The organism is Exilibacterium tricleocarpae (assembly GCF_007004655.1).
Classification (GTDB): domain Bacteria; phylum Pseudomonadota; class Gammaproteobacteria; order Pseudomonadales; family Cellvibrionaceae; genus Exilibacterium; species Exilibacterium tricleocarpae.
In genome coordinates this window covers 1-57,671 of record NZ_ML660114.1, presented here as the reverse complement: position 1 = coordinate 57,671, position 57,671 = coordinate 1, and the positions used below count along the sequence as shown (strand labels likewise).

The following is a 57,671-nucleotide window of genomic DNA, read 5'->3' as shown; positions in this document are numbered from 1 at the left end:
GGCCCCGGCGGCAACGGATTTGAGCTGGGACTGCAACTGATACTACAATAGCCTGTTTTTGCTACTGCAGTCGCAACCGGTGCCGTCGAAGGCCCGGTTGCGACGCCAGGCATTTTTAGGACTGCGACACTTTGAGCTATCAAGTATTAGCCCGCAAATGGCGCCCCAAAGTCTTTCGCGAGATGGTTGGGCAGGAGCACGTACTGCAGGCGCTGATCAACGCGCTGGATCACGACCGGCTACACCATGCCTACCTGTTTACCGGCACACGCGGGGTGGGTAAAACCACCATAGCCCGGATTTTGGCCAAGTGTCTGAACTGTGAAGCCGGAGTGAGTTCCGAGCCCTGCGGCCAGTGTGGCGCCTGTGTCGAAATCGGCGAGGGCCGTTTTGTCGATTTGATCGAGGTCGACGCCGCCTCGCGCACCAAAGTCGAGGATACCCGGGAGCTGCTCGAAAACGTGCAGTATGCGCCCACCCGGGGCCGCTACAAAGTCTATCTGATCGATGAAGTGCATATGCTTTCCAGCCACAGCTTCAACGCCCTGTTGAAAACGCTGGAGGAGCCGCCGCCGCATATTAAATTCCTACTGGCGACCACCGACCCGCAGAAATTGCCGGTTACTATCCTGTCCCGCTGCCTGCAGTTCAACCTGAAAAACATGCACCCCGAGCGTATCGTGCAACACCTGCAACAGGTGCTGGCGCAGGAGATGGTGCCCTTTGAAGAGGCGGCGTTGTGGCAATTGGGCAGGGCGGCCGATGGCAGTATGCGCGATGCGTTGAGTCTGACCGACCAGGCCATTGCGTTTGGCAGCGGCAAGGTGGTGGAGAGCGATGTGAGAACCATGCTCGGCACGCTCGACCAGGCGCTGGTTTACGATATTCTCAGGGCTTTGGCTGCTGTCGATGGTCCGCAAATGCTGGCGGCGGTGGCCAGGTTGTCAGAACACGCCCCGGACTATCACGGGGCACTGGCGGAGCTGCTGGCGGTGTTGCACCGTATTGCCATCGCCCAGGCACTGCCGGAGGCGGTGGACAACAGTGTCGGCGATCGCCAACAGGTACTTGAGCTGGCGCAGGCGCTGGCCGCTGAGGATGTGCAGCTATTTTACCAGATTGCCCTGCTCGGGCGGCGCGATCTGGCGCTGGCGCCCGATCCCCGCGGCGGTTTTGAAATGGTGCTGTTGAGAATGCTGGCGTTCAAGCCCCAGGGTGTGGCCGAGATACCGACCCGCGGCTTGCCCCAGGGACAGGCTGCGGACGGGACCCCGCCGGCGGATGACCCGGAGGTGGCCGCAAAAAAGCCCCAACCGGCACCGGCGCCGATTGAATCGGCGTCCACTGGCGCCGCGACTGTTGAGACCGGAGCATCCGCATCTGAGGTGGCGGCAGCCGCTGCACAGGCACCGGTGCTCGCGGCGGACACAACTGGCGCTACCCCGGCATCTGCTGCAGACGTTGTGCCCGCGATGGACATGGTCTCCGCGGTGCAAGCGACAGCACCTGTGACGGATTCTGTGGCACCTGCCGCAGATGCGGTGCCCGCGATGGGCACTGGGGTACCAGCGGCGCCGGCAGGGCCTGCGATGGATACTATGGCACCTGCTGCGGATGCCGTGCCCGCGATGGACACGCCGTTATCTGCGGCGCAGGCGACAGTGCCTGTGATGGATACCGTGGCATCCGCCCTGAATAGAGAGCCTGCGACAAATACCCCGGCGCAGGCAACAGCACCTGCGATGGATACAGGGGCGCCTGCGGTCGATTTGGAAACACCTGCGCCGGCGCCCGCTGCGACTTTGCCTGCGACAGATGCCATAACGCCGGCGACACAGGTGGCAGCAGCGGCGATGGCGGCGGCAGAGCCCGCGGCAAAAATGGCCGCACCGGCGACCGGCGCCGGGGCGGCGCCGGCAGCCGCCGGCGCAACCGAGGCAACTGCTGCCGCGGCGGTATCCATGCAGCGGGGCTCAGGAGTAAACACGCCGCCCGCCTCCGGTGTGCTGGCCGAAGTAATGGCCACCCTGGACCAGCCCGGCTTGATCAAAGCGGCAGCCGATATCAAACCGCCGCAGGCTGCCGCCGCGGCGGCTCCCGAGCGGCCGCCGCCGGTGCAGTCCGTCGCTGCCGCGGCGGCAAAAATCCCGCTGCAACAGGCCGGACCGGACAACTGGCTGCAAATTTATCGCGGGCTTGGGGTCGGCGGTATATTGCAAAGTACCGTATCCAACTGCGTACTTGCCGGGCGTGATGCCGGTGGCTTCCACTTTGTACTCGACGAAGCCAACAGCACGCTGTACGACGAGGCACACAGCGTGCGCCTGGCCGATTTACTGAGTGACTACTTCGGTGAACCGGTGCAGGTGCATATACAATTGGGACAGGTCGCGGGGGAGACCCCGGCGGCAAATGTGGTACGGCTGCGCCGCGAGCGGCAGGCGCAGGCGCTGGCGGCGCTGAAGGCGGATCCTTTGGTGGCGCAACTGGAGGCGCAGTTTCAGGCGACGCTGCGCGAGGAGTCGGTCGAGCCGATAGATGAGGTCAGCGAGGTATAACCATGAAAGGTCTTGGCGATTTGATGAAGCAGGCCAAACAGATGCAGGACAATATGCAGAAGATGCAGGAGGAGCTTGCCAACGCCGAAGTGCAGGGCGAATCCGGGGCGGGACTGGTGAAGGTGACTATGAACGGCCGCCACGATGTCAAAGCGGTGCAGATAGACGCGAGCCTGATGGGCGAGGACAAGGAAATCCTTGAAGACTTGCTGGCGGCTGCGGTCAATGACGCTGTGCGTCGTATCGAAGACGCCAACAAAGACAAGCTCGGCGGTCTGACTGCCGGCCTGAATCTGCCCGACGGCTTCAAAATGCCGTTTTAACCCGTTCACCGCCGCCCTGTGTTCAATCTTTTAATTTATGTTCAGTCCTTTAATAGATGAGTTAATCCAATCCCTGCGTTGCCTGCCGGGTGTCGGTCCCAAGTCGGCGCAGCGCATCGCCCTGCATCTGTTGGAGCATGATCGCGAAGGTGCCGCGACCCTGGCGCAGAGCCTGGAGCGGGCCGCGGCGGGCGTCAGTCGCTGCGATCGCTGTCGCACGCTCACTGAACAGGCGCTGTGCGGTATCTGCGCCAATCACCGGCGCGACGGGCGGCTGTTGTGTGTGGTGGAAACGCCGGCGGACGTACTGGCAATAGAGCAGGCCGGTAGTTACCAGGGTAAATACTTCGTGTTGCTCGGACGCCTGTCGCCGATAGACGGGGTGGGTCCGGCGGACATCGGCGTCGACCAACTGGTGCAACTACTGGCGGATGAATCGATAGAGGAACTGATCCTGGCCACCAACCCCACGGTGGAGGGCGAAGCGACCGCACACTATATTGCCGAGTTGGCCAAGGCGGCGGCCGTGACGGTGACGCGTATCGCCCACGGCGTGCCCCTGGGCGGCGAGTTGGAGTATATCGACGGGGGCACCCTGGCCCATGCCTTTTCCAGCCGCCAGGCCCTGTAACCCATGACCACCGATACCCTGGCAACGGCGCCGATCTGGGTTGACAGTGATGCCGACCTGGCCCGGCTCTGCGAGCGCTGGGCCGGGTGTACGGCGCTGGCAGTGGACACGGAATTCATGCGCAGCCAAACGTTTTACCCGCTGGCGGGCCTGATCCAGATTGGTGACGGCGACGGTTGTTACCTGATCGATCCCCTGGCGATTGACAACTTCCAACCACTGGTGACTTTGCTGACTGACCCGGGTGTGACCAAGGTGCTGCACTCCTGCTCGGAAGACCTGGAAGTGTTTGCGCGGCTGCTGGGGGTGGTGCCCGAGCCCCTTTTCGATACCCAACTGGCGGCGGCGTTTGCGGGATTCGGCTTTTCGGTGGGTTATGCCAATCTGCTGAAAGCGGTTTTGGGGGTTGACATTCCCAAGAGCGAAACCCGTTCCGATTGGCTGCGCCGGCCGCTGAGCCCGTCGCAGTTGAAATATGCCGCCCTGGACGTGGCCTATCTGCCGGTCCTGTACGCCAAGTTGGTGGCAATATTGGAAGACAACGGGCGTCTCGATTGGGTCCGGCGGGACAGTCGCGAACTGGTGGCCGGCGGCAACGGGCAGGATGACCTCGACAGTTACTACATCCGCATCAAGTCGGCATGGAAACTGAACCGTCGCGAACTCGCAGTATTAAAGTCCCTGAGTCGCTGGCGCGAGCAGCAGGCGCGCAGTGAAGATTTACCCCGCAACCATTTAATAAAGGACCGGGTGCTTTGGGATATGGCGCGCCGCCAGCCCAAGACCCAGGCACAACTGGCGCGGCTTGACGAAATGCCGCCGCGGCTGGCGCGCCGGCACGGCGACACGCTGTTGTCACTGATTGCGGCGGCGACAACCGGCGACCCCGACAACTACCCGCAGCACTTGAACGGACCGCTGCCGCCGCAGCAGGGGGATTTACTCAAAGCGCTCAAAGCCTCGGCGCTCGAGCGGGCCGAGGCCATGGGCCTGCCGGTGGAGGTGATGGTGCGAAAAAAAGAGTTCGAATTCATTGTCCGCTCCGGCATGGAGGACGGCAGCGAATACACCCTGCCGGACAGGTTGCAAGGGTGGCGTAAGACAGTGATCGGTGATGAGCTGGTGCGGGTGGCGAATGAATTCAAACGCACAGGGACCTCGCAATGAAAATGTTGTGCGATATTTACAAGAGCAGTGTCGAGCCCGATATGTATCTGTATGTCAGGCAAGAGGATGGCCTGACCCGCGTCCCCGACACCTTGCTGGCGCGGTTTGGAAAACCGGCGCATGCCATGACAATAGTGTTACAGCCGCAGAGAAAACTCGCCCGCGCCGACATCGCGGTGGTGCTTGACAGTCTCGCGACACAGGGTTTTTATCTGCAATTGTCTTCCTCGCGAGAGGACTATATGCAAACGATCAACACCCATAACACCAAGCTGAATGGTCGCCGGTGATGGCGCCGCCGTTTTGGCAGGTCAAACCCCTGGCTGAAATGACTGCCATTGAGTGGGAGTCATTGTGCGATGGCTGCGGCAAGTGTTGCCTGCACAAACTCGAGGACGAAGACACCGGCGCGGTGGTCTACACGCGGGTGGCGTGTCGTTACCTCGGCGAAGCGGATTGCCGCTGCCGGCGCTACCCCGAGCGCGCCCGTCTGGTGCCCGATTGTGTACAATTGCGGCCGCAGGATGTCGAGCAGTTTCACTGGTTGCCGGCCACCTGTGCCTATCGGCTGATTGCAGAGGGAAAGCCGCTGCGATGGTGGCACCATCTGGTGTCGGGATCGCGGCAAAGCGTGCACGAGGCGGGTATCTCGGTACGCGGGCGGGTGGTGTCGGAGACCCACGTGCACCCCGACGGGATGCAGGAGCATGTGGTGAGCTGGGTTGAGTAGGTATGCGAAGCAGATTACCGGCAACTTATCCCTAAATCGCTGAACTGCGCTGCCGACGCGGAGCTGTCGGTGTGGTTGTCCGATCGCAACGCAGTCGGTTGGCCGCAGACGCAGAGAAGAGTCAAAAAGAGAACAGTAGCTATGGTGACTTCACAAGGTTATTTATTGGGCTGGGCGGTGTACCTCGTTGGCGCTGTGGGTTTGATGGTCTGCTGGTGGCGCATCAGTCTCGGTATCCCCCAGTTTCAATGGCGTTTTTTCTCCAGGGTGGTGGTGGGCGTGTTACTGTTGACGCCCTATTACGGCGGTCCCGAGCAAGCCGAGTGGGCGCCGGCCCTGGTGATTACCCTGCTCGAAGGCGTTTTCTACGGACCGGAGGCCATGCTGCGCGCCGGCGTGCCGATTCTGGTTACCCTTTTATGTGCCGTGCTGGTGTCGGTGCTGGCGCAGTTGGGCTGGCACCGCTACCAGGAGCGCCTGCAACAGCGCGAGCGCGAGGTGGTGCAGGAGGACGAAAGGCAGGCGTTGTTGCGCGAAAGTGCCGAGCAAAGTGCGGGGACTCCGTAGGCTAGGAACCCTAAAGGAACCGCACCACCGCCAACTGGCACCTTTTCCGGTGGCGCCTTTTCCGGTGGCACGGTGCGGGGACGTAACTTTAGTTGCGTCCCCCTAGAATGGTGCCACTCCCCTTTCTTAACGCACCTATGCGGTGTACTGCGGTTTTCTCTACGTCTGCTTAGCGAAATTTTGAGTGATTGATAAGACCCTTTGCAAGTATGTGCGGTCGGGGAGATGTGTTGTTTGAGCGTGGCATGGTCCCCTTCGAAGGGGACGCAACTAAAGTTACGTCCCCGCACCCTGCCACGGGGAGAGGTGCTATTTGCAAGATTTGGCGCGGTTTTGGTCTGACCTTGGACCCTGGCGCGTCTGTGGAGCGGTTGTCCGGCATCCTCCAAAAACTCGCCGATTGAGAAATCCCTGTCAATTCTGACCCCGAACCAACCCGGTTCTTATAATTTTTATAGCTATCCACCGTGATTTGTCCCCTTTTCGGTGCTATACCCTCTAGTGTGACTGGTCTTTGCCGAACAGGGATAACTATGCGCAGACTGCTACGTTTACTCGCTGCAACGACTGTTGTTTTCTCCTCGCTCTACAGCGTATCCGCTGCGACCCAGCCGGAGGCGGCCAAGCCCGATCAGCCGCTGCCGGCCGATGTGCGTGTCCTGGTCGATATTTCCGGCAGCATGAAGCAAAACGACCCCAGGAACTTACGCCGTCCGGCGTTGGAATTGGTGCTGCAGTTGCTGCCCGAAGGCAGCAAGGCGGGGGTTTGGACCTTTGGCCGCTATGTCAATATGCTGGTGCCCCACCGGCCGGTATCGCCGGCGTGGCGCACCGATGCCGCCGACAAAGCTGAGTCCATCAGTTCGCTGGGCCTGTTTACCAACATTGGCGAGGCGTTGGAAAAGGCCGCCTACGACGCCGATAAACCCAATCCCCAATACCGCACCAGCCTGATTTTGCTCACCGACGGCATGGTGGATATCTCCCGCGATCCGCAGCAAAACCAGGCTGAGTGGCGGCGCATCGCCGACGATGTGCTGCCGCTTCTACAACGGGCCGGTTACACCGTGCACACCGTTGCGCTGTCCGATAATGCCGATAAGGATTTGTTGAATAAACTGGCGCTCGGCACCGACGGTATTGCCGCGGTTGCGCAGACCGCCGATGACCTGATGAAGATTTTCCTCCAGGCATTCGACCAGGCGGCACCGGCGGAACAGGTGCCGCTCGAGGAAAACCGGTTTGTTATCGACTCCAGTGTGGAGGAATTTACCGCGCTGATTTTCCGTAAGCCGAACGCCAGCGCCGACACCCGACTGCTGGGACCGGATCGCACCCAATACCGATCCGACAAAGACTTGCCTGATATGAACTGGTACCGCGCCTATGGCTACGACCTGATTACCATCACGCGCCCGCTCGAGGGGGAATGGCAGGTGCAGGCCGACATGGACCCGGACAGCCGGGTAACCGTAGTCAGCGACTTAAATTTACTGGTCAGGCCGTTGCGCAACAATATCTTTCGCGGCGAAAGTCTGCCGCTATCGCTATTGTTGCAGGAGGATGGTGACACTATTACCCGGGCCCAGTTTTTACGCCTGCTGGATATCGATGCCAGCGTCAGTCAGCGGCCGCACGGCAATGACTGGCAGCAATCACTGGCGGTCGATCCCCCGCCCGCCGACGGTATTTACAGCGCTGATTTGGCTTATTTTGATACCGTCGGCGATTACGATCTGCAAGTTCTGGTGGACGGTAAGAGCTTCAAGCGGGAGTTCTCCCACCGCGTTGCGGTGCGCGAGCCGTTTAGCGTAACGGTGCAGCAACAGGTGGCCGACAACACCGCCGTCTATGTGGTGACGGTCAGCGCCAGCGGTCAGACTCTGGACCGGGCGCAAACAAAGGTGGCGGCGCGGATCAGGAACCCGCAGGGTCGCAGTTCCATTAAACCCCTGCTACTGACGCCGGCCGACACCTGGCAGTTGCAACTGACCCCGGCGCTGGAGGGGGAATATCAGGTGGCGCTGCGGGTTTTAGGTGTCGACGGGGCCGGGCAGGCATTTGAGTTCGAGCCGGACATCTTGAGTATTCAAGTTGGCGGCGGTGATGATCCTTTCTCCCCGGCGCCGGAAACAGCAACCGAGTCCGGGCCGGAAGCGGTACCTGAGTCAGAGCCCGAATCGCAGCTCGAACCCAAACCCGAGCCCGAGCCTGAACCGGAACCGGAACCCGTTCCCGAACCCGAACCCGAACCCGAACCGCAGGCTGAAGAAGCGGCTAAGTGGCCGCTTTACGTCGGTCTTGGCGTGGGCAATCTTTTAATTGTCGCACTGGCATTTTTTGCCTACCGGATGATCATGGGGGGGCGGCGAGGGGATGAGAGCCTGGAGCAACTCGATCGGGCAGCCGTTGCCCCAGCGGAGCCTGACACCACGGAGCCCGCAGCGGCTGAAGCCGCGCCTGCGGATGCCGAGGCACCGGCAGCCGAGGCGGAACTGCAAATGGAGGAAGTGGCTGCCGCTGAGCCGGCGCCGGCGGAGGCAGACACCAGTGTGGCAGATGGCTTGCTGGCAGGGGAGCTGGACCTGGCCTCCGATGCGGCCGTCGAAGCGGATATTGATGTGGGCGACGGGATGTCTATACTGGACGGCCTGGGCGACGAAGGTGAGGATGCGGCGGCCGCAGAGACGGGCCTCGATGACGAAGACTTCGACGATAGCGGCTTCTCACTGGATGACTTTGGAGACGACGGTGCTGGCGATGGCGCCGGTGGTGACGACAACGATGGCGACGGCGACGAGTATAAAGACAACAAAAATTGAACCGGCGGCCGGTCCGCGGTTAGCCTCTTAGCGTGTATCCGCAAGGTGCCCGCCGCGCGCATGCGGAACTCTGCCGGGGCTGTCATTTGCATCCCGATGCCTGCCTGTGCGACCAACAGCCGAGCCTGGCGACCCGGGCCCGTTTCCAACTGCTGGTGCATCCGCGGGAACTCGACCGACCCACTAACACCGGCCATCTTGTCGTCAATGCTCTGGAGTCGTCCCGCTATCATATCTGGTCGCGACGCCAGCCGCCCCGCGCTTTGCTCGAGGCACTGGCCGAGCCGCAATGGGACAGCTATCTGGTGTTTCCGGCCGGCCTCCCACCGACCTCGCCAGCTCCGCCGGCGGCGCTACCCGAGCGCCGGCAATTTGTGATACTGGATGCGACCTGGCAGGAGGCGCGCAAGATGCTGCGCCAGTCGCCCTACCTGGCCTGCCTGCCGCGCCTGTCGTTACCGCCGGACCTCCGCAGTCGCTATTCACTGCGCCGCCACCAGCCGGCCGGCCACCTCGCCACCGCTGAAGTCGCGGTGGCCCTGTTGCGACTCGGTTCAGAGGCTTCGCAAGCCCTTGCTCTCGATCGCTACTACCAGGCTTTTCTGCACCATTTCTGTGCCAGTCGCAGCGGCCACGGGTTGCGCCAGTGAGTGACGAACCGACTTTGGTTATCGAGCCGTTGCCGCCGTTGCAACTGCCGTTGGTGAATCGCTTTTACCGGGACTGCCGCTACTCGGCCAAGGCCGGCCGCGGGGAGCTGGTGTATGTGGCCCGCGGGCAGGGTCGCATGCTCGCCGCCGTGCGCCTGGTGCCGCAGGTGGACAATCACCTGTTTCTGCGCAGTTTCTGCGTCGCGCCTGAACAGCGGCGCCGAACCATCGGCCGGCAGTTGCTCGAGGCGCTGGTGCCGGTACTGCACGGATATCGCTGTTACTGCTTTCCGTTTCGGTATTTGCAGGATTTCTACGGACGCATCGGGTTTGTCGCGGCGCAGCCGCACACCCAACCTGACTTTATTGCCGGGCCCTACCGGCGCTACTGCCGGCAGGGGCGGGATATCGTCATCATGGTGCGATCCTGATACCGATCAGTCAGGGACGCAGTGGTTGTGCCTCTGAAATTGAATCTTCAGTATGTTATTATTCTCCAGCTTATAAAAAGGGGGTATTGAATGAAATTTGAAGGTACTGACAGCTACGTTGCCACGGATGACCTGCGCATGGCCGTGGATGCCGCTGTAACGCTGGAGCGCCCTTTGTTGGTAAAAGGCGAGCCGGGAACCGGCAAGACCATGCTGGCTGAGGAAGTGGCTAAATCGCTGGGCAAGCGCCTGATTCAATGGCACATCAAATCCACTACCAAAGCCCAGCAGGGGCTCTATGAGTACGATGCGGTATCGCGGTTGCGCGATTCGCAGTTGGGCGATGACAAGGTTCACGATATTGCCAACTACATTAAAAAAGGTAAATTGTGGGAGGCCTTTGAGTCCGATGAGCAGGTGGTGCTGTTGATCGATGAAATCGATAAGGCCGACATCGAATTCCCCAACGACCTCCTGGTGGAGATCGATAAGATGGAATTTTTTGTCTACGAAACCAGCACCACCATCAAAGCTAAGCAGCGTCCGATTGTCGTCATTACCTCCAATAATGAGAAAGAGTTGCCGGATGCGTTTCTGCGCCGCTGCTTCTTTCACTACATCAGTTTCCCCGATCGCGAGACCATGATCGATATTATCGATGTTCACTTTCCGAATATAAAACGCGATCTTATCAACGATGCGCTGGATATATTTTTTGACGTGCGCAAAGTGCCGGGCCTGAAGAAAAAACCCTCTACCTCAGAGTTGATCGACTGGCTGAAACTACTGTTGGCGGACGATATTCCCGACGCGGTACTGAAAAACCGTGACGCCAGTAAGGCCATTCCGCCGCTGTACGGTGCGCTGCTGAAAAACGAACAGGATGTGCATATGTTGGAGCGCCTGGCATTTATGGTGCGGCGCGAAGGCGCGGGCAAGCGCTAACCGCTCAGTCGAGAGGACTGTTCGATAAAGTTAGCTGGTCGGTAAATCTGGATGTTCGGTAAATACAGGCACTCGCTGAATATGGCTGCTGGTAAAGATAACTGTTCGGTAACTATGCCCCATGCTGGTTAATTTTTTCTATGGTTTGCGCAACGCGCAGGTGCCGGTCTCCTTAAAGGAGCTGTTGGTCTTGATCGAGGCGATGCAGAAACGCCTGGCGTTTGGCAGTCTCGACGACTTCTACCTGTTATCGCGCACCTGCCTTATCAAGGACGAAAAACATTTCGACAAATTCGATCGCGCCTTTGGCGCCTATTTTAAAGACCTGGAAAGCCTCGATGACATCATCGAGGCGATGATCCCCGACGATTGGATTCGCGCCGAATTTCTCAAGAGCCTGACTGAGGAGGAAAAGGCCAAGATCGAGTCCATGGGCGGTCTGGAAAAGCTGATTGAAGAATTCAAAAAGCGCCTGCAGGAGCAGAAGAAACGCCACGCCGGTGGCAGTAAATGGATCGGCACCGGCGGCACCTCGCCGTTTGGCAATAGCGGTTATCACCCCGAGGGTATCCGGGTCGGCGGCGAGAGCCGCAATAAAAGCGCGGCGAAAGTCTGGGAGAAACGCCAGTTCAGAAATCTCGACGATTCCGTGGAGCTGGGCACCCGCAATATCAAAGTCGCCCTGCGCAAGTTACGCAAATTTGCCCGCACCGGCGCGGTTGAGGAACTGGACCTGGACGACACCATCAGCTCGACGGCGCGCAACGCCGGGCTGCTGGACATCAAAATGGTGCCGGAGCGTCACAATGCCGTCAAAGTGCTTTTGTTTCTCGATGTAGGCGGCTCAATGGACCCCTATGTGCGTGTCTGCGAGGAGTTGTTTTCCGCCTGTCGCACCGAGTTCAAGCATCTGGAGTATTTTTATTTTCACAATTTTATTTACGAAAAAGTGTGGAAAGACAACCGCCGCCGGGGTGCGGAGACCACGAATCTGTTTGATGTAATGCACACTTATAGCCGCGATTACAAAGTGATTTTTGTCGGCGATGCCTCGATGGCGCCCTACGAAATAACCAGCCAGAACGGCAGCGTCGAGCATATGAATGACGAGCCCGGCTATGTGTGGATGCAGCGCTTGACCGACACCTACGAAAAGGTGATATGGCTCAACCCCACCGCGGAAAAGTACTGGCAGTTTACCCAGACTATCGATATGACCCGCCAACTGCTGGACGACCGTATGTACCCCCTGAGCCTGGAGGGGCTGGAGCGCGGTATCCGCTACCTGTCGAAGTAGCGTGCTACAACTGACCGGCCTGGCTGAACGCCGGGTACTCGCGCAAGTGTTTCAACTGCTGCTGATAAAACTCCCGCTGTTCCTGGGTCTGCGCATTTTCCAATCGCTTGTTGACGTCGTTGTTGATCTTCTCGATCGCCTTGCGAATGTCATCGTTGGTGGCGTGAATGGCGTAGGCCTGGTCGAAAAAGACCACCGCATCCTGCAAAATATTGAGTTGTAGCGCGGCGCGGCCCTGCTCCATCAGGGCTTTGAACTCCGCCTGTTGCTCAATCGGCAGGGACTCAAACGGCACGCCCGTATCCTCGATGGTCTGAATATAGGCGTAGTTGCCGATCAGTGCGGCTGCACAAATACCGGCCACCGCGGCGATACGCTGCAGTCCGGTTTGTGCAAATGACAGTTTGCGCAGGAAAATCTCGGCCGAGGCGATGCGCTTGTCCCGCTCGAGCGCGACGGCCTGGCGTAGCAAGCCCCGCAGCAGCGGGTTGCGGGTTTTCGGCAGTGTCGGGCTCAGCTTGCCCTGCAGCGCGGCGGCGGCATCCTTGTCCCGGTAGGGGTGTTGGCCGCCCAGTATTTCGCACAGGATGATGCCGAGGGCATAGATATCGTCGCTGGGGTGGGGAGGCTCGTTGTTGATCATCTCGAGGCTGGCATAGCGGGGGGTGAGCGCCCCCAACTCGCCGGCATCAAAGGAGTCGGCCGCTTTCTCATGGGCGGCGCGGGCAATACCGAAATCGAGGATTTTAACGACGCCCTCGTCGGTCACCATCACATTGCCCGGCTTTAAATCCGAGTGGACAAAGCCCTTGCTGTGGGCGTAGGCGAGGCCGTCCGCTATCTGCTTGACCAGGTGGAGCCGTTGTTTGTCCTCGGGATAACGCGCCTCCTCCTCGCCGCTGATCACCTCGGTCAACTGGCAGCCCTTCAGTTCTTCCATGGTCAGATAAACCAGGTCACCCTCGCGGTCGAAGTCGTAGACAGTGACGATATTGGGGTGGGCCAGGGCCTGGGTCTTTTTGGCCTCGCGCTGCAGGGTGACAAATGCCTGGGGGTGTTGGCGGAACTCGTCGCTCAAAATTTTCAGTGCGATGCGACTACTGTCGTCGCCGGCCTCCTCCTTGCGCAGGTCTTTGGCGCGGTAGACCGCTCCCATACCGCCCACGCCCAGCAGGCGCTCCAGGACGAAGCGCTGTTTGATAACGGTGCCGATCCCGACTTTGACGCCCTCGGCGCCGGGTCTGTAGGTGTCGGTGCCGGTGGTATCGCCGATCGAATAGGGCGCCGTGGCCGTCGCTCCGGTTGGGACCCTGTCGTTGAGTTCCGTCTTGTCGGTATCGATACCGCTATTGATCACGGTCTCGCCTGCGTCGGTACCTGGATTGCCTGCTGTTTTATCCCCGCCGGCGCCGCTGTTGATCACGGTTTTTGCGGCACTTGAGGTGCTGGTCCGCTCCGCTTTGGCGGTGTTGTGACGAGGGTTGATCAGGGTCGCGTCGCCGTCGGACCGGCCGGGGTCCTCGCCGGTTTCCACCCGGTCGGCGCTATTGACTGGGGAGGCTGCTGGGGTCGCATTACTGCTGGCGGGCTTTATTGCTGCTTTGTGGTCTGACTTATCGTCACTCGCTGTCATAACTTACCGGCTCCGGGGGGGGCGAACGGCGCCTATTTTACCCTGAAAACCACACTGTGCGCTGCGCGACCGTCGGTGCTGTTATGTCGAAAGTCGGTATCCGGCGGGTTTGCAGTGTATTTACCTGTGATTGGTATCACATTTTTTTAAAAATTTTCCGGTAAATCGTGTCAGAGTGCGGCTCTCCGGCCGCGAGCCGTATCGGTGGCGCTGCGGTTCGGCCACTAAATCGTGCCAGAGTCGAATTTGCCGGTGTTTGCTACTGGCGGGGGGTTTGACGCAGGCGGATTAAATCGTGTCAGAGTGAACGGGCAGCGAAAAACTCGTGTCAGAGTGAAAAAAACGGCCCCAAGAAAAATAGTGTCAGAGTCAAAATTAAAGTGAGTTTTACCCCCTTTTTTTCCAAAATTTTATTTGTTTAAATTCGTATCACCTGATCAAAACGGTCAACGTTTTAAGGGCAGATGCAAGCGCAAACGCGGCGGTTAATCAGCGGTTTGGGTGAGCCGATCGAATACATGAAGTAACGAACACATCACACATTAAGTAAACAGTAACGGAGAAAAATATCATGGCTATCTACGTCAAGTACGATGGTGGTAAGTTAAAAGGCAATGTCACCGCGGAAGGTTATGCTGATTGTTTCGAAGTCGATTCTTTTCAATTCGGCTGCGGGCGCGGCATCACCATGGAGGTGGGTAACACGACCAATCGCGAAGCCACTCGTCCCAGTATCAGCGAGATCACCTTGTCCAAGCAGATGGATGCCAGTTCCGGCTCGCTGCTGAAAGAAGCCCTTGGCGGTGTCGTCGGTCTGCCGGTGGAAGTTCATCTGGTAAAAACCGGGGGCAAGAAAATTGAAAAGTACGCGCAGTTCAATTTGACAAATTGCCTGATCAGTTCATACAGTGTCCAAGCCTCTGCGGGTGGCGCTCCCTATGAATCCCTGTCGTTGAGTTTTACCGACATTGTGGCGGATCTGAGTAATGCCGATCCTACCAACAAAAACAAAGGTTCCATGAAGGTCGGTTACAACCTGGATAAAGGGACACCGCACTGATATCTGGGGGCGGTTATGTCAAGTAGCAGTTGTATGCCGGTAGTGCATATGACTGCTACTGACTTAGTAGCATAATTATCTGGCGGCGAAACAAGGCTTCACTGGCTGTCTTTGCCGTGAACGTTTACCACGCCAGAACAAGCAGCTCGTGATGCATTTGACAGACTCACCCCGCGTTTACGTTTAAGATATCGCCGTCAGAACGGCTTCATGGTGACGGTACCGGTATTTTAACCCGTCCGGGACCTGTCGCCGGCATTGCGCAGCCAAGTGTTTAGGACAATCCGCTATGTCAACCCTATCCCAGGAAAAACGGCTGATACAAATCGACACCCCAGCGGGTAAGGATGTCTTTGTTGCCTTAGCGCTAGATGGTGAAGAGAGTGTATCGGAACTCTATCAGTTTAATGTCGAATTGCAGTCCGACAAGAAAGATATTGACCCGACCGACATCGTCGGTCAGGAAGTGACCGTATCCATTCACTATCGCAAGGATGCCCCGCGTTATATCCATGGGGTGGTCAATAACCTGAATTGCTCCGGTATGAATGCGGATGGCTTGCGCCGCTATCACATGTCGATTGTGCCGAGGCTTTGGTTTTTGGAATTGACCGGTGAGAACCGCATTTTTCAGAATATGACCACCGGCGATGTCGTCGGTAAGGTGCTCAAGGAGCACGGTGTCGATTTTCAGTACAAGGCCGGCAAATACGACAAACGCGCCTACTGTATCCAATACCACGAGTCCGACTATGACTTTGTCACGCGGCTGTTGGCGGAAGAGGGCATCAGTTTCTATTTTACCCACGCCAAGGGCAAGCACACCCTGGTGATCGCCGATAAGAATGCACAGTTTTTCGACTGCGAAGAGAGTAAAGTACTTTGCGATGACAGCGAGGGTATCGCGCCCCACGCGAGTCGGATTCGCGCCTGGCAACGCCAATACAGTTTCCATACCGGTAAATTCTCGTTTGCAGATCACATTGAATCCAAACCCGGCAAAGATAATCCCTCGGTGGTGACCACCAAAACCAAACTGAAGGACATCGCTAAACTCAACCGCGAATACTACGGCAGCTATGTTCCCTACAAACGGGATGAGGACCTGGTCGGTCACGGTACTTCTTATGGCATAAAGGACCACGCCAAGGTCTTTGTCGAGCGGGCCGAAAGCCAGTACGACACCGCCACGGCCGACAGTAACTGCTGCTCATTTGGTGCCGGTGGCCGCTTCACCCTGGATCATGAACTGCTGGCGACCGAGAGAGACAAGTACCTCATCACCTCTGTCTATCACAGTGCTGAGCAGGAAAGCGAGCGCCGCAGTTATTCAAACCGGTTTTCCTGCCAGCCGGCCAGTGTGCCGCTGAGGCCGCCGTTGCGGCCGTCGCGGGCGCGCATGGACGGCCCGCATATCGCCGTGGTGGAAGAGGTCAAGGCCACCGACAGCGCCGGTGCCGATCCCCAGACCATGGTAAAAGTAAAGTTCATGTGGGATACGCAGCAAAGCTCCTGTATGGTGCGTGTGGCACAGGCTTACGCCGGTAAAAACTGGGGCTCGGTGTTTGTACCGCGCGTCGGCCAGGATGTTATCGTGGAATTTCTCGGCGGTGACGCTGACCGCCCGTTGATCACCGGGGCGGTATACAACGGTACCAATAAAGCGCCGCCTTACACCAAAACGCAAAGCGGTCTCAAAACCGAGAGTTCGGCTTTCAATGAGTTGCGATTCGACGATAAAGGCGGTGCTGAAGAAATTTATATGGAAGCCGGAAAAGACCACAACTTCCTGGTTCACAACGACCAGAAAGGCATGATCGAGAACAATCAGGAATTGCAGATAAAGGCCAATCGCGATATCACCGTCGACGGCAACCAGAGTCACACCATAAAAGGCAACGATGAGATTAAGGTAACCGGCAATCAAACCGATGAGGTGACCGGCGATATCACGATGAAGTCGTCGAAAAATATCAATATCCAGGCCTCAATGGCGATCAACCTCAAAGTCGGCGGCAATAAGATCACCATAGACAACACCGGTGTTTCCATTAACGGTACCATGGTGAAAATCAACGGCAGCGCTATGGCGGAACTGAAAGCCGGCGGCATCCTGACCTTGCAGGGTTCGCTGGCCAAGATCAACTAAACCGAGAGTGAAATCTTGAACCTAATGGTAGGCTGTCTATGTCTGAGTTGGCGAAGATAAAAGCGAAAGTTGCCGGCGAGCTGTTGCAACACTTTGAAGTGGCAGAGGAGAGCCAACCTTTCGTTCAGGCAGATGTGCCGCCGCTAGCCTGTATTCAAGCGCTGGCGGAGCACAAATGTTTCAACGACGCCGTGAAATTGATTGCCCATGCGCTGCCCAAGCGCGAAGCCGTATGGTGGGCATGCCTGGCGGCGCGGCACGGCGGTGGAGAGGCGGCGGCATCGGGCGATACGGCCGCAGCGCTGGCGGCGGCGGAAAACTGGGTCAAGGAACCCAGCGAGGCAAATCGCCAGATTGCAAAGAAGACAGGCGATAAGACCGGACATAAGAGTGCGGCGAGCTGGGCGGCGACTGCCGCCTATTGGTCGACCGGCAGCATGGCGCCGGACGGTGAACCGGCGGTGCCGCCCCCGCCGTACCTCTATGCCCACGCGGTGGCGGGCAGCGTGTCGCTGGCAGCGGTGTTGCCAGACCCCGATCAGGCAGAGGAAAAGTTCAAGCGCTATATTACCCAGGGGCTGGATTTGGCTAACGGCGGCAGGGGCGAGGTGAGCGGGTAAGCGGCGTATTTGCGCAACCCCTGGCAGATTATGGTGCGGAACCAGGCTGGCACAAACAGCTATTTGACCATCCTGCTGGCAGCTGCTCTGTTGGCGTTCAGCGTTGAGGGCGCGACGATGTCGATTTTTGATGTGGGAAAGGCCTGTGTGTTCTCGGAGGTCTCCGGTGTGGTGACCTACCGAGGAGAACCGGTGCCCGGTGCCACCGTGCGCCGTATTGCAAAGTGGCAAAAAGAAAAGCAGGACAGCACAACGACTGACGCCGATGGACGTTTCCATTTTGAGCCCATGTACCAACGCTCGGCGGTCAAGTTGATACCGGCCGAGTTCGTGGCCCACCAGCGACTGCTGATCGAACACCAGGGCGAGGAAGTATTGCTGTGGTTCACCACCAAGCGCAGTACCGAAGAGAACTCGGAGTTAAACGGCAAACCATTAAAGTTTACCTGTGAGTTAACCAACGAGCCCAGATTTGACCGGAATTACCGGGCGTCGATCAAAACCCTGTGCACGTGGGATTAAAGCATCTTGGTTGAAAGTGCCTGGGTTGAAAGTACCTGGGTTGAAAGTACCCGGACAAACAGCCCGGCCACCGTAACGAGGATACTGAAATGAACGCACTGAGTCCGATGTTGGCTGCGACCCTTGCCGATGAAGTGTACGGTATCGAAGACGAGCTGGTGAGAGAGGACCTGGCCGATAAATATAAAGACGATTTCACCATCAGCTCGGACAGTGCCGCGTTTACCGGAGAATCCGGTGCTTTCGTGTTTATCAAGAAAGAAAGCGCTTTCGGCTTTGGCGCGCTCGGTGCAAAAAACTATCCGGGGCAGGCGTTGATCGTTATTCGCGGCACCGCCAGCTTATACGACGGCCTTACTGATCTCAACGCCGGCGTCAAACGATTTCATACCGGTGGCTTGGTTCATCAGGGGTTCTATTATACGTTTGAGTCCCTTTTTGATGAGTTGCAGTCTTTTCTGACCAGCTGCCAGCAGGTGCATACGTTCCATTGTATTGGCCACAGCCTGGGCGGAGCACTGGCTACATTGACGGCGGAGTGGTTGCGCACCCAGGTGAGCGGCACGGTCAACCTGTATACGTTCGGCAGCCCCCGAGTGGGGCTGGAATTGTTTGCCAGCCAGGCGACTGCCGGTATTGGCGCTGACAATATATACCGCCTCAACCACCAGACCGACCCGGTGGCGATTGTGCCGACCTGGCCTTTTTACCATATACCCGATAGCAACCAGGACTATCTGCTGGCCTCGGCGGTATCCGTCTTACCGCCGTGGAAGTTTCACATGATGGAAACGTATTTGAGTTCGGTTAAAAATAAAGACTGGGGGGTGCTGCGGGCCCAGCGCCCGCCCGGGCATATGGAGTGGGCCATTGAACAATGGCTGCAATCGGACGAGCCGGTCGGCCTGACGACTTCCTCTATCGAGCTGATCAATGCCTCGCTGTTGTTCGTGGTGAGGAAAGTCATCAAAGCTGCCGGCATCGTTCTGGTGGGGGGCTTCTCCACCGTGTTTACCTTACTAGACCGGCTGGCGTATCTATTGCACAACGCCATCGACTTTGCCGGAGAACTGTCGTTCTGGGTGGTGCGATTGATCACCCGTATTATGCAGGCGCTGGGCATGGCGGTCACTACCGCCGCGGAGATGACCGCGATATTGATCCGCACCGTATTTTTACGCCTGCACCATGAAATCAGTGAGACCGTGCGTAAAGCATCCAGAGCGCTGTTTCACTAACCCGAATCGCGCAGGCGATTAACAGGTATTGACAGGAGATTAAAGATTATGGGACAACCTTCGGCGCGTATTACCGATATGCACACCTGTCCGATGGTGACCGGCACCGTCCCCCATGTGGGCGGACCGATTGTCTCTCCCGGCGGGCCGACGGTATTGATCGCCAATTTGCCCTCGGCCACAGTGACCAGCTCCTGTGTTTGCGTCGGCCCCCCCGACACCATTGTCAAGGGCAGCGCCACGGTATTGATCTCCAACAAGCCCGCGGCGCGAATGGGTGATAATACCGCTCACGGCGGTGTTATCGTGATGGGGTGTCCGACAGTCTTAATCGGCGGCTGAGGGTTGATGCCGTTATGATATCCAGCCACCAAAACACGCCGCTTGCCCTATGTTGCCGATAGTTCTGAAAAACCGAGACGGCAGGGCGTATCAAATTGTGGCGCGCGGTACCCCGCACCTCCCCGCCGGCAGCAAGCTGGTCTTTCTGGAAAACGAGCAGGCCAAGGCGCGCCAATTCCTCCGCTCGCTGCCGGAACAGGCGTTGACCCGATTGTTGGGCCGGGCGATGCCGGATCGGGGTGTCGGCCATTTCCCCCTTATCAACACGCTGATTGTACGGCTCTGTACCCGGCAACTGATTGTTTACGACGTGGGCGGCGGCACCGGTGTCGACAACGCTGCGGTTCAACAATTGCGTCGCGATATAAAACTTCAGTTGGCCCAGATTTTACAACAGGAGCGGCAGGAGGCGGCCGCTATTGAGGCCGAATATCAACAGCGCAACACGCTGGGCAAAGTCGCCGCCTATGGTGAAAAATTCGGCGTCGGCCTGGGCGAGAGCGCCTGGTCGATGTTGACCTGGGCCAAAGATGTCTACGATGTCGTATCGATTCAGGAGCGGCTCACTCGCATGGCCCGCTCCGCCTGGGCCGCTTACGATGACGACCCCGGCCAGTGGGTGCGGCAGTTCGGTGAGGAGATGATTGCCCGCGAGCACCGGGAAGCGGTGGAGTTGCTCGGCTTTGATCCCTTGAAGATCAGTCCGGAGATGCTGGCCGAGGCCTATGAAGTGGCCAATCTTATCTGGGAGGACGAGCCGACCCAGCAGCTGCTGGTGGATTTTGTCCGCGACTATGCCGCCGCTCAACACAGCCTGGAGTGGACCCAGATTGCCGGCGGCGCGGCGTTTGAGATTATCCTGACGGCGGTGCTGGCGGCCTTTACCGGCGGTATTGGTGCGGTGGCGAGTCTGGGCAGCAAGGCGCGGCTATTGAGACCGCTGAGTAAATTAGGTAACCTGTTTCGGGATTTGGCCAAGCTGTTGAAAAAAGCCCGGCGTCCTAAACGCAGGAAGAAACCGCGCCAAAGCAGCTCGAAGATTGAGGAGTTCCAGTCCGAGGGCAAGGTGCCCGAGGCGTCGGAGCCGCCGAAGGGCCCGGAACAAAACACAGCTACGAAAGGAAAAGTTAACAGTGCCGGTCAACCTATTAATGAAAAGGGACAATTCGTAAGCGAGGCTGGAGGGGAGTCAGCGGCAACTGCAAGAGGTCGCGCTGCTCACGAGGCTTTCGATGCAAAAGTCCAAGCAAAGAGTGATCAAGGTTGGGTAAGCAAGCCTCGCATAGTAGATTCTGATGGTAGGGTGCATATTCCAGACGCTTTAACTCCAAGTGGACGTCCAATTGAATATAAACCTAATACACCTTCGGGTATTAAGGAAGGGCGACGGCAGCTAAAGCGCTATGAGCGGGTAACGGGCAAGAAAGGTCGTCTGTTAACTTACGATGTGAATTAAGGGTATATCAGTGCTAGAAGAACTTATACGACTATTTATTGCTCCTTTTCTTAAACGAATAGGTTTTAAGAAAAAAGGAATGACTTGGAACAGAGAAGCAAATGGTGTTGTTCATGTAATAGATATTCAGCCAACAAGACCGCGAGAGAATGGTTCGGAGCCTTTTACCATTAATATTGGTATATTTATGAATGAGCTTTGGCAACTGTTTTGGGGTAAAGATGCTCCTCAGTTTATAAAAGAAGAGGATTGTTATCCTAGATTCCGGCTGGGATATTTACTTTCAGAGTTTGACCCAAAGTGCCGAGATAAATGGTGGGATATTCAGTCTCAAAAAGAGATCGAAACTGTATGGAAAGAGCTAGAAACGCTACTCATTGGGGATTGCTTGCCGTTTTTCAATCGAATCGAGTCTGCATCTGATGTTCTAGATGTATCTATTAATGCTAAACCGAGTATGCCAGCAGAAAAGCTCTCACATGCTATTTTGCTTAATATGGCAGGGCGTAAGGCAGAAAGCGATCAATTAATAAGTGATTTCTGTTCAGACCCCCACTGGGGCGCCAGGGCTAAAGAAATAGCGAAGCGGTTGACTCAAAGTTCCTGATTTGTATATTCAGGGGCAGTGTTAATCGGTGGCTGAAGTTTACTGCTGTTGTGAAACCCCTCCACCCGGACACGGCGCTTGTTCCATACAACAAGGAAGTGTGAATAACAGGTGAGACAGTATCCAGCTCAATTAGAGGGGATAGAGGGACACTGATATGTTACCGATAGTCCGTAAGCGCCTTTAAATCGGCCTATTTTCTATCGCCTTCGCCCCAGGCAACCTATCGCCCTGAAAACTCATCCACTCAGGGAGACAGCTATGCATACCCACCACCAACCCGAATCACGCACTGTGTTGAACCGCAGCGTTGTCGACACCGGTGCCGCCGCCCGCTGCGTAAACAATCAGGATTCAGGAGCGGCTCACTCGCATGGCCCGCTCCGCCTGGGCCGCTTACGATGACGACCCCGGCCAGTGGGTGCGGCAGTTCGGTGAGGAGATGATTGCCCGCGAGTACCGGGAAGCGGTGGAGTTGCTCGGCTTTGATCCCTTGAAGATCAGTCCGGAGATGCTGGCCGAGGCCTATGAAGTGGCCAATCTTATCTGGGAGGACGAGCCGACCCAGCAGCTGCTGGTGGATTTTGTCCGCGACTATGCCGCCGCTCAACACAGCCTGGAGTGGACCCAGATTGCCGGCGGCGCGGCGTTTGAGATTATCCTGACGGCGGTGCTGGCGGCCTTTACCGGCGGTATTGGTGCGGTGGCGAGTCTGGGCAGCAAGGCGCGGCTATTGAGACCGCTGAGTAAATTAGGTAACCTGTTTCGGGATTTGGCCAAGCTGTTGAAAAAAGCCCGGCGTCCTAAACGCAGGAAGAAACCGCGCCAAAGCAGCTCGAAGATTGAGGAGTTCCAGTCCGAGGGCAAGGTGCCCGAGGCGTCGGAGCCGCCGAAAGGGCCGGCGCCTGAGGTCCCGGAACAAAACGAAGCTACAAAGGGGGCAGGGAAATTTGATGTTGGCCCATACAACGAAATAAAAGGAACTGTTTCTGATTTAGATGCGCACCATGTAGGCCAAAAAGCAGCAATGAAAAAATTGGTCGATGGTTATGATCCCAGTACAGGTCCGTCAATATTAGTTCCGAAAGTTGGCCATACGATCAAAGGGCCTAATGGGATTGTTTCACGAAGTACGAAAGGAATTGATAGTGCCCGTGATCTGTTGGCGCGTGACATTAAAGAGTTAAGGCGAGTTTATCCTGACGCGCCCAATAGCCAGTTGCAGAAGCTGATAAAGTTGAATAAAAAAATGTACCCAACCTCATTTAAGAAGTGACAACTATGAAGCCAGAAAATTTTGTTAAGAAAATTCGAGAGTCGATTCTTGATGAAAATGTAAAAATTTATAAGGATCTATTCAATAGTACAGGTGTTGACCAAGCTTCGGATGAGTATTGGAAAGAAGCTTTGCAGTTTTATGGAAAGTTGAATTCTGAAGAGAGAGAGACTCTTTTTAAAATAGTTAGACAAGTTTCTGTTGATACAATATCGAATTTATTTGGTGTGTTAGATGGAGTTACTTGTTTGGATGATCAGGACGAGGACTTTACATTAACTATTGGTGATGATGGAAAGGAAAAAATAAACGGCGACTTACAAGATATTTTTCTTGAGATTGAAGAAGATCAATAAAACAGATTTTTGATAGGGATCGTAGTGCTTGCTTTTTAATTGTAAGCAGTAGTCCGGCCCGGCAAGCTAGCCGTTGGTGGTTTTTTCACCTGTTCGGTAAACAACTATTATCTTGCCCAAACCCCAATGCTTGACCTCAGTCAATAAACCCTGCGGTAAAACTGCCAAAGTACGGGCAGCGGCTTTCCGTCAGCCTGTCCATCAGTGATATACAGCAACCGCAACCGGAGGTTTTCATGCGCTTTGTCGTTTTTTTGATCTTGGCGATGGCCAACGCCCAAGCCGATATCAATGTCGATCTTCTCTCGAAAGAGGCCCGCCAGCAGGTAAGCCATTTCGCCGCCGAGTTAAAAACCACTTTGCAGACGGGCATGGCGTCCGGCGGTCCTGTGCCGGCGGTGAAACTGTGCCAGCTTGAGGCACCGAAAATCGCTGCGCGCCGCGGCGATGGGGGTTGGCAGGTGGGACGCACATCCCTGAAGACCCGCAATCCGGACAACGCCCCCGACGCCTGGGAGCTGGCAACACTAAAACTATTCGAACAGCGCAAGGCCGCCGGTGAAAATATCGCCACGCTGGAGGCGACCCGGATGACCGACACGGAATTCCGCTATATGAAGGCCATCCCGACCGGTGGCTTGTGTGTGGCGTGCCATGGTGAAACCCTCAGCACGCCGGTGGTGGAGGTGCTGAACCGCCTGTATCCGCAAGATCGGGCCCGCGGGTTCAAAAAAGGTGATATACGGGGAGCCTTTACCTTATCAAAGCCCGTTGCTGTTGCGAAGTAACCGCCCTGCGGCGTAAAGCGTCAGTCTTCCCAGGTATCAAAAACGGCTTCAATATTGTGGCCGTCGGGATCGAGGATAAAACAGGCATAGTAGTTTTCCGTGTAGTCTGGCCGCGGGCCGGGCGCGCCGTTGTCCCGGGCTCCGGCGGCCAAGGCCGCCTGGTAGAACGCGCGCACTTTTGTCTGATTGTCGACCCGAAAAGCGATATGAAAACCGGTTAGTGGTGCCTGCGTATCGGCTTGGCAAATTTCAAAGAGCCCCTTGCCGATATCGAACGCCCAGAATACGCCGGTCTCCCCGAATGACACTTTATATCCCAGCGGTTGAAACGCCTTTTCGTAAAAACGTTTACTGTTTTCGAGATTGCTTACTGAAACTGTAACGTGATCAATCATAACGTTAACTCTAAACCCGCAGCCAGGCGACACAGGCCGGACCGTCTGAAATGCCATACCGGCGGCGAAAGCGTTTGGTATATTGCATTGTGCAGTCCTTTTTTGCAATACACCGGCGCCTGTCCGATCTGTCCTCAGGCGCAGACCGCTTAACAACTGTGACCTGCCTGCGCAGGCGTTCGCGGGTAGCTGCCCGCAACCCCGATCGATTAGAATAGGCCCGACTATCAGGATATTGACGACTAACTAATAGTCGAGACAGACAACACAGATAAAGCAGATAAGCGAAAAAGGCCGGATCACCGGAGGTGTTCACCCATGATCGATATCAGAAGCGATACAGTAACCCGACCAACCCCGGCGCTGCTCGAGGCGATGATGCAGGCGCAGGTCGGCGACGATGTGTTTGGCGAAGACCCGACGGTTAACGCGTTGCAGGACAAAGCCGCCGCTTTGTTTGGTATGGAGGCGGCGCTGTTTTGCCCGTCGGGCACTATGACGAATCAGATCGGCATCAAGGTGCATACCCGGCCCGGCGACGAGGTTATCTGCAGTGAGCAGGCGCATATATACCTGTTCGAAGGTGGCGGCATAGCCGCCAACGCGGGCGCCTCGGTGCGCCTGCTGGCGGGCCAAAACGGTTTTTTTGACGCAGCGCAGGTGCGTCAGAATATCAACGCGCGCGATGATTCCCACCATGCTTGGAGCCGGCTGGTGGCGGTTGAAAACACCGTCAACCGGGGCGGTGGCGGCTGTTGGGCGCTGGCAGAGCTAAGCCGTATCAGGGCTCTTTGTAAGGATACCGGCCTGGCGCTGCACCTCGACGGCGCCCGTCTCTTCAATGCCCTGGTGGCCCGCGGCGAGTCGCCGCCCCAACACGGCTGCCTGTTTGACACCATTTCCATCTGCCTGTCCAAGGGGCTGGGGGCGCCGGCGGGGTCGTTGCTGCTGGGTTCCAAGGCGCAGATAGCGCGCGCTCACCGCTATCGCAAGGCAATGGGGGGCGGCATGCGTCAGGCCGGTTACCTGGCGGCAGCCGGGCTCTATGCCCTCGATCACCATGTCGAGCGCCTGGCCGAAGACCACGCCAACGCACGGGCGGTCGGCGAGGCCCTGGCCGCGCAACCCTATGTCGAACAACTGTACCCGGTCGAGACCAATATCGTCGTCTTCACATTGCGCCCGCCGCTGAGCGCGCAAGCTTACCTTGCTTATCTGCAAAACCACGATGTGCAGGCCCTCAGTTTCGACAGTCAGACAGTCAGATTTGTGTTTCACCTGGATGTCTCCAACACGGCGGTGGATAGACTACTGACAGTTATCGGCGGTTTTCGACAGCGTTAGTTGTCGACTACTTAACTGCGGCTGCCAGCCGGCGCCGGCGTGCCGGCGGTGGTTTATAGCTCCGTCACATCCAGCCGCGTCCGCTCGCCGTCCGCCGACACGCGGTTGGCGTTGATGGGTTCGATGTTGTCGGTGGCAATCATGACACTGTAGTCCGGGGCCTGACGGCAGTCGAAATTCCGGCAGTGGGCCATGGTGGCCGGTGCTTGAGGCGGCAGTTCACAGTCGCAGTGGTTGCACTGGCGGCGGTGGGGACAGCGCGTCTGGCAAAGGTCGGGGCATATCTGTCCATGGCGTCAGTCTAGTCGGACCAGCGGCCGCGAACCGGCGCGCGGTCGCTGGCCACGGCACACCACTGCGGAACCACCACCGCATCCGCGTCTTTGACGGATCTGATCGGCAGCAGGCCCGCCTGTTGCAGTTGTTGCGCGGCGCGGTCGGTCAGCAGCACTTCGGCGCAGGGTTTCACCCGGGTGTCGCCATCGTGCTGGTGCACGTGCAGGGGCAGGTTATCGATTGTCTGCAGTTGACCCGGGCGCAGCGCCCAGCCGTGTTGCCGATAGCTCTGCGCCAACAACAGGGCGATAAGAAAAGCACTGTTACCCCAGAGGTAGTAGCCGTGCTCATCCTGTTCCGATAGCTCCTCGTAGTCGAAGTGCTCGAGGGTACTGGTGCGCCGGCCGTAGGGCAGACGCACCATAAAGCGGGGCGCGGCGAGCGCCAGGTGCCGGGCTTCGGGCAACTTGCAAAACTGCTGCCAGGCGTCGCGGACAGCGGCGTCCGGTGTATAGTTCCAGGCGTCCGGGTCGGCCTCGGTGCCGATAGCATCGCACCCGGCCAGGCGCTCGTGGCCGCCGCTGAGCCAGGCGGCGTTGGCGGCGCCGGCGATGCCGGCCATGGCCCGGGCCAGGCTGATATCGGCTTCGGTATCGGCGATGCGGTAGTCGCCGACCAGCACGCTATAGGGAATGCTCCCCGGTGTCAGCTGTTGTGTCACCAGCAGTTTATATAAGCGGGTCTCGCTCAGCGTCTCGGCCGCCTCCAGGTCCGCCTGGATTTCCATGCGGCTGATATCGATCAAAAACAGTTTTAGCCGGCTGTCCAGTTCCAGGCGTCGTACCAGCAGATACAGGCAACGCCAACTGGCTTCCAGTTGTTGGAATTCACTGTGGTGCATGATTTTGCGCATCAGGTCGCTGGTGGCGGCATCGACGGCGGCCAGCATCTGCGGCTGTCGCGGATCGGTCTTGGTCTCGACAAACGGCCTGACGATATCTTTGATCAACCGGTCGATATCGCCGCCGGGCGCGGCGGCTAACTGGGTGTCGAGGTCGCGCTGCTGCAGCACTGCATCAAGCAGGTTTTGCGGCAGTGCCAGGTCCGGCTCGGCGGTGTCCGCGGACTCGTCGCGGTAGTTGGCCCAGGCGGTGATTTCCGCCGCCGCTTCGGCGAACTTGTCGGTTTTCGACAGCTTGCGTTTGAGAATACGCATCTTGTCAAACAAACCGACCCGCTGGTAGATAAAATCGGGGTGCAGGTCGTCGAGCGCCGCAAACTGCAGTGGCTGTTCCGCCACCGGCAGGTGTAGCTGTACGTCGAGTCCGGCAAAGACGGCGTCGAAATTGTCCTTATCGACGGCGATAGGTTTGGGAGTTGCCGGACTCTGTCCCTGCGCCAGACGGCTGCGACGGCCGCTGAAATCTCCCAGCACCACAAGGTGCATGGGAGTGGTGGGATCGGTGGGCTGTGGCTGGGTCGGCTCGTTTTCCGTCAGGGGAAAGTCGATGCCGCCGGTACTGATAGAGGCCCTGGACATGGATTGACTCCTACATGATCTCTACGGGTTGCAGCCGCGTTTGGCCGGCGGCTGCAGGCTCAGCTTAACTGGTAACTGAATACACCCTCTTCGGAAACCCCGACATGAATTTTCTTGATCGCTTCTTCCTTTGCCATTTTATTCAGGCACTCGCCGGCCAGTTCGGGGAGCAGGGTGCGGGTGAGGATGTTTTCAATATTGCGCGCGCCGGTGTCGGATTCCTGACAGCGGGCAACGATATGCAACAGCACGTCCTCGTCGTAGCTGAACTCGGCGCCGTAGTGGTTCTCAACGCGTTTTTCGATACGGCGCATATTAATGGCACTGATCTTCATCATGTCCTCATCGTCGAGCGGGTAGTACGAAATGAGGTTGGTGCGGCCGAGGAATGCGGGCTTGAAATGTTTCAGCAGTTGCGGGCGAATACTGTCGAGCAACACGTCCGGTTCCGGTTTCTCCTCCACCTGTTGAAACACCGCGCGAATGGCATCTTCGCCGGCGTTGGAGGTCATGATGATGACGGTGTTTTTAAAGTCGATGTCGCGCCCCTCGCCGTCTTTGATGGTGCCCTTGTCGAACAGGCTGTAAAAAATATCCTGCACGCCGGGGTGTGCTTTTTCTATTTCGTCGAGCAGGATCACGGAGTAGGGCTTGCGCCGCGCCGCCTCGGTCAAGACGCCGCCCTCGCCGTAGCCGACATAACCGGGCGGGGAGCCGAGCAGCATGGACACCTTGTGCTCTTCTTTGAATTCCGACATGTTGATGGTGGTAATATTCTGTTCGCCACCGTAGAGAATATCCGCCAGCGTCAGGGCCGTTTCCGTTTTGCCCACGCCGCTGGTACCCACGAACAGGAACACGCCGATGGGTTTGCGCGGATCGGTAAGCCCGGCCCGCGATGTCTGGATGGCCTGTGCCACCGCCTCCAGCGCGTGGGGCTGGCCGATGACTCTGGTGCCCATCGCCTTGCTCAGGTTGCGTACCGCATCGATCTCGTCGCTGACCATTTTGCCCACCGGGATGCCGGTCCAATTGGCCACTACCTCGGCGACCGCCTGTTCGTCGACACTGGCCTGCATCAATGGCGTCTGGCCCTGCAGTTCTTTCAACTCGCCGGTGAGCACCTGTAATCTGTCTTTGAGTTCAGCGAGTTGCGCTGCCGACAGCTTGGCAGCGGTATCGGTGTCATCCTGTTCGGCATCGGCATCGGCATCGGCAGTTTGTGGCTGCTGCTCTGTTGGTTGTTGCGATTTCTGTTGTTCTTGTTGTTCCTGTTGCTCCTGTAAAAAGCTGCGATCGATCTGCGTGTGTATCTCGCGGATTTCGCCGATTAATGCCTGCTCTTTGTCCCACTGTTGTTGCAGCGCTTCCAGTTGTGTCTGCAGCGCCAGTTTTTCGGCCTGCAGGGCCGCCAGACGTTCGTTGTGCTCACCGCTGGCGGCGTTTTCCCGCTCCAGCAGGGTAATGGTGGCCTGGCACTGTGCAACATCGTGTTGCTGGTCTTCGATCGCCCCGGGGGTCGATGTCTGGCTGAGCCCGACCCGTGCGCAGGCAGTGTCGAGCAGGCTTACGGACTTGTCCGGCAACTGGCGGCCGGGAATATAGCGGTGGGACAGATGCACCGAGGCGACGATGGCCTCATCGAGAATGCGCACGCCGTGATGCTGGCGCAGCGATCCGGCAATACCGCGCATCATCTCGATGGCCTTGGCCTCGCTCGGCTCTTCCACTTTGACCACCTGGAAACGCCGGGTCAGCGCCGGGTCGCGCTCGAAATATTTTTTATACTCAGCCCAGGTGGTGGCGGCGATGGTGCGCAGCTCGCCGCGGGCCAGCGCCGGTTTCAGCAGGTTGGCGGCATCGCCCTGGCCCTCTTTGCCACCGGCGCCGATCATGGTGTGCGCTTCATCGATAAACATGATGATAGGCACCGGCGAGGCTTTGACTTCTTCGATTACGGACTTGAGGCGATTTTCAAATTCGCCTTTGACACTGGCGCCGGCCTGCAGCAGTCCCAGGTCGAGGGTGCGCACCACCACGCCCTTGAGCGGGTCGGGCACCTCGCCGTTGGCAATACGCAGGGCGAAGCCCTCGACGACAGCGGTTTTCCCGACACCGGCCTCACCGGTGAGGATGGGATTGTTCTGGCGCCGGCGGGTCAGAATATCGATGCATTGGCGAATCTCCTCGTCGCGGCCGAGCACCGGATCAATTTCACCGTTTTTGGCCCGCTCGGTGAGATTAATGGTGAACTTTTCCAGTGACGGGGCGTTGCTCGGCTTGATGCTGTCGGGGTCCACGCCGGCGTCCTGAGTGATATCGGGGCTGGAGGCGGATTCGCCGGTGGTGCCGATCAGTGCTCGGGCGGTTTCGCGAATAGATTCCGGGGCAATGTTTTTCAACTCCGGGCAGGTCTCGAGCAGCGCCCGGCGCAACTGCTCCTCCAGCAGCAGTGCGGCCAGCAGGTGGCCGGAGGTCATACGGCCGTGGCCGTAGTCCACCGACGCCAGCATCCAGGCGGTTTTGGCCGCTTCGACTATCGCCGGCGACAGCGCCGCCGGACGGCTGCTGCCGGATTTGAATTTGGCGATGGCGCCCGCCAGCTGCCGGGCCAGGCGCGCGGGGTCTATCTCGTGCTTTTCCAGCAGGCTGTACAGATCGGTGTCGGCGTTATCCAGCAGTTTCAGCAACCAGTGTTCTATTTCCACATTGTACTGGTTTTGCGCCAGGCACAACCCGGCCGCACCTTCGAGCGCGTCCCGCAGTGTGGGGGACATCTTGTCGACGAGGGACTTGAGGTTAATACTGATCATAGCGTTATCCTGTTTTTATCTTGACGTTTTTATCTTGCAGCGTATTTGCTGGTTATTGATTGCATCGGATCGGCTTTATCCAATTGTCGGTTTAAATCGTCGGTGCCTTGCGACACTTTTATTTCCACCAGGTTTGGCGGCTTGCCTTCACTAAATACATGACTGTTCCAGCCCAGCATGGGTGGGCCGCTACTGTTGAGGCGGGCCGGGGGTACTTCACTATCGGTAATGGTGACACTGATTTCGTAATCCAGGTCGGTGCCGGCGTAGTACTCAATCAGCCCCTGCATGGCCTGCATTTTTTCCCCGCCCGGTGCCAATGTCATAAAGCGCTCGTAGCTCATGGGTTCGAGGTGAATACGGAACTTGCTTTGAATATTTTTGCAGCGCGAGCCGAGCAGTGCATTGACGCCGAGCTTATTGTTCTGGCCGGACTGGCCGCCACCGGGCAGGCGGGTCACCACATCGTCCGGCAGTTCCTGCCACTGGGGGCAAAACTGCTCCACTGTGACGTCGATACCGAAGTAGTGCCGCAGCAACCCCTTCAGGCCGACGGCGGACTTCACCTGGCGGGCCAGGAGACCACCGAAGCCGTAGATAACCTCGTCGGGAACCTGCAGGCGGTTCGACAGATGGCCGGTGCCGAGCCCGCTCAGGGCGCTGAGCGCGTGGCTGAACAGGTCCGGCTCGCGCTGTTTGAGCAACTTCTGGCGCTCGTAGTTGACCGGTAACTGGTATTTTCGGGATGCCTGATAAAACAGGGAAATGCTGCGATGATTGATGGTATCGAGAAAATCTTTCAAAACGTCGCTTTTTTCCCGCAACTGCTGTAACACCAGTTCGGTGAAATAGTAGGGCAGCACGCCCTGGCTGCCGGTCAGCCCCATAAACCCGACAATCATTTCCCACTGCGCCTCGGGCGCCTTGCTATCGCCGCTGTCGAGGGTCGCAATCGGCTCGACGGCGACTACATTGGCGGTGCGAAAACCGAGGGTTTCACGAATGCGAAAACGCACACACTCCTGGTGTGGGGGAACCCAGCCGCCGACCGGGTGGCGGGCAAAGCCGAGATCGAGTGACTGCTGTTGCCGGGTCGCAGACTCGAGAATGCGCAGCGCCTGAAAAAATTCAAAGCGGTGGGGTTCGTCGGTAAGCTGCTGAATTACAGCAATGCTTTTTCGCCGGCGCGTGGTGGCCATCGCTTGAGCTCTCCCTCTTTGCCCGCCAGGCGGACGATTAACCGGGTAAATGAGTTGATGGAACAGTAAAGGCCCAGAAACCGCTCCAATACCGAGGCGAACAGCAGCGGGCTGGAACCGGCGAGCATGACCGGGTCGAAGACGATTTCCACCTCGGTGCCGCGACACAGAGCGGTGGTATCTTCGATTTGGATCGGCGCGGTGATGGGCTTGGTGGCAAGCCCGTGAATGGCCTCTATAGTGCTGCGGGTGCTTGGCGAATCGAAAAAATCATAGAGGCGCAGAATTTCTTTCAGTGCCTCGAGTGACTGATCGCTGCTGCTTAGCGACAGGTGATTGAGATTTAAATGTGAAATCAACCGCCAGTAACCCCGCTCTTTCATATTGGCGCGCAGGGTGGCGGTGGGAGGGGTGACGCTGCTGATGCGCTTGACCGGCGCTTCGCCCTTCACATCGGTGAGAAAGGGTTTGCCGCCGCCGCTTTGCAGTTTCTTCGGTCTATTGCGATTGCAACAGGTCAGCTTGAGTTGCAGGGTCTGGTTGTTGATACCGAACGGATTGAAATTCAAGTCCACCAGGCTGATATCGACCTCGGTTGCCGCCTCATTAAGATGTTCGCCTTCCACGACATTGCGGCGGTGCGGAAACCAGAAGGTACCGTGGTTCTTTTCTGTGTGGCGGTGCTCGGTCCCATAGAAAGGGGTATATTCGTATTCCTTGCCCTCCATGTCGGTAGCCTGGACGTTGTTGATGCTGTAAATCTCCATCGATGTCGAGCGCCGTGCATCGGGTATGATCGGGTAGGTGTATTGGGTTTGGTCGAGCGCAATCGGATCGGCGACTTGTTCAAACAGGTTTACGACAGGCGTGCAGCCCAGGGCGAACGTCTTGGCGGATATTTGATGTTCCAGCTCGCTGTCCGAGTCGGTGAGGTAGAAATAGATATTCAGTTCGCGACCGAGGTCTGCGGGCAGGTTGCCGGCCAGATCGATGAGATCAAGAAACAGGAATTTTTCCGGGAACACAAAAAATTCTGTCAGCAGGCGATAACCGATAAAAGCGTTGTCGGGGTAGGGCAGGATACCGTCGGCAGGTTCAAAGCCCGCCTGTTGCAAATGGCCCGCCTCCAGGTAAACCGGTTTCGAGTCGGCATCGGAGCGGGCCAGTACGATCTTGAGGGTTTTGGTCAGCAGCAGATCGTAAAGCGGGTAGACGTGCTGGCTCTGGCCGCGCAGATAAAAGCGCAATCGGGATAAATCCAGGGCGGAGAAAAGCACATCCTGGCTCAGTGTTTTCAGCTGCAGGCGCAACACCGCACCGGCGCCTCTGATATCGGTGGAACCCGGCGCGATAAAGGGTCGCGGCAGCAAGTCGGCACTGTCGACACTGATCGGCGCGACATCAACCGGATAACAGGTTGAGAAACGGCAGCTCTCTCCCTCCACTGCCTCGGTGTCGAGCAGTGTCTTTCTCGGTACCTCAACCACGGCGTCAAGGTCGGGTGTAGGTTCGAACCGGGCGATTGACATTGACGGTATCGGGCGCAGATAGTGCGGATAGAGGGTCTCGAGCAGGGCATCGGTCAGTTCCGGAAACTCATCGTCCAGCTTTTGTTGAATGCGGGCGTTCAGATAGGCGACCCCCGAGAACAGGCGCCCGACCAGAGGATCGTCGACGGTATCGGTTCCGAGCCGCAGGCGACCGGCCGCGCCGGGGTGACGGCGGGCGAATTCCGCCGCCGACTGTTGGATAAACGCCAGCTCTTTGTCGTAGTGCAATAACAGCTTGTCGCTCACTAGGCAATCTCCGAAACATCAATGGTATGGTTGACGGGGTTGAGTGCCGAGTCAAAAACAATCACCTCGGGGGCCGGGTTGGCATGGAGAAGCGCTTCAATGCGAAAACGGATAACCGGGTCTTCAGGGTCGGCGTCTGTTACGCCGATCACTTTTACAGACTTGATACGCGGTTCGTAGTTGGTGATGGTCTGCTCCACCTGCCGGCAAAATTCGTCGCGGCTTTGCGGCGCTGTCAGATTGACTGTCGAGAGGTCCGGCAAGCCGAAATTAATCAGCGAGGTCTGCAAATGTTCGCAGGCCGGCGGCGCTCCTATACAGCGATAGCGGGTGTTAAACAGATGCTCCAGATCGCGGCGCACACTCTCGCGCAACTGGCGCAGCACTTGATGCGGCTGCGGCGATGAACCGTAGCGATCGCCGTACAACAGCCGATCGAGAATCGGCGAGAGCAGCTTTTTGTCTTTGTCGATTTTAGCCATATCTCAATGTCCGGTGCCGAAACCCGACAGCGCCAGCTCGGTGGTCAGCTTGAGTTCCGAGACCAGGTGATCGACGATATAGTGGGGTTTCAGGTGGATAATACTGGTGTAACTGCCCGGTTTTCCAGGCAGCTCCCGCACCTGCACCCGCGCTGAGCGCAGGGGATAGCGGGCCAGCATGTCCCACTTCAGGTCTTCGCGGGCGGTGGCGTAGCGATTGAACCACTCCTGCAACAGCTGCTCACAATCGCCGGGGCCGGCAAAGGAGCCCACTTTGTCCCGAATCATGACTTTTATATAGTGGGCAAAACGGGAGGCGCAAAACACCTGCTGCAACATGGCGCTGATACGGGCGTTGGCGGTTTCTGCCTTGCCCTGAAACTGCCTGGCTTTTTGCACCGAGGGGCAGCTTTGAAACGCGGCAAACTCGGTGTCGTAGCAGTGACACAGGCACATCAAACCCAACTCGCTCAACTGCCGCTCGTTGTTATCGGTAATGACCATTTCGGTCAGGATTTTAGTCGCAGTACCCGGGCTGTCCAGACCATAGTCGATGGCCGGAAATCCGGTCACCAGGCCGCCGCCGTAGTAATCCCGCGGCACGCCGCGAATATGCGCAAACCAGCCGACTTCTCCGAACTCGCGGATCAGCACGGTGCCAAAGGCGTAACAGGGATTGCCCCATAGATAGTTGCCGGAGTCGCCCTCGCACTGCTCATTGAACAACAGCCCGCCGTAGGACACCAGGTGTGCAGTATAGGGTTTGCGCATGATGATTCTCGGCAGGCACACGCCGAGAAAACGGGCGTCCTCCAACTCGCGCAGACTGCGCCACTGGATGTATTCCCGTTGCCGGAAAACCTCTTGAAAGTTGATCGGCTGACCCAGGGTTTCGAAATCGTCGATCCCGAACAGTTGCGGCGTCGCCGCACAGATAAACGGTGCGAATGCCGCCGCCGCGATCTGCGCCAGCCCGCGCAGAGTGGGGATATCCGAGTAGGGGTGCCCGGCAAACGGGCGATGGCTTACCTGGTAGTCGCCGAGCAGCACCCCGAACGGCTCGCCGCCGGCGGTGCCGAACTCCTGGCTGTATATCAGTTGAAACAATTGGCTTTGGTCAAAGTCGGAGGCGCGGTCAATATCTTTGCTGACTTCGCGCCAACTGATATTCAACACCTTGAGCTTGACGCCGCTGTAGTGGCTGGCCGTATCTGCCAGCCGCCACAGTCCGCGCCAGCCGCTTTCGAGCTGTTGCAGCTTGGGCTGGTGCAAAATGCAGTTGAGCTGTTCGTTGACCAACTCGTCAAGCAGGGCAATCTGCCGGCTCAGCCAGGCGGACGTCGACAGTCCCGTGACTGTGCCGGTAGCGGCGAAGTTTTCGATCCACAGCGCGATGGCCTGCGCCGGATCGGGCTCGGACAGAAAACGCGAAATCAGATCGCCGTCGAAGCCCGTTGCCCCGCCCTCGCTCAACTGTGCGTCGGTGCCTTCCAACAAGGCATCCAGATTGACTCCTTCGTCGGACACGCGTACTCACTCTTCCTGGAAACAACAAGGGAAAGACCGCGGCGGGCGCACCCGCCGCGGTCGGCTGCTCGACGGCCGGCGACCGTCAGCCCGAACTGGGGATATTGGCTACCATGCGCAGGGAGGTTGTCAATTCCTCCATCTGCAGCCAGGGTTTCAAATACGCCACTGCGCTGTAGGAGCCGGGTGCGCCGGGATTTTCCTTGACCTGCACTGTTGCCGCAGCCAGCGGGAATTTGGCTTTCATCTCGGCGCTGGCGTCCTCGTTGCTGTTGGTGTAGCCCTGAATCCAGCGGTTCAACCATTGCTCGGCATCTTTGGCCTCCATAAAAGAACCGATCTTGTCGCGGCCCATCACTTTCAGGTAGTGAGCGATACGGCTGGTGGCCATGATATAGGGCAGGCGCGCGGAAATGGCTGCATTGGAGGTCGCATCCGGATCGTCATAAACTTTCGGCTTTTGCGTCGTCTGTGCACCAAAAAATACCGAGTAGTCGGTGTTTTTGTAGTGGCATAGAGGCAGAAAGCCCAGACCGCTGAGTTCCGCTTCCCGCCTGTCGGTGATACCGAGTTCAGTGGGGCACTTCTGGTCGGTGTCGCCGTCGTCGCTTTTAAAGATATGGCTCGGCAGACCCTCGACCTTGCCGCCACCCTCGGCACCGCGAATGGCGGTACACCAGCCGTTTTCCGAAAATGCGCTGGTCAGGGTCGTGCCCATCACATAGGCGGCGTTCATCCAGCAGTATTGATCGTGCTCCACGGCGGTGGACATGCCCGACTCGTCCTGGGGGAATTCCTCGTACCCGAATTCCTCCACCGGCTTGGTGTTGGCGCCGTAAGGCATGCGCGATAACACGCGCGGCATCACCAGTGAAACGAACCGTGAATCCTCGCTGTCGCGGAAGCTGCGATATTTGATGTACTCCTGGGAGTCGAATATCTGCGCCAGGTCGCGGGGTTTTGACAGTTCGGTATAGTCGTCAAACCCGAACATGCCCGGCCCTGCGGCGGAGATAAAGGGACAGAAACCCGCGGCCGCGACATTGGACATATTGCTCAACAAATCGATGTCATCGGGGTGATTGTTGAATTCGAAATCGCCGATCATGGCGCCGTAGGGTTCGCCGCCGGCGGTGCCGAATTCTTCTTCGTAGACTTTCTTGAAGATATTGCTCTGATCGAACTCTACCGCTTTATCCAAGTCCTTGAATAGCTCTTTTTTACTGATATTGAGCATGCGAATCTTCATCGTGGTGCCGGTTTCGCTGTTCATGATCAGGTGGTTCAGGCCGCGCCAGGAACCCTCGAGTTTCTGCAGCTTTTCATTATGCATGATCGCCGCCAGCTGTTTGGACATGGCGGCGTCAATCGACGCGATTGCCGCCTTGATGGTGTGGGTGAGATTGCGGTCCCAGCTCACTGTGCCTTTGAGCACCTGCTGGGTGAGATTCTCCAGCAGGTCCTGGGCATCTTCGCGCTCTGTCTGCTTGGTCGCACCCAGAGCTTGTTCGAGCAGGCTGACCGATTGCTCTTGCGCTTCTGCGCCGCCTGAGGATTCGGCTTCTGTACTCATTACTTGTCGCCTCCTTTATCTTCTTCAATACCTAGTTCTTTACCCAGTTCAGTAATCTTTTCAGTGCTCTGCAGGACTTCTTCCAGCACGCCCTCCAGTTCCTCGGAGCGATCCGCCTTACTGAGCAGATCACGCAGTTTGTTGCGGGCATCCATCAGCTGTTTCAACGGTTCCACTTTTTTGACGATATTTTGCGGCTCAAAATCATCCATTGAGTTGAAGTCGAGATTGACGGACATTTCACTGTCGTCGCCGGCCAGGGTGTTCTCCACCTTCATTTGCAACTTGGGGTTGATCTTGCCCATGGCCTCGTTGAAATTGTCCCGGTCTATCTGGACGAATTTGCGCTCTTTGACGGACTTCTTATTCTCGGTATTGTCGCCCGAGTAGTCGCCCATAACGCCGACCACAAAAGGCAGCTCTTTTTTCTCCTCAGCCCCGTTGGTCTCAACGTCATAGGTTATATGTACACGCGGTTTGCGCACTCTTTTCAGTTTGTCGTGGATACTTTCAGACATAGCTAAGCCCTCGTTAAGTCGATAATGTCAATACTTGGTTTTTCAATTCTGTCGCGCTGCTCTCTACCATCCCGAATCGCTGCTACCTCCGTTGTCAGTATCAGTTACACTTTCGTCCCACTCGGTGTCGCCGCCGGTGCTCGCCTCGCCGGTGGCGACACTGGCCGGTGCCGCCACCGGCGGCGGTACGTAACTTTCGGTGGCCGAGCCGTCCAGCTTGACGCCGGTCAGTTGGGTAAATATGGCGCGAGCGGTATCATCGGGCACCAGCTCCATCATCAACTCGGACACTGTCATACGACCCCAGGTCACTACCCGCTCGATGGTTGCCGCCAGGGGTGTGTGGGGCTCGTAGGTGCGAAAATAGGTGGCGACTTCCTGCAGGCGCTGCAGGGCTTGTTCCCGATTGGCGATGGGCCCGGCGGCGACTGCCGCCGCCACTGGACCCCCGCCTCCCGTTGCTGCGGCATCCGGCGTGTCAACCTGCGGCGCATCGTCACTGGCAGCGAGATGGGCGAGTCTGTCTTTGGTCAGGAAGCGCACCGCACGCAGGATTTCATCGAGTAGGTTTTTGATGGCGGAACTCGGCGGGGAGTCGTTGCCGCAGTGATCGCGCAACTGTTGATTGAGGTCGGCGTAGACCTGGGTGCACTGTTGTAAATCATCCAGCAGGTTGACGTAAAAGCTCACCTCGCCGCTGGCCACAGTCGCGCTGATCTGCTCGAGTGTGAAGCCGATGGTGTCGACGCGCTCCGCGCGTTTGTCGTCGTCGCTGATTTTTGCCGCGTCCTGGGCCTGTTGATACTGCCAGTAGCTGAAGTCGCCATGTGACCCCTGGGTGGTGAGGGCGACGTTGCGAATCGGTGCCAGCAGGGTGCCTTCACCACCGTCGCCATTGAGGCCGGTAAGCGGACCGACTTTGGTTTCGAGACCGTCCTCATCGGGTTCGGGATACAGATCATCCCAGAAATTTTCCACCAGGGCGCCGGTCAGGCTCAGGCCGTCGCGCAGACCGGCAAAACCGTGCAGCCGCACCAGCGCCTCTATATACCAACTGGCAATCTCCAGGTCTTTGCTTTTGGTGCTGAGAATTTGCGGTGCGAGTTCGGCAATGGGTTTCCATTGGCTCAGTGTGTCGTTGCTGCTGTCCTCGTCGAACATGCTGGCTCGCTCGGCCGCACGGGCGCTATTGCGAGCGTCTTTAATCGCATAATATTCTGAATTGGGAGACCGGTCGCCACGCAGGTCTTCACCCTGGGGGCGATCTTCTGATATCGGCTGTGTCAGTGCTTCAATATCGATGATGCTGGGAGATGCCATACTTTTCTTCCCGTCCTTGTCTCATTAAGGGTTTTATTAACAGTCTTATGAAGAAATTAATAAATACCAGTGTGTTCTTATAGTAATTAGCATTACCAAAACGGTATATTTTTTTAGTTATTACTCTAACCGAACTACTCCAACTGCCTTTCATACCCCGCATGCCAGGGTGGCCACGTCAATGAGTAAAACCGTTTTGAATAGAGTGCCAATATAGCTGAAAAAAATAAATATACCATAGTCATGGCGAACCAGTCATAGTCAACCTGCCGAGGCCTGCCGGCCAACTGCGTGGGGCTGCTTTTTTCATAGCATCCAACCCCACTGTTGCCACTGCCCGTCCAGCAAAGCGGTGTAGCCCTGGGCATTGGGCAGCCCCGGCGCGAGTAACAGCGTCGGTTGCATGTGGTCTGAACCATTGCACCACCAGAGGCTGTAACTACTGAGACGGGCCTGGGTGAATTGTTGTAACAGTTGGTTGTAACAGCCGGCGGGCAGCGCCGGCTCCCCGGTGGCGACCACGGCCGTTCCCGTGACCAGACTGTCGGATTTGTGCAGGGTTTGACTGGCACTGTGGGCGGGCATTGGCAGTCCGGCGAGTCTTTGCATCAGCTCGTCCACCGGCAGCGACTCCTGCAGGGCCGCAAGGGCGGCGTTTTCCAGTTGCGAAAACCAGTCTTCCTGTTCGGCAAGGAAGCTGAAGGTGTTGACCTTGTTGTCGACGGCAGCGGCAATGGTCAGCGGAAAATAGCGGCCGACGCTGTCGACGCTGGGCAGCAGCACGCCGGCCCGGGTGCCGTTGTCGACGGCGCCGGGCGCGAGGACAAAGCGCCAGATCGGACTGGTCAGGTAGTAGTCGAGCCAGCTTTCCCCGAGCACCTCACGGCTGCTGGCGACAGACCTTTGCAGCCAGTCATCCCACACGTTGATAAAGCTGCCCGGCAGACCGCGATCGATAAAATCGCCGTGCGCCGGCACCTTGCCGTAGAGCCCGGCGCGGTAAAGTCCTGTGGCGGTACTATTCATAAGAGGACCACTCTATGTCATAAGAGGACCATTCTATGTCGTAAGAGCACCCATCTATGTCGTAAGAGCACCTCCTCACGTTATGAGAGCGCTGTTTCACGTCATGAGAGCATTTTTCCACGGTTGCTGCCTTTTGTTTCCCGTTGTCGGTTAATCACCCTACAGGCTGGTCGGATGTTGATAGCGACTCAAAATATCGGGCCGAAAAGACCCGGCACCGGTTTTGGCCGTCAGTTTAAACTCGGAGTCGCCGCCGTCGAGATCGAAACTGATCCGGCTGGCATCGCGGCCACTGCTTAAATTCGCCGATTGAAACAGGCGCAACCAGGCCCAGGTGCCGTTGAAACTTGCTTTCACATCGGAGTTGCCGTCTTCGCCCAGGTATTGCACCACGATACGCGCGCGGTCGTGCTCGCCGGTTACCCATTTTGTCGTCTTCGCAATGGCCGGGCCGTGGCGAAAATCCAGGTTGCGGGCCGGCCGGCCCAGATCGAAAGTAAACTTTTCGAAATCGCGATTGAGTTTGCGCTGTTGCAGCGTGAACTCCAGTGTCATCGGGCCGCCGGAGAAAAACACGTTGCGAATCTGTTGCGCCCGCCGCAGTTGTTCGATCGCGCCGGCGTCCAGGTAGAGGCCGGCCCCCTCGAGTGTTTTGGTCGTCCACTTGCGGGTATCGACAAAGGTTTTCAAATAGCTGTCGACGAACGTCTTTTGCACGCCCTCGGGGCCGAAGAAACCGGTAAAGTCCCTGACCGATGCGTCATTGCTGCTGTTGCGATTGAACGGGTAACGCCGCGCCAGGCCACTTTGGAAAACACTGTTGACCTCTTCTTCCCACATCCGGTTGACATGCCGTTTGGTGTGGTTGAGCAGCAGGCGCCAACTGTTGTCGGCAATATCGGTGAGCCAGCCTTTGACCGGCTGCGGCGCGTTGATGGCCTTGCGGTGCAATTGTTTGATAATGTCGTTGCCGCCACCGCCGTAGCGGCCTTTGGCCATATTGAAGGCGGCCCGGTCGGCATTGCCGGAGGCGGCAATCTCGCCCATCAGTTCGTACAGACTGTTGATGGACGTGAGAATCTCCTGAATCGGTGCCGGCCGATTTTGGCTTGCCGTAACGAGTCGATGCAGCTCCCGGAATTCATTGTCGACCGCGGTCGGTTTCAGGCTGCCGGGAATGGCGTCCTGCAGGTTTGCAGGCAGGGTCGAATCCCCCAGCCGCTCCGCGGCGAGAGCCGGCCGCAGGCGGGTGTTTTCGGTGGTCACCTCGAGCACTGTCAGCAGCGGTGAATAGGTGGGATCAGACAGTTGTTGCAGACTGTCGAGCGCGGCCTGGATGTCATTGAACCTGGCGATTTTGAAGTTGGACAGAAACCCGCGCCAGTAGCGGCTGTATTCGTTCAGGTAGGCCCGTTCGATATCCCGGCTGATCTGCTCCTTGTCGGCGTCGCTGAAGGACTGGCCGTCGTCGGCACCGTAGAGCCAGTCGTTTTCCGCCAATTGATTCATCAACGGCGAGTCTGCGCCGTAGTCGACATTGTCAAAACCCTCTTTGGTGAACAGGTAACGGGTGGAGAACAGTTCACTGGCGGGGTCGAGGCCGAACACCAGTTGCGAGTCACCGCCGATACGTCCATAGAGGTCGACGGGCTCGGCGTTGGCGCTTTCCAACTGCTTGTAGAGCCGCTGTGAGGCCGGTATGCGGCGCAGCTCCCGCTGGGCTCTTTGTACCACCCGCTCGTTTTCCGCCAGCGGCGGCAGCGGTTGCGCCAGCAGGCTGTCGAGGTGGGTTTGCAACTGTGCCTGCTTGTCGGCCTGGCGCGGCAACTGCTGTTGCCAGTTGCGCTCGGTCCAGGCGGCGATCACCGCCGGGTCGCGGTGTTCGGGTCGATGCAGCATCAGGTAGACGCGCAGCGTCTCGAACAGTTGATTGTCATCGGCGGTCAAACGGCCCAGTTGCCGCTCTATAGACCTGGTCAGACTCGGCAGAAAGTGGGCGCCGAGCTTCTCCTGATACAGTGCTTTTGCGGCGGCGTCGACATTGCCGTCGTAGAGTCCCAGCCCGCGCAGCCAGGGGTGGGCGTCCTGATCATAGACCTGACTGCCGGTGTGGAGCGGATTCAGCGCCGCCAGCGTTTGCACCGGATTCGACTCGTTCGGGCGCAGCTCGGCGCTGGCTTCACGGTATTGATCGACAGCGGCAGTGACCTCACCCATATAGAGTTCGTTGCGGGTCACACTGCCGGCCCAGACTGCCACGGTGGCGACGCCGGCCACAGCCAGGGCGCCAAAACCGAGCCGGCGCCCCCAGGTTACCAGCCGCTCGAGCTTGCGGTTGGTGCCGACCAGTTCCGATTCCGGAAATATAATGTCTTTCAATAAGCGGTTGATGAAAAAACTTTTACCCAGGTTACTCTGCTGGCGGCCGGTCTCCCGCGGCAGACCGAAGTTGGCGCTGACCGAGGCCATCATACGATCGATCGGTGTGCCCTCCTGCGTGCCGCTGGTGAAGTAGACTCCGCGCAGCATCGGCGCCTGATGGTAGCTGTTTTCGGCAAAGGTGCGACTGATAAAATCCGCCAGCGTGCCGCGCAGGCTCTCCATGCGATTGGGAAAGGCCTGCATGGTGGAGCGGGCCTCGATATTGCGCTCGTTGTGAACCCGCCACAGCAGCCGCTGGTTGAGCCGGGTCAGGATGTCGTCATAGCGCTGGTTGAACATCTCTTCGAGGCGTTTGGTATCGAACTTTTCCAGCGGGAAGGTGGTGCCCCAGACCTGTTCCCGCTCTGCCTGGGACAGGTTGGCGAAAAAGTCGGTAAAGCCCGCCACCAGGTCCACCTTGGTGAACAGCAGATAAATCGGGAACTGGATGCCGAGCTTTTCCTGCAGTTCGTCGATGCGGCCGCGAATCGTTTTGGCATGGTGCTGGCGTTGCTCCGCCGTCTGCACCATCAGGTCCTGCACGCTGATGGCGATAAGGGCACCGTTGATGGGACGCCGGCGGCGATATTTTTTCAGCAGTTTGAGAAAGCCGTGCCAGGCGGCGTTGTCCACCACCCGGTGGCTGTCCTGGGTGGTGTAGCGCCCGGCGGTGTCGATCAACACCGCCTCGTCGGTAAACCACCAGTCGCAGTTGCGCGTGCCGCCGATACCGCCGAGGGATTCCTTCCCGAGCTGCTGGGCCAGCGGAAAATCCAGGCCCGAGTTGATCAGCGCCGTGGTCTTGCCCGAGCCCGGCGGCCCGATAATGATATACCAGGGTAATTGATAGAGGGCTTTGGAATTTCCCTTCGCTTTGAAACGGGACTGGCGCAAGGTGCCCAGCGCATCGCGAAAGCGCCCGCCGATCTGTGCCAGTTCCGCCTCGGTGCGCTCCTCATCCGGGTCTTTGGCCGCATTGGCTTCGGCTTCCTCGATGCCGTCGAGCAATTCGTTGTTACGGCGTTTCTCCAGTCCCCAACTGACCAGGCGCCAGATCACCCAGGCGAACAGCACCAGCAGTATGACAATCACCCTGGCGGTGGTGGACAGGGGCGTGTTATCGGCCCCGAACTTGACATAGTCGGCGCCGACAAAAATGAGCACACACAGCGCCAGGATACCGATAAAGCTCAGTACCCATTTGTTGGTCAAAAGAGTTAACACCCGTCGCATTGATGACTCCGTCAGGTTGCGCTGCGCTGGTTTGTTATCGGTCCGCAGCGGGTGGCTGCTCGCCGTCGCCCGTGCGCAGTTCGGTAATGGTCGCGGCGGTTTCTGCCGTCGACTGGTAAAGCCAGACACGAAATCCCGAGTACACCAGCAACAGCAGCGCCAGCACACAACTCGCCACCACCCACATCGGGATATAGTGAATCAGGCGGTTGCTGCGGGTAGCGCTGCTGGGCCAGGTGCCGGACAGATCGGGTTCGAAGCCGCCGCGGTAGTTTTCGATGGTCTGGTACAAATGATCCTGAATCTGTGCCAGTTGGGCCTGGCCGCGCGGATCGAGCCGGTACTGCCCCTCGAAGCCGATGCTCAGGCAGAGATAGAACAGTTCCAGGAAGTCGAGCTGCTGGGCCGGTGCTTCCAGCATGCGCTGTAAAATGGTGAAACATTTTTCGCCACCGCCGGTCTCGCGGTGATAGAGGCTCAGCAGCGAGCGCTGGCTCCAGCCGGAGTTGGCACCCCAGGGGGTGTTCAGCACCATCTCGTCGATGACGCTGCACAGCAGATACGAGGCCGACAGCACTATCTCCGGCGCAATGCCGGCATTTTTTGCCTGCTGATCAAACTCGCGGATTTCATGGGCCACCTGCCGGTGCAGATTGGGCACGTCGTCATGCTGCACGGTGGTGCGCAGCCGGGTGGCCAGCAGCACCAGGGTGGAGGCCAGCGTCACCAGCGGGTTTAAGCCGTGGCGCAGTTGAATCGGCTCGCTCGCCAGCGACGGCGGCACGCTTGGCTGGGGGGCAGGTTGCGCCGCCGCGGCGGTTGGCTGCTGGGAGGGCGCCGGCCTTCTGGCGCCGGGGGTGGGCACCATCACGGTTCGGTCGCCCCCGGCGGCGGCCGGGGGGGGCGAAAAAACAGTTTTATCGGAGTCTTTTGAGTTCGTCATCTACGCTGTTCCGGTTGGCTAATCCCTGATGGCCCACAGTTCCATTTCGAGGTTGGGGAAATCCGCGCCCAGGTGGATGGCAAAGCCGCCCGAACTTTTCATCATGTTCCAGATTTCCCCGGAGCGCTCCAGCTCGAAGTAGGTAAAGCCGGCGTGATACGGGATTTGGCGCGGCGCCACCGGCAGCGGCCGCAGCTTTACACCGGGCAACTGCGCGCTGATCAGATCGCGAATTTTTTCCACCGGCGCAACCTTGGTTTGGGTCGGCATATGCGAGCGCAACAGATCGCCCTGCATATCCGCCTTGGCGGCCAGCACGAAACTGGCGTCGGTTACCAGGCTCGGATCGGTAATGGCGGCGACATGGATGCCGTATTTGCGCTCCACCAGTTTCATGGCAATAGCCGACTGTTCCAGCACCATGCTCAAGCACTGGCGCAGCACGGCAAAAATACCGGCGAACGTATCGGCGAGATTGTCGTGCTGGTAGGGCGCAAACACCGGCGCCCGTTTGTCGCCGGTGGTAAAGGTGGCCAGCTCGCCGGCCATTTGTACCAGTTCGGTAAAAAACGCAACCGGATGCAGGCCCTTTTGCTGCGACAGGTGCGCCACCAGGGGTTCGATACGGTTGATAACCTGCAGCAACATATAATCGGCAATTTCTGCCGAGCCGGCTCTGCCGCTGTCGCTCAAACGGTGGCTCAAGGCTTCACCGCGCTGCTTGAGGAGGGACTTCAGTTCTTCGAAATAGGCTTTGAGAACCGGTGACTCTGCACAGTCCAGTAGCGGCGGGATGTAGTTGTTGTCGAGTTCCACCGGCTTGTCCGGGTTGCGCTCGCGAATTCTGGCCACACCGATGGTGGCGTAACCGCTGAGATCGTCAGTGCCGAGTTTCAGGGCCAGGCGCAACTTGCCGATCTGGATACGTGCTTCCTCCCCCGCCGCGGAGGCACTGTCGCGGGCGTCGAGGCTGTGGGCCTGAAAGCGCGCCTGGTGGGCATGCAGCTGGCTGTCTTCAGCGCGAATCACATCGAGCGATCCCGGCCGGCGCAGGGGGATGCACAGATAGACGGTTTCCTCCCGTGTGTTTTCCGGCACTTCCAGTACCGGCGGCAGATTTTCGTGATCGGGGATGCTAAACGGTGTGCCGTCGGGAAAAACCCCGCGCGCAGCGGTGATGGATATCTTTCCGAGCTGCAGGGGTTCGGCGTCGATGGCGAGTGCCTGCAGGCCGGAAAAATAAGCATTGAGCGCGTTGGTGCGGCCCTCGATGTAGCGCTCCAGGTAGCGATCCTGTTGTTGAAAATGCTGGGGGCGCAGGAACATCCCCTCCGACCAGATAACTTTATTGCTGACAGACATGGGTGTGTGAAATCCCCTTTATGAAATTATACGGTCGTGCGTTTCATTCAGGCGTCGCGACCGGTTGAACCCTGGGACAAGCCCGTGTGTGAATTCAAGTATCGATCCACAGGTAACCGGCGGCAGGCGCATCATCAGTGAGTGCCGCTCACTCGTTCGCGTTGAGAATTTTCACCCACTCGGCCTGGATTTCATATTTATTCTTCTTATGCGGTGTCAGTGGCAAAATCAGCAGGGGTTCGGCGTCGCTGTGATCGTACTGCAGGTACTCCGCCATAAACCCGATAAAACTTACCTCGGGCGTAAGTGCCAGTACTTCCTCCCGCGTTTCCCCCGGCGCCAGCGCCTTGAGCTGAAATGTGTCGACCAGGTCCCGCCCCAGGCGTTCGGCCGCGTCTTCATACAGCGTCAGAAAATCTTCACGGCGAAACTGGCGGTCGTCGCTGAGGGCGAAAACTCTTATGGCCACCGGCGAGGGGCGCCCGTCCCGGTCCGGGTTGATATTGTTGCGCGCCTTGATCGTCACCACCGCCGAGGTGTCGAGATTCAGCACCTCGCGGGTGGTTGAGCAGGCGCCGAGTAGCACAGCCGCGATTGCCAACAGGGCAGCGGTGATACTTTTTCTCAAGAAAATATTAGCGTACATTTTAGTTGTCATTGTTAAGACCCTAGGTGTTAACCCTTATTTGCAGACTGTTTTTGTAAGATGCCCCGGCATGGCGGAGTCATCAAAGTCTTCTTAAACCTTTCAGTTTGGCCAGTTGCAGTTCATAGGCCTCGGCAAACTTCTCACCGAACAGTTTTTGGTAACTGGTCTCTTTATCGCTTTTTAAGTGCTGGAAGTGCTCGGTGTATTGTTCCCACAACCTGGCGTTCTTGCTGGTCAACAGCGAGCGACTTTGCTGTCGATCCAGGCGGCGCTCCAGGTGTTTGGGGTCGAAGTGCGACAACATGGCGTCGAAGGCGGCCTTCATGCCGACCAGCACGGCCACCTGGTGATCGGAAATATCGTCAAAACCTTCTTTGACCGCAGCGCTGGGAGAGACAAAGGCGCCGCCGGCGCCGCCGAACATCGCCGCTAAAGCTGCCTGCGGGTTGGGTGAGAACTTAAGCGGATTGTTTTCCGTCGCCTGGATCATGGTGCGCTCGACCCGCAACTCGTTTTTAATGCTGGCCCGGGCACTTAAGAGCCCCATCAGGCGCTGCACCGACTCCCGCAGTATATCGGCTGCCTCGCCGACCAGTGCCTGTTGTTGCTCCGCTGTCAACTCTGTCAGTCCCAGCTTTTGTGCCAGATCGCCGCTGTTGTCCGCAGTTGCTTTCGGTGCAACCGGTGCAGTCGGTGTAACTGGTGCAACCGGTGTAACTGGTGCAGTCGGTGCGGGCGGTGTAACTGGTGCAGCCGGTGCGGGCGGTGTAACTGGTGCAGCCGGTGCCGTAGGTGTAACTGGAATTGCCTGGGTTTGCGGTGCCTGCGCCGCAAGGTGCGGTTGCGGCGCTGTAATGTCGGGCGCCGGTTGTGCCGGTGGTATGGGTGGGGACTGTTGTGCCGCCGTCTCCCAAGAGTCCGGCGGCGTCAACTGGGGATCGGGTTGTGCATTCACCGGTGGCATGGCATGACTGTTGGCCGGTGCATGGTCGGAGAAACTGGTTTTCCACCAGTCGGGATCGTCGTCGGTGTTTTCAAGGGCCCAGGAATCGCGTTGCTGTGCCTGTCCGGCTGACTTGTCCAGCGCGGCTAACGGATCGGTTTCCACCGGTTGCAAACCCGGCAGCGGATCGCCGGCGGGCGCCGCCGAGTTCCACGGTTGCGCGGCGTTGGGCGCCTGCGGTTCCAGCCATTTATCGAATTCATCCGCGGCCTCTGCGCCATTTTCGTTGGCTTGAGCGGCTTGGGCGGGTGGGGGTGGGGCGGCGCCATCGAGAAAATCGACCGACTCCAAGCCATCCGGCAGTGGTTTGGCGGTTGCCGCCGGCGGCTGTATCGGCACCGCCGCAGTTATTTTTACCTGCAGGCGATAGGGGCCCATAGTCACCAGATCGCCGTCGCGCAACGGCGCCGAGTTACCGGCACCGATGGCATTGATATCGTCGTTGATAAAGGTGCCGTTGGTGCTCTGGTCCGTAATCGTGAAGGTGCCGTTAACGCAGGCGAGCACGGCGTGCTTGGAAGAGACGGTGCGTTCCGGATCGGGCAGCACCCAACTGTTATCTGTGGCGCGACCGATAGTGGCGCCGGTATCACTGCGAAACTTTTTGCTGGGCTCACCGATATCTGCCTGCTCGGGGCCCTGAACAATCGTTAACACTAATTCCATACCGGATATATTTCCGTTGCGTTTTTTATCTGGTGTGTCGTTAATGTGTCGTTAATACTGACGCACCCCACTCTCACACTTCGATCGGACTCCGCGGGAGCAATCGAAAATGGCCATGCAACCATTCATGTCGATGCAAGAGTAGTTGGTTTCGATAGTAACGCTAATAGTAAGTTCTTTGGTCCATTAGAAGCAATTGCGTTATAAAGAATAACTCTTTATTCCGTTCCGACTCTGTGAGCCCGGACACATCTTGCTTTTAATTCGCCCCTATTTTGTCTTGTTAGCACCTATTGTGTCATATAGAATCGTTCGTCTAGGCCCGGTATAAAAGTTGAGAAACGTTAATAATGGATGTTACTTTCCCAGAACCTGGACGGTTAGGTGTCTGTTTTCGGTTTCGTTGTCATAACTGCTGTGATACCTACTGCCGTGGGCATCTTCACCACCACCAGCCTCACAGTCAGCTGGCCCAGATTTACGACAGGGTCATCATAACAGTTTGTCGGGGGACAATCCCAGTATGAATTCCGACGACAAACCCCGTGTAGTGAAAGCATCTGATGACGAGCGTGAAAGTGAGCGCCAACTGACAACTTCCGGAAGCGATGGCGGGGAACAACCCAGTGTCGAAACTGCTGTCAATAAAGTACCTGTAAAGCCAGGTAAAGATAACCGGCCCCGGGTTCCCGTGGGTTCGCGTATCGTCAATCAGGGCTCTGACCCGGATGGCTCACGGCTCGACGACCCCGATGCGACCCGTATCAGCGACGCTCGCCCGTCTGCCGGTGTCGCAACGCCGGCAGATGTCGCCGCCGACGATGATAAAACGCGTGTGGCGCCCACTTCACCGGCACGCGGCATGCCGCGACAAGCCGACGATGGTGCGACGGTGGTGGCCGGGAGGCGGCCTGCTGTGCAACGGGAATCGGAACCAGAGTCAGAACCGGGATCAGAGTCCCGGGAACAGACCATCAAAGGTCGGTTCGTGCTCAAGCAATTGCTGGGGGCCGGTGGCATGGGCGCGGTGTACAAAGCGCTCGATAAACGCAAAGTCGAAGCCAAGGATCGCGACCCCTATGTGGCGATCAAGTTGCTCAACGAAGACTTCCGCCGCCATCCCGATTCGATTATCTCGCTGCAACGGGAGTCGAGAAAGTCGCAGCGACTCGCGCATCCCAATATTGTCAATGTCTACGACTTCGATCGCGACGGTGAACTGGTCTACATGACCATGGAGTACCTGGAAGGGGCACCGTTGGACGAGTTGATCCGCGAGCAAGGCGATGGGATTAAGAAGTCCGCCGCCTTAAAAATAATCCGGGATGTATCTATCGCCCTACTGTACGCCCATTCCCACGACATCGTGCACTCCGATTTCAAGCCCGGAAATATTTTCGTCACCGATCGCGGCGTCGGCAAGGTGTTTGACTTTGGTATTGCCAGAGCGGTTTCCAAATCCCGTCTCGACAGCGGTGCGGACGGTGGTGAAAAGACGTTGTTCGATGCCGGCAGCCTCGGCGCCCTGACACCGGCCTATGCCAGTCTGCAGATGTTGCAGGGCCTCGAGCCCAGCACCTGCGACGACGTCTATGCGCTCGGCTGTGTGGCTTACGAAGTCCTGTCCGGGCGCCACCCGTTCGATAAGCTCCCGGCGGACGCGGCTCGTGACAAAGGCCTCAAGCCCGCCCGCCTGGCGAATATTTCGCGGCGCCAGTGGCGGGCGCTGGAGCGCGCGCTGGCGTTTGAGCGCGAGACCCGCACGGCGACTGTGGGCAAGTTTATCGATCAGTTCTTTGGTAAACAACGCTCACCGCTGTGGCTGGTGGCCGGCGTGGTGGTGCTGGCCGGTGCCGCCGCGGTGACCTATTTGCAGGTGCAGGCCCGGGAGGAACAGTTGCGCCTTGAATTGGAGGCGCAGGGACAGGACAGCCTGTTGCAGCAACAGCAGCAGCACACCCAGGAAAAGCTCGACACGCTGCTGCTGCAGAGCACGCTTTCGCCGCAGTGGGAGACGGATTTCAACACCCTGCTGCAGGAGCTTGAAGCCACTTCACCTGATGCGCAGGCCGAAGTGGCCGGGTACCGGCGGCAGGTTGCCGAGCGCTTTCTGAACGCCGCGGATGTAGCGCGAGGGGGAAATCAGCTCGATCAGGCGGCCAGTCTCTTGGACAAGGCGAAACGCTGGGCGCCGGCGGCGACTGCGGTCAGCGAAGAGGCCGGGCAGGCGCGCCAAGAGGTGGCCGATTCTATCGCCGCGGCACAACAGGCGGCGCGTGACGAGGAGCAGCGACTGGCGGAGCAGCGCCGGCAACTCGAGGCGCAGATACAACAGCAAAAAGACCGGGAGCTTTACCAACAGGCGATCAGTGGGTTAAGGTCGTCACTGCGGTGTTCACCGCAGTTACAGCTCGGTGCCGCTGTGCGGCGGCGGCTGAACAGTTTCAAAACCCAGTATCCGGCGCAGTATCGCCGGCAGGAGCCGCAACTGGTGGCGGGGTTGGCAACCTGTGTCGAGCAGCAGGCGCGGCGCGCGCCGGCGGCGGCCGAAAAACTGAAGCTTGCCGCCCTGGCCCTGTTTCCGGCCCAGGCTAAACTGGCGACGATCAAGATCGATCATTGCGGGCACCTCGATCCCGGCAATGGAAAAACCTGTCGAGATCCTATAGTGAGTGGCGCGGCCGGTAACAGTGGTGGTATAACAGCCGGTAGTGGTATCAGGGCGCCGATCATGGTGGTGGTACCACCGGTGCAGGACGGTGCCGCACCCCTTGCGATAGCGAAATATGAAATTTCGGTGGGTGAGGTTAACCGCTATTGCCAAGCGTCGGGTAAGTGCGAGGTCAATAGTAAGAGCAGTAGTTTGCCGGCACACAATATCAGTGTCGATATCGCCAGGGGCTTTGCGCAGTGGCTGAGCGAGCAGACCGGGTTTACTTACCGCCTGCCGAGCCATCGGGAGTGGCTCGCCGCAGCCGCCGGCAGCGATCAACGGGAAGACCCCAACCGCAACTGTTACCTCAGATTTGGTGGTATCGAAAAAGGTGTTAAGCTGCTGAAGGTCAACACCGGCGCGCGCAATGGCTATGGCATAGTTAACTATTCCGGCAATGTGCAAGAGTGGGTGTTGCGCGACGGCAAGCTGGCGGCGGCCGGCAGCCATCATCGCGACCCCATGAGTCGCTGCACACTCGAGTCGCTGCGCGAACACGGTGGGTTGGCCGATGCTTTCACGGGGTTCAGGCTGGTGAGAAGTATTGAAAGCGGTTAGCGGTAATGACGGTGTTTCGAAGTATGGTACGCCTGCAAAGAAACATTTAAAACAACCTGGAAGTATTGATAATCACAAGTATCGATAATTGTAATTGTCGGTAATCAGAAACATTGATAATCAGAAACATTGATAATCAGAAACATCGGAGGCAACTGGCAAGACAGATTCAATCAGTCGTATAGCGTATAGATTGAATAAGCTCGACAGTAAGCTTTGCTCGAACTAGCGCAGGTGGTATCAATAAGTCGGACCGTTTTCATAGTCCGACAACAACATTATATAAAGAACAATTGGCCGATGTATCTATGCCACTGGTTTACGGCATTATCGGTTTAGACTTTCGCGCAAGCAGGGAAGCGGGGGGCTGAGTCCCCCCTGACGCGTTGGTCGAACGTTAGGGGGTCTTAGTGAGTGACATGAACGTGTTACCGCGGCATCGTCGCGTGTGTGTGGTCGACCTTGTGAAGCGCTCAGTGTGGTTGCTGCTGTGGTGCAAGCTGGGTGTGGGAGCAGTGCCCGGCGTTTACGCCCAATCCGATGATACGCCTGAAGTGTCGCCGCGGGATTTGCAGATCGAGTATCGCGATCGCACCTCAAACAGTCTTGAACCCAGCCCGAACTTTGACCTGCCGCCGGTGCGTGATCGGGACGAGGAAGTGCGCATTTGGGTCAATAAGATCGAGTTTGTCGACCTGCCTGAATTTCCCGAACAAAATATATTTGCCGAAGACGTGCTGGCACTGGCCGAGCAGTACCGGCGCCGGCAGATGAAAGAGGATCAACTGCTGGCCGGTGGTTTCACCGAACAGGAGCTTGCGGAACTAGCCGGCCTGCTGACCGAGATGGGCGCCGATATGAGCGCGCGCAGTATGCCGCAGCAGGTGACCCGGCAACAGACCGCCGACTTGGTTGGGTTGCTGCAACAGCAACGGGCAAAGCGCGGCATGAGTCTCGCGGACCTGAACAGACTGGCGGCGGAAATTACCCAGTACTATCGCCGCAACGGCCTGTTTCTGGCCAGAGCCATAATTCCGGCCCAGGACGTGGATGCCGGGATCATCAAGTTCCAGGTGCTGGCCGGCGTAAACAGCGCGGTTAAGGTCAACGGCGCCAAAAAATATACCGAGGAAAAGATTCGCGAACCGTTTGCCCGACAAATTGGCGGCCTGGTAAACAATCGTGATGTAGAGGAAGGTCTTTACCTGCTCAACGATTATCCGGGGTTGAGTGTTTATGGCTCCTTCTCAGCTGGTGAAGGGGTGGGCGAGACGGTGCTCAATATCGATGTCAGGCGCGAGCAGGCCTGGCAGTTATCGTTGCGGGCCGATAACCACGGTTCGCAGTTTACCGGCGACGACCGCGTTTATGCGGTGGCGGACCTTTACAATCCGCTCGGCTTTGGCGATGCCTTGAGCGTGGGTTTTTTGAAGTCCTTTTCACCGGAAGAATCCGATCTGGCGCAGATCAGCTACGACTTCCCGATATTCGACTCCCGCACCCGCATGCGCCTGTGGGCGGATAGAAACGAATTCAGTGTCGTCGATCCCAAAGATAATCTACTGCGAATACTCAACCTGGAGGGCACCAACACCACGTTTGGGGTAGGCGTCAATCGGCATCTGCTACGCAGTCGGGCACGCAACCTGAATCTCGGCTTCGGGCTCACCCAGAAAGACAGTAGCCTGGAATCGGCCATCGAGCAGTTTGACCAGGATGAAGAGGTGCGCGGGCTGGAGTTTTCCGCCGCCGGCGACTTGCTTCAGGAAGCATCGCGCATTCTCAATGCCGGCAACCTGTTGCTTCAATACGGCGAGTTTACCAGTGATGTCGAAGAGGGCCGCGATGAGGAGTTCTACAAACTCTCCCTCAACACCACTTCGCTGTTTTTCTTGCCCGTGCCTTTCACCGAAGTCTCCACCCGACTGATATTGAAAAGTCGCCTGCAATATAGCGAGTCGGCGCTACCCGCGTTCGAGCAATTGGTGCTCGGGGGTCCGCAAGGCGTGAGGGCATTCACTGTGCGGGACTTTTCCGCCGACAGCGCCGCTTATCTGGGCGCGGAATGGTACTGGGACTTGCCCGATTTTATCGATCCGGAATTTGCCAACGGTCTGCGGCTTAACGACGTGATGCAGGTAGCGTTGTTCGCCGACGGCGCCTACGGCAGCCAGAACGCTATCGCCCAGGGCGAGAGTGATGTCTGGGGTCGCGTCGGTGGCTGGGGGGTGTTGTTCAAATTCTCGTGGATGGACCGCCTCAGCAGCCAGCTTAGTTTTGCCCGGCCGAGTTTTGCCCGGGTTTCCAATGATAGGTTGGATCAGGCGGACGAGTCCGTGCAGGTCTTTGCCGACTTCACCTGGTTTTTTGACTGACACTTTTTTGACTGACATAAGGCGCACTTAGCGCTATCAGCGAGACAAGTTATGGCTAGATCAGACCGATATTCAACACCGTCGCCGCAGGAAACCACAGCGGCGCAGCGGCGCAGTTTCAGTCTCGACACCCTGCTTGCGGCGGTGGTGCTGGCAGGGCAGGCGGCGCTGGTGCAGGCGGGGCCGACCGGCGGCGAAGTGGTGGGTGGCAGCGGCGTTATCAACTACGGTGACAAGCTTACCCAGATTCACCAGCACTCGAGTCGTCTGGCGGTGGACTGGCAGAGTTTTAATATCGATGTCGATGAAAAGGTGCAGTTTCTGCAGCCGGGCTCATCCGCCATCGCCCTCAACAGAATACTGAGCCAGGACGCCAGCACCATCCGCGGCTCCATTGTTGCCAATGGTCATGTGTTGTTGGTGAATACCCGCGGTGTGCTTTTCACCGAAACCTCCACGGTCAATGCCGGCGGCCTGGTGGTCAGTGGTCTCGATCTCAGCCCCGACGATTTTCTCGCCGGTAATTATGAATTCAGCGCGGTTGAAGGCGAGGCCGGTTTTGTGGTCAACCGGGGCCTGATCAGCGCGGCGAGCGGTATCGGCCTGCTGGGTACTAGCGTCGCCAATGAAGCCACAGGCTCTTTGATCAGTGCCGGTCTGGTCAGCCTCAATGCCGGTTCCGAAGCGGTGCTGACGTTTGACGCCGACAACATGATTGGTATTCGCGTGACCCGTGAAGTCCTGAGCAACGACCTCGGTGTCGATGACGCGGTCCTTAATGCCGGCGATATCCAGGCCGGTAACGTACTGCTCGATGCGCAGGTGTCCAGCGATCTGTTCTCCAGTGCGGTGAATAACACCGGCGTGGTGCAGGCCACCGGTATCGATACCAGCGGCGGTAAAATTCGGCTCACCGGTCTGGGCGGCGATGTGGCCAGCAGCGGCGAACTCAAGGTCTCCGCGGCAACTGATGATAAGGGCGGCGATATCAGGGTCGAAGGTGACAGAACCATTATCAGTGGTTCGGTGACGGCGGATTCAGCCGAGGGTATCGGCGGGCGTATCCAACTGCTCGGCGATAAAGTCGGCCTGCTCGATAACGCTTTTGTCAGTGCCTCCGGTGCTTTTGGCGGTGGTGAAGTATTGATTGGCGGCGATTATCTCGGCGGCAATGCCGAGGTGCGCAATGCGCAGGTCAGTTTCCTCGGTGCCGATGCCCAAGTGTGGGCCCGCGCTACCGAAAACGGCGACGGCGGTCGGGTGATACTGTGGGCCGACGACACCACGCGATTTTACGGCAGCATCGACGCCAGCGCCGGCCTCTGGGGTGGTGACGGCGGTTTTGTCGAAACCTCCGGTAAACATTACGTAGATTTATCCGGCTCGGTAACGGCGGCGGCGACGGCCGGTGCCCACGGCCTATGGCTTATCGATCCGGCCGATATTACTATCGGTGCTACTACCGACCAAACCTCGTCCACCAGTGACCCTGTTGTATGGACCCCTAACAATGGGGTGAGCGCCGCCAGCATCAGCGCGGCGGAAATTGTTGCGTCGCTGAACGGCGGCACCAGCGTCGAGGTCAAGACTGAGAATGACACCGTCAGCCAGAACGGCAATATTACCGTCAAGGCCGATATTGTTAAAAGTGCCGGCAGTGACGCGACCTTAACCCTGAATGCAGATCGCGCCATTGGGGTAGATGCCGGTGTGCAGATCTCATCGTCGGTGGGACGGTTGGGACTGGCTTTTAACGCCGGAGACAGTATCACCATAGCGGGTGATCTCACCACTAACGGGGGTGATGCTGTTTTCACCACCACGGCTGGCAATATTGATATTGCCGCGACCGGTTCTGTCGCCACCGGTGGCGGCGCGATCGACTTTAGCGCCGGCGGCACCGGTGCCGGTACCGGCAGTATTGGTATTGCCGGGACGATAACCACGTTTAATTCGGCCGGCACCCTCGGCGGCAGTGTCACCCTGAAAGCTGACAACGATGTGGCTATCGGCGCTGCAGTGGACACCAGAGGCAGCACCACCGATGGCAACGTGCTGTCCACCTCCGTGAATTTCTCCAACAGCGCAGCCATTGAAAGCGGCGCCGGCAGTATTGGCATCAATATCGGCACCCGCGCGATTGCCATTGGCGACCTCTCCGGTCGCGCCACTATCGGCGCGGCACTCAACAGTGGGGCCAACACACTTAGCGGTGCCACCGCTGCTGATGTGTTGGACATCAATAGTGGCGGTGTGGTGCTCAGCACCACGGATGGCAACTTTACGGCCGCGGGTGATATAGCGGTGACCGGCGTCGAATCGGTAGAGGATACCGGCGACCTCACCGGCAGCACTGACGCGGAGAATTTCGATTGGGACGGTACCCGCGTGCTGGTAGAAGGGATTAGTTTCACCGGTGTGGGCAATCTGTCCGGCGGCACTAGTGTTGGCGACATGCTGGCGTTGAGCGGCGCGGCCGGCAGTGTCGGTGTGAACTTAGGTACCACCGCAGGTGCGTTTTTGGTCCTGACCCCCAGCCCGCTGCAGGTCGTGGGTGAGATCGACTCGGTCAGCAACACCGGGGATCTGACGGCGAACAGTGCCGGGGACAGCTTCGACTGGAACGGCACCCGGGTACAGGTGGACGGCGTCGACTTTACCGGCGTGGATAACCTGAGCGGCAACAGCGGGACGGACAGCCTGGCGCTGAGCGGGGCGGCCGCTGCCGCGGGGGTCAATCTGGGCCCCGTGGCCGGGGCGTTTACGGTGTTGAGTGCGAGTAATTTAGCGGTGGCCGGGGCTATCGACTCGGTCAGCAACACCGGGGATCTGACGGCGAACAGTGCCGGGGACAGCTTCGACTGGAACGGCACCCGGGTGCAGGTGGACGGCGTCGACTTTACCGATGTGGGTAACCTGAGCGGCAACAGCGGGACGGACAGTCTGACGCTGAGCGGGGCGGCCGCTGCCGCCGGGGTTGATCTGGGTGCCGGGGTTGGGGCGTTTACGGTGTTGAGCGCGAGTAATTTAGCGGTGGCCGGGGCCATCGACTCGGTCAGCAACACCGGGGATCTGACGGCGAACAGTGCCGGGGACAGCTTCGACTGGAACGGCACCCGGGTGCAGGTGGACGGCGTCGACTTTACCGATGTGGGTAACCTGAGCGGCAACAGCGGGACGGACAGTCTGACGCTGAGCGGGGCGGCCGCTGCCGCCGGGGTTGATCTGGGTGCCGGGGTTGGGGCGTTTACGGTGTTGAGCGCCAGCAACTTACAGGTGGCCGGGGCCATCGACTCGGTCAGCAACACCGGGGATCTGACGGCCAACAGTGCCGGGGACAGCTTCGACTGGAACGGCACCCGGGTACAGGTGGACGGCGTCGACTTTACCGATGTGGGTAACCTGAGCGGCAACAGCGGGACGGACAGCCTGGCGCTGAGCGGGGCGGCCGCTGCTGCGGGGGTCGATCTGGGCCCCGTGGCCGGGGCGTTTACGGTGTTAAGTGCGAGTAATTTACAAGTGGCCGGGGCCATCGACTCGGTCAGTAACACCGGCGACCTGACGGGGAGCGCGAGCGTCGAGAATTTTATCTGGGACGGCACGGCCATCAGCCTGGGCAGCACGGTGAGTTTTGGCGGCGTGGACAGCCTGGTCGGTGGTACGGGCGATACCCTGGATAACCTCGATAACGGGTTGACCCTGGCTGCGGGCAGCCAGTATGTGTTGGGCGGCAGCGCGATCTCGGTCAGTGGTATCCAGACCGTGAACAAT

At 58.2% G+C, this 57,671-nt stretch carries 44 protein-coding genes; 27 read left to right on the top strand and 17 right to left on the bottom strand.

Annotated features, from left to right (window positions below):
• The first annotated feature begins 131 nt into the window (after positions 1 to 131).
• The 12 genes from dnaX to FKG94_RS26630 all read left to right on the top strand — a co-directional run bounded on the left by dnaX (position 132) and on the right by FKG94_RS26630 (position 12,121).
• Entirely contained in the window at positions 132 to 2,558 is a 2,427-nt protein-coding gene (gene dnaX, locus FKG94_RS26685) for a DNA polymerase III subunit gamma/tau (RefSeq protein WP_142930005.1), read from the top strand.
• 2 nt (positions 2,559 to 2,560) lie between these two features.
• Positions 2,561 to 2,881 (top strand): YbaB/EbfC family nucleoid-associated protein, encoded by a 321-nt coding sequence (locus FKG94_RS26680; RefSeq protein WP_142930004.1) that lies wholly within the window; start codon positions 2,561 to 2,563, stop codon positions 2,879 to 2,881.
• A 37-nt stretch (positions 2,882 to 2,918) separates the two neighbouring features.
• Positions 2,919 to 3,512, top strand: coding sequence for a recombination mediator RecR (gene recR, locus FKG94_RS26675; protein ID WP_142930003.1), 594 nt, complete (start codon positions 2,919 to 2,921; stop codon positions 3,510 to 3,512).
• A gap of 3 nt (positions 3,513 to 3,515) precedes the next feature.
• Positions 3,516 to 4,679 (top strand): ribonuclease D, encoded by a 1,164-nt coding sequence (gene rnd / locus FKG94_RS26670; RefSeq protein WP_142930002.1) that lies wholly within the window; start codon positions 3,516 to 3,518, stop codon positions 4,677 to 4,679.
• The gene (locus FKG94_RS26665) at positions 4,676 to 4,969 is read left to right on the top strand and encodes a YcgL domain-containing protein (RefSeq protein WP_142930001.1); all 294 of its coding nucleotides are present in this window, start codon (positions 4,676 to 4,678) and stop codon (positions 4,967 to 4,969) included. The genes rnd and FKG94_RS26665 overlap by 4 nt, the downstream gene beginning before the upstream one ends.
• The gene (locus FKG94_RS26660; RefSeq protein ID WP_142930000.1) at positions 4,969 to 5,409 is read left to right on the top strand and encodes a YcgN family cysteine cluster protein; all 441 of its coding nucleotides are present in this window, start codon (positions 4,969 to 4,971) and stop codon (positions 5,407 to 5,409) included. The genes FKG94_RS26665 and FKG94_RS26660 overlap by 1 nt, the downstream gene beginning before the upstream one ends.
• Positions 5,410 to 5,550: 141 nt before the next feature.
• On the top strand, positions 5,551 to 5,976 hold the full coding sequence (locus FKG94_RS26655) for a hypothetical protein (RefSeq protein WP_142929999.1): 426 nt from the start codon (positions 5,551 to 5,553) through the stop codon (positions 5,974 to 5,976).
• 533 nt (positions 5,977 to 6,509) lie between these two features.
• Complete coding sequence (locus FKG94_RS26650; RefSeq protein ID WP_142929998.1) at positions 6,510 to 8,798, top strand: VWA domain-containing protein; 2,289 nt, start codon at positions 6,510 to 6,512, stop codon at positions 8,796 to 8,798.
• Positions 8,799 to 8,830: 32 nt separating this feature from the next.
• On the top strand, positions 8,831 to 9,448 hold the full coding sequence (locus FKG94_RS26645) for a tRNA-uridine aminocarboxypropyltransferase (protein WP_142929997.1): 618 nt from the start codon (positions 8,831 to 8,833) through the stop codon (positions 9,446 to 9,448).
• A complete protein-coding gene (locus FKG94_RS26640) occupies positions 9,445 to 9,879 on the top strand; it encodes a GNAT family N-acetyltransferase (RefSeq protein WP_179957829.1) in 435 nt (144 codons plus the stop codon). The genes FKG94_RS26645 and FKG94_RS26640 overlap by 4 nt, the downstream gene beginning before the upstream one ends.
• A 90-nt stretch (positions 9,880 to 9,969) precedes the next feature.
• Complete coding sequence (locus tag FKG94_RS26635; protein ID WP_142929995.1) at positions 9,970 to 10,824, top strand: AAA family ATPase; 855 nt, start codon at positions 9,970 to 9,972, stop codon at positions 10,822 to 10,824.
• A 121-nt stretch (positions 10,825 to 10,945) separates the two neighbouring features.
• Positions 10,946 to 12,121 carry a vWA domain-containing protein gene (locus FKG94_RS26630; RefSeq protein WP_142929994.1) on the top strand — a complete coding sequence of 392 codons (1,176 nt, stop codon included), beginning with the start codon at positions 10,946 to 10,948 and terminating at the stop codon, positions 12,119 to 12,121.
• A 4-nt stretch (positions 12,122 to 12,125) separates the two neighbouring features.
• On the opposite strand, the gene FKG94_RS26625 is transcribed toward FKG94_RS26630, so the two are convergent.
• Positions 12,126 to 13,754 (bottom strand): serine/threonine-protein kinase, encoded by a 1,629-nt coding sequence (locus FKG94_RS26625; protein WP_142929993.1) that lies wholly within the window; start codon positions 13,752 to 13,754, stop codon positions 12,126 to 12,128.
• Between the two features lie 571 nt (positions 13,755 to 14,325).
• Here FKG94_RS26625 and FKG94_RS26620 point away from each other — a divergent pair.
• The 11 genes from FKG94_RS26620 to FKG94_RS26570 all read left to right on the top strand — a co-directional run bounded on the left by FKG94_RS26620 (position 14,326) and on the right by FKG94_RS26570 (position 24,168).
• Entirely contained in the window at positions 14,326 to 14,814 is a 489-nt protein-coding gene (locus tag FKG94_RS26620) for an Hcp family type VI secretion system effector (RefSeq protein WP_142929992.1), read from the top strand.
• 289 nt (positions 14,815 to 15,103) lie between these two features.
• Entirely contained in the window at positions 15,104 to 16,963 is a 1,860-nt protein-coding gene (locus FKG94_RS26615; protein WP_142929991.1) for a type VI secretion system Vgr family protein, read from the top strand.
• Positions 16,964 to 17,001: 38 nt separating this feature from the next.
• Positions 17,002 to 17,583, top strand: coding sequence for a DUF6931 family protein (locus FKG94_RS26610; RefSeq protein ID WP_142929990.1), 582 nt, complete (start codon positions 17,002 to 17,004; stop codon positions 17,581 to 17,583).
• Between the two features lie 9 nt (positions 17,584 to 17,592).
• A complete protein-coding gene (locus tag FKG94_RS26605; RefSeq protein ID WP_142929989.1) occupies positions 17,593 to 18,105 on the top strand; it encodes a DUF6795 domain-containing protein in 513 nt (170 codons plus the stop codon).
• 89 nt (positions 18,106 to 18,194) lie between these two features.
• Positions 18,195 to 19,343 carry a lipase family protein gene (locus FKG94_RS26600; protein WP_142929988.1) on the top strand — a complete coding sequence of 383 codons (1,149 nt, stop codon included), beginning with the start codon at positions 18,195 to 18,197 and terminating at the stop codon, positions 19,341 to 19,343.
• A 48-nt stretch (positions 19,344 to 19,391) separates the two neighbouring features.
• A complete protein-coding gene (locus FKG94_RS26595; protein WP_142929987.1) occupies positions 19,392 to 19,685 on the top strand; it encodes a PAAR domain-containing protein in 294 nt (97 codons plus the stop codon).
• Positions 19,686 to 19,782: 97 nt separating this feature from the next.
• Positions 19,783 to 21,141 (top strand): hypothetical protein, encoded by a 1,359-nt coding sequence (locus tag FKG94_RS26590; RefSeq protein ID WP_179957828.1) that lies wholly within the window; start codon positions 19,783 to 19,785, stop codon positions 21,139 to 21,141.
• 10 nt (positions 21,142 to 21,151) lie between these two features.
• Positions 21,152 to 21,748: a DUF4304 domain-containing protein gene (locus FKG94_RS26585; RefSeq protein WP_142929985.1), complete on the top strand. Its 597-nt coding sequence runs from the start codon at positions 21,152 to 21,154 to the stop codon at positions 21,746 to 21,748.
• 373 nt (positions 21,749 to 22,121) lie between these two features.
• Entirely contained in the window at positions 22,122 to 23,024 is a 903-nt protein-coding gene (locus FKG94_RS29100) for a hypothetical protein (RefSeq protein WP_218943655.1), read from the top strand.
• 5 nt (positions 23,025 to 23,029) lie between these two features.
• The gene (locus FKG94_RS26575) at positions 23,030 to 23,380 is read left to right on the top strand and encodes a transposase (RefSeq protein WP_142929984.1); all 351 of its coding nucleotides are present in this window, start codon (positions 23,030 to 23,032) and stop codon (positions 23,378 to 23,380) included.
• A gap of 236 nt (positions 23,381 to 23,616) precedes the next feature.
• Positions 23,617 to 24,168, top strand: a complete 552-nt coding sequence (locus FKG94_RS26570; protein ID WP_142929983.1) for a Tll0287-like domain-containing protein — start codon at positions 23,617 to 23,619, stop codon at positions 24,166 to 24,168.
• 20 nt (positions 24,169 to 24,188) lie between these two features.
• Here FKG94_RS26570 and FKG94_RS26565 read toward each other — a convergent pair whose 3' ends face one another.
• Positions 24,189 to 24,563, bottom strand: coding sequence for a VOC family protein (locus tag FKG94_RS26565; RefSeq protein ID WP_142929982.1), 375 nt, complete (start codon positions 24,561 to 24,563; stop codon positions 24,189 to 24,191).
• 318 nt (positions 24,564 to 24,881) lie between these two features.
• On the opposite strand from FKG94_RS26565, the gene FKG94_RS26560 reads away from it, so the two are divergent.
• Positions 24,882 to 25,907 carry a threonine aldolase family protein gene (locus FKG94_RS26560; RefSeq protein WP_142929981.1) on the top strand — a complete coding sequence of 342 codons (1,026 nt, stop codon included), beginning with the start codon at positions 24,882 to 24,884 and terminating at the stop codon, positions 25,905 to 25,907.
• Positions 25,908 to 26,208: 301 nt separating this feature from the next.
• Here the strand turns inward: FKG94_RS26560 and FKG94_RS26555 are convergent, their stop codons facing one another.
• The 15 genes from FKG94_RS26555 to tagH form a co-directional block, all read right to left on the bottom strand.
• Positions 26,209 to 27,723, bottom strand: a complete 1,515-nt coding sequence (locus FKG94_RS26555; RefSeq protein ID WP_142929980.1) for a type VI secretion system contractile sheath domain-containing protein — start codon at positions 27,721 to 27,723, stop codon at positions 26,209 to 26,211.
• 59 nt (positions 27,724 to 27,782) lie between these two features.
• Positions 27,783 to 30,536 (bottom strand): type VI secretion system ATPase TssH, encoded by a 2,754-nt coding sequence (gene tssH, locus FKG94_RS26550; protein ID WP_142929979.1) that lies wholly within the window; start codon positions 30,534 to 30,536, stop codon positions 27,783 to 27,785.
• A gap of 29 nt (positions 30,537 to 30,565) precedes the next feature.
• Positions 30,566 to 31,735, bottom strand: a complete 1,170-nt coding sequence (gene tssG / locus FKG94_RS26545) for a type VI secretion system baseplate subunit TssG (protein ID WP_142929978.1) — start codon at positions 31,733 to 31,735, stop codon at positions 30,566 to 30,568.
• Positions 31,699 to 33,531, bottom strand: a complete 1,833-nt coding sequence (gene tssF, locus FKG94_RS26540) for a type VI secretion system baseplate subunit TssF (protein ID WP_142929977.1) — start codon at positions 33,529 to 33,531, stop codon at positions 31,699 to 31,701. The genes tssG and tssF overlap by 37 nt, the downstream gene beginning before the upstream one ends.
• A complete protein-coding gene (gene tssE / locus FKG94_RS26535) occupies positions 33,531 to 34,013 on the bottom strand; it encodes a type VI secretion system baseplate subunit TssE (RefSeq protein ID WP_142929976.1) in 483 nt (160 codons plus the stop codon). The genes tssF and tssE overlap by 1 nt, the downstream gene beginning before the upstream one ends.
• 3 nt (positions 34,014 to 34,016) lie before the next feature.
• Positions 34,017 to 35,540, bottom strand: a complete 1,524-nt coding sequence (gene tssC, locus FKG94_RS26530) for a type VI secretion system contractile sheath large subunit (protein ID WP_246125423.1) — start codon at positions 35,538 to 35,540, stop codon at positions 34,017 to 34,019.
• A gap of 85 nt (positions 35,541 to 35,625) precedes the next feature.
• Positions 35,626 to 37,113 (bottom strand): type VI secretion system contractile sheath large subunit, encoded by a 1,488-nt coding sequence (gene tssC / locus FKG94_RS26525; protein WP_142929975.1) that lies wholly within the window; start codon positions 37,111 to 37,113, stop codon positions 35,626 to 35,628.
• Positions 37,113 to 37,631, bottom strand: coding sequence for a type VI secretion system contractile sheath small subunit (gene tssB / locus FKG94_RS26520; protein WP_142929974.1), 519 nt, complete (start codon positions 37,629 to 37,631; stop codon positions 37,113 to 37,115). Before tssB ends, tssC (FKG94_RS26525) begins: the two co-directional genes overlap by 1 nt.
• Before the next feature lie 63 nt (positions 37,632 to 37,694).
• On the bottom strand, positions 37,695 to 38,951 hold the full coding sequence (gene tssA, locus FKG94_RS26515; RefSeq protein WP_142929973.1) for a type VI secretion system protein TssA: 1,257 nt from the start codon (positions 38,949 to 38,951) through the stop codon (positions 37,695 to 37,697).
• A 306-nt stretch (positions 38,952 to 39,257) separates the two neighbouring features.
• Positions 39,258 to 39,977, bottom strand: coding sequence for a type VI secretion system-associated protein TagF (gene tagF / locus FKG94_RS26510; RefSeq protein WP_142929972.1), 720 nt, complete (start codon positions 39,975 to 39,977; stop codon positions 39,258 to 39,260).
• 159 nt (positions 39,978 to 40,136) lie between these two features.
• Positions 40,137 to 43,610, bottom strand: a complete 3,474-nt coding sequence (tssM, locus tag FKG94_RS26505) for a type VI secretion system membrane subunit TssM (RefSeq protein WP_179957827.1) — start codon at positions 43,608 to 43,610, stop codon at positions 40,137 to 40,139.
• Positions 43,611 to 43,665: 55 nt separating this feature from the next.
• The gene (icmH, locus tag FKG94_RS26500) at positions 43,666 to 44,574 is read right to left on the bottom strand and encodes a type IVB secretion system protein IcmH/DotU (RefSeq protein WP_142929970.1); all 909 of its coding nucleotides are present in this window, start codon (positions 44,572 to 44,574) and stop codon (positions 43,666 to 43,668) included.
• 18 nt (positions 44,575 to 44,592) lie between these two features.
• On the bottom strand, positions 44,593 to 45,936 hold the full coding sequence (gene tssK / locus FKG94_RS26495; protein ID WP_142929969.1) for a type VI secretion system baseplate subunit TssK: 1,344 nt from the start codon (positions 45,934 to 45,936) through the stop codon (positions 44,593 to 44,595).
• A 148-nt stretch (positions 45,937 to 46,084) separates the two neighbouring features.
• Positions 46,085 to 46,594, bottom strand: coding sequence for a type VI secretion system lipoprotein TssJ (tssJ, locus tag FKG94_RS26490; protein ID WP_246125421.1), 510 nt, complete (start codon positions 46,592 to 46,594; stop codon positions 46,085 to 46,087).
• A 70-nt stretch (positions 46,595 to 46,664) separates the two neighbouring features.
• Positions 46,665 to 48,254 carry a type VI secretion system-associated FHA domain protein TagH gene (tagH, locus tag FKG94_RS26485; protein WP_142929968.1) on the bottom strand — a complete coding sequence of 530 codons (1,590 nt, stop codon included), beginning with the start codon at positions 48,252 to 48,254 and terminating at the stop codon, positions 46,665 to 46,667.
• Positions 48,255 to 48,777: 523 nt separating this feature from the next.
• Here tagH and FKG94_RS26480 point away from each other — a divergent pair.
• The 3 genes from FKG94_RS26480 to FKG94_RS26470 form a co-directional block, all read left to right on the top strand.
• The gene (locus FKG94_RS26480; RefSeq protein ID WP_142929967.1) at positions 48,778 to 51,525 is read left to right on the top strand and encodes a bifunctional serine/threonine-protein kinase/formylglycine-generating enzyme family protein; all 2,748 of its coding nucleotides are present in this window, start codon (positions 48,778 to 48,780) and stop codon (positions 51,523 to 51,525) included.
• 419 nt (positions 51,526 to 51,944) lie between these two features.
• On the top strand, positions 51,945 to 53,900 hold the full coding sequence (locus FKG94_RS26475; protein ID WP_142929966.1) for a ShlB/FhaC/HecB family hemolysin secretion/activation protein: 1,956 nt from the start codon (positions 51,945 to 51,947) through the stop codon (positions 53,898 to 53,900).
• A 51-nt stretch (positions 53,901 to 53,951) separates the two neighbouring features.
• Positions 53,952 to 57,671 (top strand): beta strand repeat-containing protein (locus FKG94_RS26470; protein ID WP_142929965.1); only part of this gene is annotated, 3,720 nt, incomplete at its 3' end.

Bases quoted from the DNA above. Each gene is read 5' to 3' on its own strand.
- FKG94_RS26680 (WP_142930004.1), top strand. From the start codon at position 2,561: ATGAAAGGTCTTGGCGATTTGATGAAGCAGGCCAAACAGATGCAGGAC.
- recR (WP_142930003.1), top strand. From the start codon at position 2,919: ATGTTCAGTCCTTTAATAGATGAGTTAATCCAATCCCTGCGTTGCCTG.
- rnd (WP_142930002.1), top strand. From the start codon at position 3,516: ATGACCACCGATACCCTGGCAACGGCGCCGATCTGGGTTGACAGTGAT.
- FKG94_RS26665 (WP_142930001.1), top strand. From the start codon at position 4,676: ATGAAAATGTTGTGCGATATTTACAAGAGCAGTGTCGAGCCCGATATG.
- FKG94_RS26660 (WP_142930000.1), top strand. From the start codon at position 4,969: ATGGCGCCGCCGTTTTGGCAGGTCAAACCCCTGGCTGAAATGACTGCC.
- FKG94_RS26655 (WP_142929999.1), top strand. From the start codon at position 5,551: ATGGTGACTTCACAAGGTTATTTATTGGGCTGGGCGGTGTACCTCGTT.
- FKG94_RS26650 (WP_142929998.1), top strand. From the start codon at position 6,510: ATGCGCAGACTGCTACGTTTACTCGCTGCAACGACTGTTGTTTTCTCC.
- FKG94_RS26635 (WP_142929995.1), top strand. From the start codon at position 9,970: ATGAAATTTGAAGGTACTGACAGCTACGTTGCCACGGATGACCTGCGC.
- FKG94_RS26630 (WP_142929994.1), top strand. From the start codon at position 10,946: ATGCTGGTTAATTTTTTCTATGGTTTGCGCAACGCGCAGGTGCCGGTC.
- FKG94_RS26625 (WP_142929993.1), bottom strand. From the start codon at position 13,754: ATGACAGCGAGTGACGATAAGTCAGACCACAAAGCAGCAATAAAGCCC.
- FKG94_RS26620 (WP_142929992.1), top strand. From the start codon at position 14,326: ATGGCTATCTACGTCAAGTACGATGGTGGTAAGTTAAAAGGCAATGTC.
- FKG94_RS26615 (WP_142929991.1), top strand. From the start codon at position 15,104: ATGTCAACCCTATCCCAGGAAAAACGGCTGATACAAATCGACACCCCA.
- FKG94_RS26610 (WP_142929990.1), top strand. From the start codon at position 17,002: ATGTCTGAGTTGGCGAAGATAAAAGCGAAAGTTGCCGGCGAGCTGTTG.
- FKG94_RS26600 (WP_142929988.1), top strand. From the start codon at position 18,195: ATGAACGCACTGAGTCCGATGTTGGCTGCGACCCTTGCCGATGAAGTG.
- FKG94_RS26595 (WP_142929987.1), top strand. From the start codon at position 19,392: ATGGGACAACCTTCGGCGCGTATTACCGATATGCACACCTGTCCGATG.
- FKG94_RS29100 (WP_218943655.1), top strand. From the start codon at position 22,122: ATGGCCCGCTCCGCCTGGGCCGCTTACGATGACGACCCCGGCCAGTGG.
- FKG94_RS26575 (WP_142929984.1), top strand. From the start codon at position 23,030: ATGAAGCCAGAAAATTTTGTTAAGAAAATTCGAGAGTCGATTCTTGAT.
- FKG94_RS26570 (WP_142929983.1), top strand. From the start codon at position 23,617: ATGCGCTTTGTCGTTTTTTTGATCTTGGCGATGGCCAACGCCCAAGCC.
- FKG94_RS26565 (WP_142929982.1), bottom strand. From the start codon at position 24,563: ATGATTGATCACGTTACAGTTTCAGTAAGCAATCTCGAAAACAGTAAA.
- FKG94_RS26560 (WP_142929981.1), top strand. From the start codon at position 24,882: ATGATCGATATCAGAAGCGATACAGTAACCCGACCAACCCCGGCGCTG.
- FKG94_RS26555 (WP_142929980.1), bottom strand. From the start codon at position 27,723: ATGTCCAGGGCCTCTATCAGTACCGGCGGCATCGACTTTCCCCTGACG.
- tssH (WP_142929979.1), bottom strand. From the start codon at position 30,536: ATGATCAGTATTAACCTCAAGTCCCTCGTCGACAAGATGTCCCCCACA.
- tssG (WP_142929978.1), bottom strand. From the start codon at position 31,735: ATGGCCACCACGCGCCGGCGAAAAAGCATTGCTGTAATTCAGCAGCTT.
- tssE (WP_142929976.1), bottom strand. From the start codon at position 34,013: ATGGCTAAAATCGACAAAGACAAAAAGCTGCTCTCGCCGATTCTCGAT.
- tssC (WP_142929975.1), bottom strand. From the start codon at position 37,113: ATGAGTACAGAAGCCGAATCCTCAGGCGGCGCAGAAGCGCAAGAGCAA.
- tssB (WP_142929974.1), bottom strand. From the start codon at position 37,631: ATGTCTGAAAGTATCCACGACAAACTGAAAAGAGTGCGCAAACCGCGT.
- tssA (WP_142929973.1), bottom strand. From the start codon at position 38,951: ATGGCATCTCCCAGCATCATCGATATTGAAGCACTGACACAGCCGATA.
- tagF (WP_142929972.1), bottom strand. From the start codon at position 39,977: ATGAATAGTACCGCCACAGGACTTTACCGCGCCGGGCTCTACGGCAAG.
- icmH (WP_142929970.1), bottom strand. From the start codon at position 44,574: ATGACGAACTCAAAAGACTCCGATAAAACTGTTTTTTCGCCCCCCCCG.
- tssK (WP_142929969.1), bottom strand. From the start codon at position 45,936: ATGTCTGTCAGCAATAAAGTTATCTGGTCGGAGGGGATGTTCCTGCGC.
- tssJ (WP_246125421.1), bottom strand. From the start codon at position 46,594: ATGACAACTAAAATGTACGCTAATATTTTCTTGAGAAAAAGTATCACC.
- tagH (WP_142929968.1), bottom strand. From the start codon at position 48,254: ATGGAATTAGTGTTAACGATTGTTCAGGGCCCCGAGCAGGCAGATATC.
- FKG94_RS26480 (WP_142929967.1), top strand. From the start codon at position 48,778: ATGAATTCCGACGACAAACCCCGTGTAGTGAAAGCATCTGATGACGAG.
- FKG94_RS26475 (WP_142929966.1), top strand. From the start codon at position 51,945: ATGAACGTGTTACCGCGGCATCGTCGCGTGTGTGTGGTCGACCTTGTG.